Source organism: Microbispora sp. CA-135349, from assembly GCF_050947365.1.
Lineage (GTDB): Bacteria > Actinomycetota > Actinomycetes > Streptosporangiales > Streptosporangiaceae > Microbispora.
The window spans coordinates 5,111,364-5,168,272 of the sequence record NZ_CP192001.1 but is presented as its reverse complement, the minus strand read 5'-3'; the positions used below and the strand labels follow the sequence as shown (position 1 = coordinate 5,168,272).

The following is a 56,909-nucleotide window of genomic DNA, read 5'->3' as shown; positions in this document are numbered from 1 at the left end:
ACACGGCCCGACGGCACACCGCCTGATCGAGACGCTCGCGGGCCGGGGCTTCGACGGGACGGTCACCGTGTTCGGGGAGGAGCCCCGCCCGGCCTACGACCGGGTGGCGCTGACCTCCTATCTCAGCGGCAAGAGCGTCGAGGACCTCACCTACCCGGTGCCGGACGGCGTCACGCTCAGGACCGGCGTCCGCGTCACCGCGATCGACCGCGCGAACCGCACCGTCACCACCGACGCCGGCGACAGCGAGCCGTACGACGTGCTGGTGCTGGCCACCGGGTCGGCGCCGTTCGTGCCGCCGGTGCCGGGCCGGGACCTGCCGGGCTGCTTCGTGTACCGGACCATCGACGACCTGGACGCCATCAGGGAGGCCTCGCGGGACGCCCGCGCGGGTGTGGTCATCGGCGGCGGACTGCTCGGCCTGGAGGCGGCCGACGCCCTGCGCGGGCTCGGCCTCGACACGCACGTCATCGAGATGAGCGGCTGGCTGATGCCCCGCCAGGTGGACGAGGGCGGCGGCTCGGTGCTGCGCGGGCACATCGAGGGGCTCGGGCTGACGATCCACACGGGCGCGGGCGTGCGGTCGATCGAGGCCGGCCAGGACGGCCGGGTCACGTCGCTCGTGAAGCCCGACGGCGAGGCGATCGACGCGCAGGTCGTGGTCTTCTCCGCCGGCATCCGGCCGCGCGACGAGCTCGCCCGCGCCTGCGGCCTGGAGGTCGGCGAACGCGGCGGCATCGTCGTCGACGCGGGCATGCGCACCTCCGACGAGCACATCTACGCGATCGGCGAGTGCGCCCTGGCCGCGGGCATGGTCTACGGCCTCGTCGGGCCCTGCAACACCCAGGCGGAGGTGGCCGCCGAACGGATCCTGGACGGGACGGCCGCCTTCACCGGCGCCGACATGTCCACCAAGCTCAAGCTGCTGGGCGTGGAGGTGGCCCAGTTCGGGGCCATGTCGGGCGCGCTCGACGTCACCTACATGGACCCCGTCGGCGGCGTCTACAAGCGGCTGTTCATCAGCGACGACGCCACGACCCTGCTCGGCGGCATATGCGTCGGCGACGCCGCGCCGTACAACGCGCTGCGGCCGTTCGTCGGCAAGCCGCTGCCAGGCGCGCCGAGCGACCTGCTGTTCGCCGGCGCGGGCAAGGCGTCGGTCGACCTGCCCGACGACGCGCAGGTCTGCTCCTGCAACAACGTCACCAAGGGCAGGATCTGCGAGGCGATCGCCGACAAGGGCCTGACCGACGTGCAGGGGATCAAGGACTGCACCCGGGCCGGCACCACCTGCGGAAGCTGCGTGCCGATGCTGAAGCAGATCCTGGTGAAGTCGGGCGTCGACGTCGGCAAGGCGCTGTGCGAGCACTTCCCGCACAGCAGGGCCGAGCTGTTCGACATCGTCAACGTCCGGGGGATCACGACGTTCTCCCAGCTCATCGCCGAGCACGGGACCGGCCGCGGCTGCGACATCTGCAAGCCCGCGGTCGCCTCGATCCTCGCCTCCCTCGGCCGCGGCCACATCCTCGACGGCGAGCAGGCCGCGCTGCAGGACACCAACGACCAGTTCCTGGCCAACATCCAGAAGAACGGAACCTACTCGGTCGTCCCGCGCATTCCGGGTGGCGAGATCACCCCGGACAAGCTGATCGTGATCGGCGAGGTGGCCCGCGACTTCGGGCTCTACACGAAGATCACCGGGGCGCAGCGCATCGACCTGCTCGGGGCCCGGGTCGAGCAGCTGCCCGCCATCTGGCGCCGCCTCGTCGACGCCGGCTTCGAGTCCGGCCACGCGTACGGCAAGGCGCTGCGGACGGTGAAGTCCTGCGTCGGGTCCACCTGGTGCCGCTACGGCGTGCAGGACTCGGTGGGCATGGCCATCGCCCTGGAGCTCCGCTACCGGGGGCTGCGCTCGCCGCACAAGCTGAAGTCCGCCGTCTCCGGCTGCGCCAGGGAGTGCGCCGAGGCCCGGTCGAAGGACTTCGGCATCATCGCGACCGAGCAGGGCTGGAACCTCTACGTGGGCGGCAACGGCGGCTTCACGCCCCGCCACGCCGACCTGCTCGCGTCCGACCTGTCCAGCGACGACCTGGTCAGGACCATCGACAGGTTCCTGATGTTCTACATCCGCACCGCCGACCGGCTCCAGCGCACCGCCGCCTGGCTGGAGAACCTGGACGGCGGGCTCGACTACCTCCGTGAAGTCATCATGGAGGACTCGCTCGGCATCTGCGCCGAACTCGACGCGCAGATGGAGCGGCACGTGTCCACGTACGCAGACGAGTGGCGCGCCGCCATCGAGGACCCCGACAAGCTGCGCCGCTTCGTCAGCTTCGTGAACGCGCCGGGCGTTCCCGACCCCTCGATCTCCTTCGAGACCGAGCGCGACCAGATCAAGCCGGTGTTGATTCCCATGGAGGTGACCCGCAGATGACCGTCCTCGACATGACGGCGACCCGTGCCGGCCAGTGGATTCCGATCTGCTCCTACACCGACCTGCTGCCCGAGCGGGGCGCGGCGGTGCTCGTCGGCGACCGGCAGGTGGCGGTCTTCCGCGCCTTCGACGGCGCCCTCTACGCCCTGGGCAACCTCGACCCGTTCAGCGGGGCGCAGGTGATGTCGCGGGGCATCGTCGGCACGCGGGGCGGCGAGCCGACCGTCGCCTCGCCCATGCACAAGCAGGTGTTCTCTCTGGTCACCGGCGTGTGCGTGGACGATCCCCGCGTCGCCGTGCCGACCTATCCCATCCGTATGACGGACGGAACCGTGGAGGTGAGCGTGGCATGACCACGCTGCTGGAGGAGGTCCCGATGACCCTTGAGACCGCGCCCGACGCGCTGGCCGGGTTCACGATAGGGGTGACGGCGACCCGCCGCAGCGAAGAGCTCTCCGCGCTCCTGGAGCGGCGCGGCGCCCGGGTCGTCCGGGCGCCCGCGATCCGCATCGTGCCGCTCGCGGAGGACACCGGGCTGCTCGCGGCGACCCGGGCCTGCCTGGAGGCGCCCGTCGACGACGTGGTCATCACCACCGGTGTGGGGTTTCGCGGGTGGATGGCGGCGGCGGAGGGCTGGGGCCTGTCCGCCGACCTGAACGCCCACCTGGTTGGCGCGCGACTGCTCGCCCGCGGCCCCAAGGCGCGCGGGGCCGTGCGCGCGGCGGGCCTGGTGGACGCCTGGACGCCGGCCACCGAGTCGTGCGAGGAGGTCAAGGAGTACCTGCTCGCGCAGGACCTGCACGGCCGTCGCATCGCCGTGCAACTGCACGGCGAGCCGCTGGACGGTTTCGTCGCGTCGCTGCGGGAGGCGGGGGCCGAGGTGATCGAGGTGCCGGTCTACCGGTGGCTGCCCTACCGCGACACCTCGCCGCTGCGCCGCCTGATCAGCCAGACGATCACCGGCTCGGTGGACGCGGTGGCCTTCACCAGCGCCCCCGCCGTGCTGGCCATGCTGGGCGCCGCCCGCGCCGACGGGCTGGAGGACGCGTTGCTCGCCGCGTTCGACACCCGCGTCGTGGCGGCCTGCGTGGGCCCGGTCACCGCCGGGCCCCTGACCCAGCGCGACGTGCGCGTCGTCCAGCCCGACCGGGCCCGCCTCGGCGCGCTCGCCCGGACCCTCGCCCGCCACCTGCCGGAAAACGGCGTCACCCGGCTCGTCGCGGGCGGGCACGAGCTGGAGATCCGCGGTCACGCCGTGGTGGTCGACGGCGAGCTCAAGCCGCTGCCGCCCGCCCCGATGGCCGTGCTCAAGCGGCTCGCCGAGCGCCCCGGGCACGTCGTGAACCGGGCCGACCTGCGGGTCGTGCTGCCCGGCGGCCCGTCCCGCGACTCGGCCGAGCACGCGGTCGAGATGGCCATCACCCGCCTGCGCCGGGCGCTCGGTCCCTCCGGCATCGTCGAGACCGTGGTCAAGCGCGGCTACCGCCTGGCCTGCGGCCGGGACGAGAGATGACCCCCACTTTGGTGATGGCGGCGCACGGGGCACGCAGCGGCCACTGGGAGTCCGTGATGGAGGCTCTCACGGACCGCGTGCGCCGCGCGCGGCCGGGCGCACCGGTCGAGCTCGGGTTCCTGGAGATCAGCGCGCCGCTGCTCGCCGGCGTGCTGGCGCAGACGCCCGGACCGGTCGTGGTGGTCCCCATGCTGCTGGCCGGGGGATATCACGTGCACATCGACCTGCCGGCGGTCGTCGCCCGCACCCGGCCGGACGCGGTGGTCGCCGGGCAGCTCGGGCCGCACCGGCTGCTGACCTCGGTGCTGACGCGCCGTCTGGCCGCGGCGGGCCTGCGGCCGTGCGACGCCGTGATCCTCGGAGCGGCCGGCTCGTCCGATCCCGCCGCGCTGGACGACGTCCGCGCCGCCGCCCGGCTGCTGTCCGTACGGCTCTCGCGTCCCGTCACCGCCGCCTTCGCCTCGGCCGGGACGCCCACGGTCGCCGAGGCGCTGGAACGCACCAGGGCCGGCCTCGCCCCCCGGGCGGCCGTCGCCTCCTACCTGCTCGCGCCCGGCTTCTTCCACGACCGGCTGGTGAGCAGCGGCGCGGACCTGGTCAGCGCGCCCCTCGGCGTGGACGACGACCTGGCCGCCCTCGTCTGGGCCCGCTTCGACGAGGCACTCGCCCGGCACTCCGTGTCCCGCGATCCCGTGCCCGCCGCCACGTCCGTCTCGCCGGGGATCGCCCGCGCCCGGTGGTGATCCCGCCGCGGCCGGCAGCGCCGGTCCTGCGACGTCTGCTGCCGGAGGTCACGCGCTCGTCGCGCTCCGCTGCCACCGGAGGCCGGCGGTCTCGCGGAGGCGTGAGTGAGCCGGCCGCGGGCCGTGACTGTGCCGATCCTCCGCGTCGAGGCGCTCGCGGGCGTAGAGCCTCAGGAGATCGTGGAAGCGGTAGCGCGTGCCGGTCGTGCTGAGCAGCCCCGCGTCCGCCAGCTCCTCCAGGGCCGCGAGCGCATCGGGGACGGCCACTCCGGCGGCGGCCGCGGCGGACTCGGCGCCGAAGTCGGGTCCCGGGATCAGCGCGGCGTGGCGGAAGACGGCGGCGGCTCCGGGACCGAGCCGCCGGTAGGAGACGTCGAAGGCGGAGCGCACCTCCAGATCGCCGGCGGTCAGCGCGGTCAGCCGGTGCCGGTGGTCGCCGAGCCAGCCGGTCAGGTGCCCGACCCGCCAGCCCGGACGGCCGGCGAGGCGGTCGCCGGCGATGCGCAGCGCGAGCGGCAGGTGCCCGCACAGCTCGGCCAGCCTGCGAGCCTGCGCCGGCTCCCGCTCGACGCGCTCGTGCCCCACGATGCCGCCGAGCAGCCGCACGCTGTCGCCGGGCGCGAGGACGTCCAGCGCAATCCGAGCGGCGCCGTCCAGCCCGGTCAGCGGCCGCCGGCCGGTCACCAGCGCCAGGCAGTGCGGCCCGGCGGGCAGCAGGGGGCGCACCTGCCCCTCGTGGGCGGCGTCGTCGAGCACCACGAGGAGCCGCAGGCCCCGCGTGAGGGTGCGGAACAATCCCGCCCGCTCGGCCGTCCCCGGCGGGATCCGCTCCTCCGGAGTGCCCAGTGAACGGAGGAAGGCGCCGAGCGCCTCGGCGGGATCGAGGGGCTCGGCGGCCGTGCCCCCGAGTTCGGCGAACAGCTGCCCGTCGGGGAAGGCGGCGCGCACGCGGTCCCCGGCGTACACCGCCAGGCTCGTTTTGCCGACACCGGGCGGGCCGTGGAACGTCAGGATCGGCGCGCCGCGACGGTCCCCGGCGGCGACGCGGGAGGCGTGCTCACGGACATACGCGGCCTGCGCCTCCCGGCCCACGAGGTCGCCCAGCGGAACCGGCAGCTCGGCCGGGGCACCCGGAGCCGCACCGGACGCTTCCGGACGGGCCGGCCCTACGGGCGCCGAGGGCGGGGCGGGTACTGGGCACATCGGGGGCTCTGGGGACCGTGAGGGTGGGCAGGGTGCGGGGGCCGGGCGACCCGCCCGCGCGGCGGCGAGCAGGCGGTCCCTGTCCTCGGAGACGAGGCCGAGCGCGTCGGCCAGCGCGGAGGCCGTCCGCCGTTGTGGCACGCGCACACGCCCCCGCTCCAGCTCCCGGATGGCCCGCACGCTCAGCCCGGACGCCTCCGCCAGTTCCTCCTGGGTGAGCCTGCCGGCCCGTCTGAGCGCCAGCAGCACCCCGCCGAACCCGTCCCGCCGTTCACCGTCCACCGGCACCCCTCCGCCGTTGTGTGGTCCCCCGGCGTCGTGTGGGTGCCGGGCGTCGCTTTCTCCGTTCGCGCTGCCGGCGGGCTTTTTCCCGCCGCTTTCCGTGGGCCATTGTATTCACCCGGCAGAACGGCGGTCCGGGGGGGTGTGGAAATGCCGGTCTTTCCGCCGGAAATCCGGCCGGTGGTTCTTCCTGGGACGGCGGGACGATTGCCGATTCACTGGTCTCGGCGCCGCTGCGGAAGCGCACGCCGATTCGTAACACCCCGTTAACGCGGAATCCAGAAAGGACTGGAAATGAAGCGCACCATGAAGGGGCTCGCCGGGATCGTCGCCGGCGGCGCGCTGCTGACCTCCGCCCTCGTCGCGGCCTCCGCCGCTCCGGCCTCGGCGGCCACGCCGTGGCGGACCTACCAGTGCGAGGGCCTCCACGCCTCCGTCTCCTACCGGGTGACGAACTCGTGGAACACCGGTTTCCTCGGCGAGGTCAGGATCGAGAACTCCGGCGACGTGATCAGGAACTGGGAGCTCACCTGGGACTGGACCGGCGCCCAGCACGTGGCCGGCGTGGGCGGCGTCGGCTACACGCAGATCGGGCGGACGGTGTACGTCAACGGCCTGCCGCACAACAGCGACGTGCCCGCCGCGGGGCAGCTGGGGTTCGACTTCAACTCCGGCGGTGAGGCCGCGGTGCCGGACGCGTTCACGCTGCAGGGCGCCGTCTGCGCCTGATCGCCGCACAAGAGGCCGACGGCTCCCGCTCACATTCCGGAGCGGGGGCCGTTGTTTCATGAAAAGCGGCCGGCGTTTCATGAAAGGCGCGTCCGGGCCGCCGCGCGTTTATTCTGAAAAGGAGTCGGATCCCGTCGGGGGCGCATGTTTCATGAAAAGGTGTTTCATGGGAATGACGCCTACTCGCCGGTGGGACGCTGTGTCATCGGGCGCGCGGCCGCCGGGGGCCCGGCGCGGGGAATTCCGCCCGAGAGCCGCCCGGAAACGCCGTTCCGGCGGTGCCGGCGTCGTCAGCGGTCGGTGCCGCGGTCGCGGCGGCGCAGGTAGCGCTCGAACTCGGCCGCGATGGCGTCGCCGCTGGCCTCGGGCAGCTCGGCGGCGTCCTTGCGCTCCTCCAGCTCCCGCACGTATTCGGCCACCTCGCTGTCCTGGGCCGCCAGCTCGTCCACGCCGTGCTCCCAGGCCCGCGCCTCCTCGGCGAGGTCGCCGTACGGCATCGGGATGTCGAGCATGTCCTCGATGCGGCGCAGCAGCGCCAGGGTGGCCTTGGGGTTGGGCGGCTGGGCGACGTAGTGCGGGACCGACGCCCACAGGGACACCGTCCGCAGCCCGGCGGTGCCCAGGGTGTGCTGCAGCACGCCCACGATGCCCGTCGGGCCCTCGTACTTGGTCAGCTCCAGATTGAGCGCGCGGGCCATGCCGGGGTCGCTGACCGAGCCGGTGATCGGCACCGGGCGGGTGTGCGGCGAGTCGTTGAGCAGCGCGCCGAGCAGGATGGCCAGCTCGATGCCGAGGTCGTGGCAGAGCCCGACGATCTCCGCGCAGAAGGAGCGCCACCGCATGTTGGGCTCGATGCCGCGCAGCAGCACCACGTCGCGCTTGGCACCCGGCGGGCGGGCGAGCAGCAGCCGGGTGGTCGGCCAGACGATGGAGCGGGTCAGGCCGTCGCCGAGCTCGACGACCGGCCGGGTCACCTGGAAGTCGTAGTAGTCCTCAGGGTCCAGCTCGACGAGCGGGGTGGCTTTCCACTCGGACTCGAGGTGCGCGAGCACGCCGCTGGACGCCTCGCCGGCGTCGTTCCACCCCTCGAACGCGGCGATCAGCACCGGGTCGACGAGCTCGGGGAGCCCTTCGAACTCGATCACGCGCCGCCTCCTCACTGGCCTTGTGCACTATGGCTCACTCCAAGACTATTCGGTGAGGGGCCCCGTACGTCACCTCCGCCGGGGCACCGGCCCGTCGCGCTGCCCTGACCTGCGGCTCTCGCCCCGGCGGTGGGGAACCGGGCGCCCCTTACCCGGCCCGTATTCCGGTTTCGCGCGCGCGAACGATATTCGGTTCGGCGGGGCCGATAGGCTTGCTCCATGACCAGCAGACCGTCCTTCCGTACCGTGCTGTCCGAGCGAATTCTGATCGCCGACGGGGCCATGGGGACGATGCTGCAGTCCTACGACCCCACTCTTGACGACTTCCAGGGCCATGAGGGCTGCAACGACGTGCTCAACGTGAGCCGTCCCGACATCGTGCGTGCCGTTCACGACGCGTATCTGGAGGTGGGGGTCGACTGCGTCGAGACCAACACCTTCAACGCCAACCGCGCGGCCCTTGGCGAGTACGGCATCGAGGACCGCATCTTCGAACTGTCCGAGGCCGGCGCGCGGCTGGCCAGGGAGCGGGCCGACCACTGGTCGACGCCGGACAAGCCCCGGTTCGTCCTCGGCTCGATGGGCCCCGGCACGAAGCTCCCCACGCTCGGCCACCTGCCGTACGAGACGCTGCGCGACGCCTACCGGGACAACGCCGCCGGTCTGATCGCGGGCGGGGCGGACGCCCTGATCATCGAGACCTGCCAGGACCTGCTGCAGGTGAAGGCGGCGGTCGTCGGCGCGAAGCGGGCCGTCGAGGCCGCGGGGCGGGACGTACTGATCATCACGCAGGTCACCATCGAGACCAACGGCGCGATGCTGCTCGGCTCCGAGATCGGCGCCGCGCTGACCGCGATCGAGCCGCTCGGCGTCGACCTGATCGGGCTCAACTGCGCCACCGGTCCCACCGAGATGAGCGAGCACCTGCGCTACCTGGCCAGGCACTCGCGGATCCCGATCTCCTGCATGCCGAACGCCGGGCTGCCGCAGCTCACGGCCGACGGCGCGTACTACCCGCTGAGTCCCGGGGAGCTGGCGGACGCGCACGAGGCGTTCACCCGCGACTACGGGCTCGCGCTGGTGGGCGGCTGCTGCGGCACCACACCCGAGCACCTGCGCCAGGTGGTCGAGCGGGTGGGCGGCCGCGCCCGCGGCGAGCGGCGGCCGCGTCCCGAGGCGGGCGCGGCGTCGCTGTACCAGCACGTGCCGTTCCGGCAGGACACCTCCTACCTCGCCATCGGCGAGCGGACCAACGCCAACGGCTCCAAGGCGTTCCGCGAGGCGATGCTGGCCGGCAACTACGAGGAGTGCGTGGAGATCGCCAGGGCGCAGGCCCGCGACGGCGCGCACCTGCTCGACCTGTGCGTCGACTACGTGGGCCGCGACGGCGTCACCGACATGAAGGAGCTGGCGTTCCGCTTCGCCACCGCCTCGACGCTGCCGATCGTGATCGACTCGACCGAGCCCGCCGTCATCGAGGCCGGGCTGGAGATGATCGGCGGCCGGGCCGTGGTCAACTCGGTCAACTACGAGGACGGTGACGGCCCGGACTCCCGCTTTCAGAAGATCATGCGCCTGGTCAAGGAGCACGGCTCGGCCGTGGTCGCACTGACCATCGACGAGGAGGGCCAGGCCCGCACCGCGGAGGCGAAGGTGCGGATCGCCACCCGCCTCATCGAGGACCTGGTGAACGCCTGGGGCATGCGGGTCGAGGACATCGTCGTCGACTGCCTGACGTTCCCGATCGCCACCGGGCAGGAGGAGACCCGGCGCGACGGCCTGGAGACGATCGAGGCGATCCGCGAGCTCAAGCGCCGCTACCCGGCCGTGCAGACCACCCTGGGCGTCTCCAACGTGTCGTTCGGCCTCAACCCGGCCGCCCGCATGGTGCTCAACTCGGTGTTCCTCAACGAGTGCGTGAACGCGGGCCTCGACTCGGCCATCGTGCACGCCTCCAAGATCCTGCCGATGAACCGCATCCCCGACGAGCAGCGCCAGGTCGCCCTCGACCTCGTGTACGACCGCAGGCGCGAGGGCTACGACCCGCTGCAGCGGTTCATGGAGCTGTTCGAGGGCGTGGACGCGGCGTCGATGAAGGCCGGCAAGGCGGCAGAGCTGGCCGGGCTGCCGCTGTGGGAGCGGCTCAAGCGGCGCATCATCGACGGCGAGCGCAAGGGCCTGGAGGCCGACCTCGACGAGGCCCTGGCCCAGCGGCCGGCCCTGGAGATCATCAACGACGTGCTGCTCGACGGCATGAAGGTCGTCGGCGACCTGTTCGGCTCCGGCGAGATGCAGCTTCCCTTCGTGCTGCAGTCGGCCGAGGTCATGAAGACGGCCGTGGCCTACCTCGAACCGCACATGGACAAGGTCGAGGGCAGCAGCAAGGGCCGCATCGTGCTGGCCACGGTCAAGGGCGACGTCCACGACATCGGCAAGAACCTCGTCGACATCATCCTGTCCAACAACGGATACGACGTGGTGAACCTCGGCATCAAGCAGCCGGTGTCGGCGATCCTGGAGGCCGCCGAGGAGCACCGGGCCGACGTGGTCGGCATGTCCGGGCTCCTGGTGAAGTCCACGGTGGTCATGAAGGAGAACCTGGAGGAGATGAACTCCCGGGGCATCGCCGGCAAATACCCCGTGCTGCTCGGCGGTGCCGCCCTGACCAGGGCGTACGTCGAGCAGGACCTGGCCGACCTGTACCGGGGCGAGGTGCGTTACGCGCGCGACGCGTTCGAGGGCCTGCGCCTGATGGACGCCTTCATGGCGGTCAAGCGCGGCGAGGACGGCGCGACGCTGCCGCCGCTGCGCGCGCGGCGGGTGAAGACCGGGGCGGTGCTGCAGCGGACCGCCGAGGAGGACCTGCCGGCCCGTTCCGACGTCGCGGTGGACAACCCGGTGCCCACCCCGCCGTTCCTCGGCGACCGGGTGGTCAAGGGCGTCCCGCTGGCCGACTACGCCGCCTTCCTCGACGAGCGGGCGACGTTCATGGGCCAGTGGGGCCTCAAGGCCGCCCGGGGCGGCGAGGGCCCGTCGTACGAGGAGCTGGTCGAGACCGAGGGCAGGCCCCGGCTGCGGATGTGGCTGGAGCGGCTGCAGACGGAGAACCTGCTGGAGGCGGCGGTCGTCTACGGCTACTTCCCCTGCGTCAGCGAGGGCGACAGCCTGATCATCCTGGACGACGACGGCAAGGAGCGGACCCGCTTCACCTTCCCCCGGCAGCGGCGCGACCGGCACCTGTGCCTGGCCGACTTCTTCCGCTCCCGCGAGTCCGGTGAGACCGACGTCGTCGCCTTCCAGGTGGTCACGATGGGCAACCGGATCAGCGAGGCCGCCGCGGAGCTGTTCGCGAAGGACGCCTACCGCGAATACCTGGAGCTGCACGGCCTGTCGGTGCAGCTCACCGAGGCGCTGGCCGAGTACTGGCACGCGCGGGTGCGGTCGGAGCTGGGCATCGGCGGCGACGAGTCGCTGGCCGACATGCTCAAGGTGAACATCGCCGGCTGCCGCTACTCCTTCGGCTATCCAGCCTGCCCCAACCTTGAGGACCAGGTGCAGGTCATGGAGCTGCTCGACCCGTCGCGCATCGGCGTGACGCTGTCGGAGGAGTTCCAGCTGCACCCCGAGCAGGCCACCTCCGCCCTCGTCGTCCACCACCCCGAGGCGAAGTACTTCAACGTCTGACCGGCCGCATGGGCGTCCACGCGCGCCCCTTACCATGTTGGTCCCCCCTGATCGGGGGTCTCACCGGGGGAAGGGGCCACGTGGACGCCGTGCTGTTCGACATGGACGGATTGCTCGTCGACACCGAAGGGGTGTGGTTCGAGGTCGAGACCGAGGTGGTCACCCGCCTCGGCGGAGCCTGGGGCCCGGAGCACCAGGAGCAGCTCGTGGGCGGCTCCTGGGACCGCACCGTCGCGTACATGCTGGAGCTGACGCAGGCCGACGTCGATCCCGCAGTGGTGGGGGAGTGGCTGATCGACGGAATGGAGAGCCGGCTGTCGAGGGGCGTCGAGCCCATGCCGGGGGCCCTCGATCTGCTGCGCGTGCTGGGTGACCAGGGTGTGCGCACCGCGCTGGTCACCTCGTCGCTGCGCAGCATCGCCGACGCCGTGCTCAAGGCCGTGGGCCGGGAGCACTTCGAGATCGTCGTGACCGCCGACGACGTCACCCGTACCAAACCGCACCCGGAGCCGTACCTGACCGCGGCCGGCCTGCTGTCGGTGGACCCTGAGCGGTGCGTCGCGCTGGAGGACTCGCCGAACGGCGTCGCCTCGGCGACCGCGGCGGGCTGCCGCGTCGTCGCCGTGCCCGGCGTCCTGCCGATCGCCCAGGCGCCAGGGCGGGTCGTCATGCCGTCGCTGCTCGACGTCGACGTGGACTTCCTGCGGTCGCTCGTCCTCTGACGCGGGCCCCCGCGCCGTCGCCTCCGGGGTGCCAGGATGGGGGGTACGCCGTGGACGAAGGGGACCCGCCATGACATATACCGACATCGCCTGGCTGCCGCTGTGCGCCGGCCTTACCGCGGTGGGGATCGGGCTCAGCTATCTGGCCTTCCGGCGCAGGGGGGTGACCGCCGGCCTGCGGGCCACCGCCTGGTCCCTGCTGCCGCTCGCCGCCTACCTCACCGGCGCGCTGCGGACACTGTGGAACATCGGCGCGGCCGCGGTGGGCTTCGTGACCGGCCTGGTCCTGTCGCCGGCCGTGTGGGCCGGGGTGGTCCTGGCCGGGCTGTCGGCGCTGCTGTTCGTCGTCTCCGGCACGCTGCGCGGCCGTACCCTCTCCCGGGCCCGTACGGCACGGCCCGAGCCGGGCGGCGCGGCCGCCGCGCCGGAGACGGCGGCGCCCAAAGCGGCGCAAACCGCAAAGAAGGCGCCACGGCAGGTCGAACAGCCCGCTGGGGATGATTTCTCGGACATCGAGGACATTCTCAAGCGCCGGGGGATCAGCTGATCATCCCACATCGTGGGACCAAGTTACCGGTCAGTGCAATGTTACGGTTCCACGACACAACCGGAACGGGACGCGGACATTAGCTTCAAGATCAACACGAATGAGTTTCGCGTGAATCACAGTTGAGCCACAGGCCGCCTCCAGGGACTGGTCAGCCCAGCTCAGACCATAGATTCTGCCTCCGGGGGTCGCACACCACGCGACCCCTTCGGACAATGTCGTCTGGGATCCAGGGGGCCTGCACCACATGGCCGTGCGAGGCAAGGTCGTAAGCGGCCGCCGCTTCTCCGCCGGATCGATCCCGGGCTACCCCGAGCGTGTCACCGCTGTCGCGGTCCGCTCGGGCAGGGCGAAGGAGGATCGATGACCGCGCCGATGGACGTCACCGGTGGCGACACGGAGGCCACTCCGGAGGCCGTCGTCGACGGGGTGGGCGGGAAGGCGATCCAGGGCCGGTCCCTCGGCCAGATCGCCTGGATGCGCCTCAAGCGCGACAAGGTCGCGATGGCCGGTGGCGTGATCATCATCCTGCTGATCCTCGTGGCGATCTTCGCGCCGTTGCTGGTGTCCTGGCTGGGGCACCCTCCCGACGAGTGGCACCGGGAGAAGATCGACCCCGCCATCCAGGCCCCGCTCGGCTCGTTCGGCGGCATGAGCTGGGACTACCTGTTCGGCGTCGAGCCGACGACGGGGCGTGACCTGTTCAGCCGGATCGTCTACGGCGCCCGCGTCTCGCTGCTGATCGCGTTCTTCGCCACCTTGCTCTGCGTGGTGCTCGGCACCGTGCTGGGCATCGTGGCGGGATTCTTCGGCGGCTGGGTCGACACGATCATCAGCCGGCTGATGGACATCTTCCTCGCCTTCCCGCTGCTGGTGTTCGCACTGGCGCTGGCGGGCGTCATCCCCGACAGCGCGTTCGGCCTGTCCGGCGACGCGCTGAGGATCAGCCTGCTCGTGTTCATCATCGGCTTCTTCAACTGGCCCTACGTCGGGCGGATCGTCCGCGGGCAGACGCTCTCCCTGCGAGAACGGGAGTTCGTCGACGCGGCCAGGAGCCTGGGCGCGCGCAACCACACGATCCTGTTCAAGGAGATCCTGCCCAACCTGCTTGCGCCGATCATGGTCTACGCGACGCTGCTGATCCCGTCGAACATCCTGTTCGAGGCCGCTCTGTCGTTCCTCGGCGTGGGTGTCAAGCCGCCGACCCCGACCTGGGGGGCCATGCTCGCCGACGCGGTGCACAAGTACAGCGTGGCGCCGAACTACATGATCTTCCCCGGCCTGGCGATCTTCGTCACCGTGCTCGCGTTCAACCTGCTCGGCGACGGTTTCAGGGACGCCTTCGATCCCAAGGCCCGATAACGGCGTGCTTGTCCCTCAGTCAACGTACTTCCGAAGGCAAACAACGACTCCTACAGATGGGGTGTCAGGTCGATGAAGTTAAGATCAATGGCGTCGGCGGTCGCGGTGACCACCGGCCTCGCTCTCGCCCTCGCCGCCTGCGGCGGTGGCGGCAGCGGCAAGAGCGGCGCCAATTCCGGCTCGGGTGGCGGGGAAGCGCCGTCCAGCGAGTTCAACGCCGCGGTCACGCAGGTCGTCAACCCGTCGGACAAGACGGGCGGCACGCTCCGCATGGGCATGCCGGGCGATTTCGACTCGGTCGACCCGGGTGACATGTACTACGGCTACTCGTGGAACTTCGCCCGCCTCTACACCCGCGCGCTCACGATGTTCAAGCCGGTGCCGGGCAAGGAGGGCCTGCAGCTCGTCGGCGACCTGGCCGAGGACCTGGGCAAGCCGAGCGACGACGGCAAGACCTGGACCTACAAGCTCCGCGCGGGCGTGAAGTTCGAGGACGGCACGCCGGTGACGTCCAGGGACGTGAAGTACGGCGTCGCGCGTGCGCTGGACAAGGACGTGCTGCCCAGCGGCCCGACCTACTTCAACGACTGGCTGGACCTCAAGGGCTACACCGGTCCGTACAAGATGAAGGGCAAGCTCGACGACCTCAAGGCGATCGAGACGCCCGACGACCAGACCATCGTGTTCCACCTGAAGAAGCCGTACGGCGGCTTCGACTACTTCGCGATGCTCCCCATCACCGCTCCGGTGCCCGAGGCCAAGGACACGGGCTCGAAGTACAAGGAGCACCCGGTCGCCACCGGCCCGTACATGTTCAAGAGCCACGAGCTCGGCAAGCGGATCGAGCTGGTCAAGAACCCGAACTGGGACCCGAGCTCCGACCCCAACCGCAAGCAGCTCAACGACTCCATCGAGGTGCTGCTGGGCCAGAACGAGGACGACCTCGACCAGCGGCTGATCTCCGGCAAGCTCGACGTGGTGGTCAACAGCAGCGGCGTCGGGGCCAACGCCCGGGCGAGCGTGCTGACCGATCCCAAGCGCAAGCAGTACGCCGACTCGGCGGCGCTGTCCCGCACCTGGTTCGCCAACCTCAACGGGGACGTTCCGCCGCTCGACAACATCCACTGCCGCAAGGCCGTGCTGTACGCGGCGGACCGGTCGGCCATCCAGGGCGCCTTCGGCGGTCCCGAGGCCGGCGGCGACATCGCCCTCAGCCTCATGCCGCCGGTGATGACCGGCTACCAGAAGATCGACCCCTACGGCGTCGAGGCCCACCCGACCGGTGACCTGGACAAGGCCAAGGAAGAGCTCAAGGCGTGCGGCAAGCCGGACGGCTTCAGCACCTCTGTTTCCTTCCGCAACGAGCGCGACGCCGAGAAGCAGACCGCCGAGGCGCTGCAGCAGTCGCTCGGCAAGGTCGGCATCAAGCTCGACCTCAAGGGCTACCCGCAGGGCGACTACTTCAAGCTCTACGCCGGCAAGCCCGACTTCGCGAAGAAGAACGGCCTGGGCATCATGCTCTACGGCTGGGCCGCCGACTACCCCGAGGGCTACGGCTTCTTCCAGCAGATCGTCGACAGCCGGACCATCCGTCCCGCGGGTAACACCAACCTCAGCGTGAAGGACCCGGAGATCGACAAGCTCGTCGACGTCGCCGCCGCCGCGACGGACGACGCCACCCGTGAGAAGGCCTGGGCCGACGTCGACGCGAAGGTGATGGACGACGCGTACGTCCTTCCCTACGTCTGGGCCCACAGCCTCTTCTACCGGCCGCCCACGCTGAAGAACGTCTTCGTCAGCCAGAACTGGGGCATGTACGAGTACCTCACTCTGGGCACCCAGTAATCCGCGTTCCCGGGAGACACCACGATCTCCCGGGAACCCCCCTGGAACCTCTGTCGAAGGCAGGTGAAGGTCTGACGGCCGGGCGACCCGGCCGTCAGACCGAGATCAGTGGTCACATACATAATCAAGCGGCTGATAGCGGCTGTCATGCTGCTCTTCGTGGTGAGCATCGCCACGTTCGCTATCTTCTTCCTCGTTCCCCGGCTCGCCGGTATGTCTGCTGACGACCTCGCCTCTCGTTACGTGGGCAAGGCGGCCAATGCCGAGATCATCCACGACACGGCCGTCAGGCTGGGCTTCTACGACCCGCTGGTCGTCCAGTACGGGCGGTTCGTGAAGGGCATCTTCCTGGGGATCGACCGGAACTACGGCCCCGGCGTTGAGCACTGCCCGGCCCCCTGCCTCGGCTACTCGTACGTCACGCAGAACCCCGTCCTGCCGGACCTGCTCGACCGCCTGCCGGTCACGCTCTCGCTGGCGGCCGGCGCGGTGGTGGTCTGGGTGGTGTTCGGTGTGGCGACGGGCGTCGTCTCGGCGCTGCGGCGGGGCAGCTTCTTCGACCGGATGTCGATGGGCGTCGCGCTCGCGGGAGTCTCGCTGCCCATCTTCTTCACCGGCATCGTCTCTCTCGCGATCTTCAGGGACAAGCTCGGGCTCGTGGGCGACGTCGCCGACTGGGTTCCCATCGAAGAAGATCCGTTGACCTGGGCCAACAACCTCATCCTGCCGTGGGTGACGCTCGCGTTCCTCTACGCGGCCAGCTACGCCCGCATCACGAGGGCGGGCATGCTGGAGACGATGGGGGAGGACTACATCCGCACGGCGCGGGCGAAGGGCCTTCGCGAGCGGTCCGTCGTGGTGAAACACGGCCTGCGCGCCACGCTCACCCCCCTTCTCACCATGGTCGGTCTCGACCTGGGCCTGCTGCTCGGCGGCGCCGTCCTCACCGAGAGCACGTTCTCGCTGCCGGGCCTGGGCAAGTACGCCGTCGACGCCATCGGCCACAACGACCTCCCGCAGGTGATGGGCGTCACACTGATCGCGGCCGTCTTCATCGTCGTGGCCAACCTGGTCGTCGACGTCCTGTACGCCGTCGTCGACCCGAGGGTGAGGCTGGGATGAGCTTCCTGGAACTGAAGGACCTGCGGATCCACTTCCCGACCGACGACGGCCTGGTCAAGTCCGTCGACGGGCTGTCGTTCACGCTGGAGCGGGGCAGGACGCTCGGCATCGTCGGGGAGTCGGGCTCCGGCAAGAGCGTGACCAGCCTCGGCATCCTCGGCCTGCACAAGGGCGGGCGCGCCCGCATCTCCGGCGAGATCTGGCTCGACGGCGAGGAGCTCGTCGGCGCGAGCGCCGAGCACGTGCGCACGTTGCGCGGCAAGAAGATGGCGATGATCTTCCAGGATCCGCTGTCGGCGATGCACCCGTTCTACACGGTCGGCGACCAGATCGTCGAGGCGTACCGCATCCACAACGACGTCAGCAAGAAGGTCGCGCGCAAGCACGCGATCGACATGCTCGGCCGGGTGGGCATTCCGCAGCCGGAGCGCCGCGTGGACAGCTACCCCCACGAGTTCTCCGGCGGCATGCGACAGCGCGCGATGATCGCGATGGCGCTGAGCTGCGACCCCGAGCTGCTGATCGCCGACGAGCCGACCACGGCCCTCGACGTGACCGTGCAGGCGCAGATCCTCGACCTGATGCGCGATCTGCAGCGCGACTTCGACGCCGCGCTGATCGTCATCACCCACGATCTCGGCGTCGTCGCCGAGCTGTCCGACGACATCCTCGTGATGTACGGCGGCAAGTGCGTCGAGTACGGCACGTCCGAGGACATCTTCGAACGGCCCGAGCACCCCTACACGTGGGGCCTGCTCGGCTCGATGCCGCGCCTGGACCGCGAGCCGACCGAGCGGCTGCTGCCGATCAAGGGCTCCCCGCCCTCACTGATCAACGTGCCGTCCGGCTGCGCCTTCCACCCGCGCTGCGCCTTCGAGGAGCGTACGGGCGGACGGGCCAAGACGGAGGTCCCCGAGCTGCTGGAGACCGAGGGCGGTCATCTGGTGCGCTGCCACCTGCCGCGCGAGCGGCGGCGTGCCATCTGGGAGAACGAGATCAAGCCGAACCTGGAGGCTTCGTGAACGAGGAGCCCTTGCTGTCCGTACAGGGGCTGGAAAAGCACTTCCCGATCACGAAGGGTCTGCTCAAGCGGCAGGTCGGTGCGGTCAGGGCCGTCGACGGCATCAGCTTCGACGTGAAGAAGGGCGAGACCCTCGGCCTGGTCGGCGAGTCGGGATGCGGCAAGACCACCACCGGACGCCTGATCACCCGGCTCATCGAGCCCACCGGCGGGAAGATCCTGTTCGACGGCAACGACATCACGCACATGTCCCAGGGCCGGCTGCGCCCGCTCCGCCGGGACGTGCAGATCATCTTCCAGGACCCCTACAGCTCGCTCAACCCCCGGCACACGGTCGGCGCCATCGTGGGGGCGCCGTTCCGGATCCAGGGCATCAAGACCGAGCAGGGCACCAAGAAGGCGGTCCAGGAGATCCTCGAACTGGTCGGCCTCAACCCCGAGCACTACAACCGCTACCCGCACGAGTTCTCCGGCGGACAGCGGCAGCGCATCGGCATCGCCAGGACGCTCGCGCTCAAGCCCAAGCTGATCATCGCCGACGAGCCGGTGTCCGCGCTCGACGTGTCGATCCAGGCCCAGGTCGTCAACCTGCTGGAGGACCTGCAGAGCGAGCTCGATCTCACCTACGTGGTGATCGCGCACGACCTGTCGGTGGTCCGGCACATCAGCGACCGCGTCGCGGTGATGTACCTCGGCAAGGTCGTCGAGATCGCGGACCGCAAGGGCCTGTACGAATCGCCGATGCATCCCTACACCAACGCGTTGTTGTCGGCGGTGCCGATCCCGGACCCGAAGCGGCGCAAGGAGCGGGAGCGGATCCGGCTGCAGGGCGACGTGCCCTCGCCGCTCAACCCGCCGCCCGCCTGCCGGTTCCACACCCGGTGCTGGAAGGCGCAGGAGATCTGCAAGCAGGTCGAGCCCCCGCTGGCGACACTCGCCCCCGGCCACCAGGTGGCCTGTCATTTCCCCGAGAACGCCCCTTCGGGCGGCACGGCCGCGGCCCCTCAGGAGACGGCCGTCTGAGCTTTCCGCCGGTACGGCTCCCGCCGTCTTCCCCCCAGATGGTCAGCGCAGACGGTCCGCGGGAGCCGTACCGGCGCGGCGTGTTCCGCAACCTCGGCCACGCCCCTGTTCCGACGGTATCGGCCCGCCCGCCCGTCCGGCATCGGCCTCTCGTACGACTCGCGTCCACCACCTCGGGAGGACCGGGCCCGCCTCGCTCCTCCCGAGGTTGTAGATCGAAGGTCAGGAGAAGGCGCCGGGGACGATCAGACCGGTCTCGTACGCGAGCACGACCGCCTGGACCCGATCGCGCAGCCCCAGCTTGGTCAGCACGTTGCCCACGTGGGTCTTCACGGTCGTCTCGCTGACCACGAGCCGGGCGGCGATCTCGGCGTTCGACATGCCCTTCGCGATCAGGCCCAGCACCTCGAGCTCGCGCTCGGTGAGCCGGTCGAGCCGCGTGGGGGTGGCCTGCCGGTGCGCGGAGGGAAGCCGGGTGGCGAACTTGTCCAGCAGCCGACGGGTGACGCTCGGCGCCACGATGGCGTCGCCCGCCGCCACCACCCGGATCGCCTGGACCAGCTCGTCCGGCGGCACGTCCTTGAGGAGAAACCCGCTCGCGCCCGCGCGCAGCGCCTCCACGATGTACTCGTCCAGGTCGAAGGTCGTCAGCACGAGCACCTTCGGCACATGGGCGCTCGGTGCGGCCTCCCGCACGATGCGGCGGGTCGCCTCGATGCCGTCGGTGCCGGGCATGCGGACGTCCATGAGCACCACGTCGGGCATCAGGGCCCTGGACTGGTCCATGGCCATCGCGCCGTCGCCCGCCTCGCCCACGACGGTGACGTCCGGCTCCGCCTCCAGGATGAACCGGAACCCGGTGCGCAGCAGCGGCTGGTCGTCGACCAGCAACACCCGGATCGTCATCGCGTGTCCATGCTGGGATGGGCGGCGGGCCGCCGGGTGGAGGGAGACACCCTGATCGTCATGCTGTGTCCTCGGGGGAGCTGTGCTTGAGGGAGCTGTGCTTGAGCGGGCTGTGACTGAGCGGGCTGTGACTGAGGGGGCTGTGACTGAGGGGGAAACGAGCCCGGACCTCGAATCCGCCCCCGGTGCGGGGACCGATCCGCAGGACTCCACCATAGAGCGCCACGCGCTCGCGGATGCCCACGAGCCCGTGGCCCTTGCCCTCGACCCGCACCGACTCCTCCGCCGTGCCGCGCCCGTCGTCCTCGACGCGGATGCTGAGCTCGTTCGGCTCGTGCCGTACGGTGACCCAGGCGCGGGCGGTGGCCCCGGCGTGGCGCAGGCTGTTGGTCAGCGCCTCCTGCACGAGCCGATAGGCGGCCAGGTCCACCCCGGGCGGCAGCCCCCGCCGCTCGCCCTCGATCCACAGCTGGGTCCGCAGCCCCGCCTCGCGCATCTGCTCCACCAGCGCCGGCAGGTCGTGCATGCCCGGCTGCGGCCCGCGCTCGGCCGGGCCGTCGGTGCGCAGCACACCGACGATGCTGCGCATCTCCGCCATCGCCGTGCGGCCCATCTCCTCGATGGCGGTCAGGGCGTCCCGCGCGACGTCGGGCTTGGTGTCGAGCATCCTGCGGGCGGCGGCGGCCTGGACCGTCATCACGCTCACATGGTGGGCGACGACGTCGTGCAGCTCCCGGGCGATGCGGGAGCGCTCCTCTGCCCGGGCGGCCCTGGTGTCGGCCTCGCGCGCACGCTCCAGCCGGTCGGCCCGATGGACCAGCTCGGCGAGGTAGGCGCGGCGCAGCCGCACCGCCCGGCCGCACACCCAGCACAGCAGCATGACGGTGGCCACGACGACGTGGTTGGTCCAGGAGACCGGGAAGGGCGCGACGCCGGCCACGGCGGCGTAGGTGGCGAAGGAGACGACCAGTGCGGCCAGGCTCAACGCCAGCCCCCGGTGGGCGGCGACCGAGTAGAGGAGGACGAATGTGCCGATCCCGCTCAGGCCGGGGCTGTAGCCGAGCACGATCATCCCCACATCGGGGAGGGCGGTGGCCACCAGCAGCGCGAACGGCCGCTGCCGCCGCAGCGCCAGGGGCAGCGTGCAGGACGCCGCCAGCGCCAGGTTGAGCGCGTCCGGGGGGCGGGCCGGCGCGGGTGCGCCGACCCCATGCTGGGCGAAGGCGACGATCGTCCACAGGGACACGATCGTCAGCACCACCGCGAGGACGGAGTCGGAGAGCAGGGGACGAGCCCGAAGCCAGGACCGCGTACTGCCGGGGGTGGTGCGCACGTACCAAATCTAGGCGGTCGCCGCCCGCGTCCACCCTGCCCGGGAGGGATATCCCCCTCCTCCCCACGGAGGAGCCGCGCGGAGGAGTCCGAGCGATCCGGATGTGAGCGCCCCGACGGCGGACGCGGGGAACACGGTCACAGCTCGTCGCTGGCAGACCTTCTGCTGACGCGGGCGGACAGCCCGGGCTCACGGTCGGGCACGGGCGGCGGGGTGCCGCCGAACTCCGGGCACAGCGCCTGGTGGTCGCACCAGTCGCACAGCCGCGAGCGGCGGGCGCGCCACTCGCGGGTGCGCACGGCACGCTCGATGGCCGCCCAGAGCGCCTCCACCTTGCGCTCGGTCGCCCGCAGATCCGCCTCGTCGGGGACGTACCGGATGATCTCGCCGTTGCCCAGGTACATGAGCTGGAGCATGCGGGGGACCTGGCCGCTGCGCCGCCACAGCGCCAGCGCGTAGAACTTCATCTGGAACAGCGCCTTGGCCTCCCACTCGCGCCCCGGCGCCGTGCCCGTCTTGTAGTCCACGACCCGCATCTCGCCGGTCGGGGCCACGTCGAGCCTGTCGATGTAGCCGCGCAGCAGCAGCCCGCTGTCGAGCACGACCTCGACGTACATCTCGCGCTCGGCCGGCTCCAGCCGCTGCGGGTCCTCCAGCGTGAAGTATCGCTCGACCATGCCGCGGGCCTGCTTCAGCCAGGCGTCCCGCTCCGCGTCGTCCTCGAACAGACCCGCGTAGTCGGGCTCCTCGTCGAGCAGCCGCCGCCACTGGGGCTCCAGCAGGTCCTGCGCGGCGGCGACGGTCCGCGCCTCCGCGGGCAGGTCGTAGAGCCGTTCGAGGACGGCGTGAACGAGCGTGCCCCTGACCGCGGCGGCCGAGGGCCGCTCGGGGAGCTGGTCGATCACCCTGAACCGGTAGAGCAGGGGGCAGGTCATGAAGTCACCGGCCCGGGAGGGGGAAAGCGCCCCGATGACGGCGCGCTCTTCGGCGAGGGTCATGCCCCGAACTGTAGGACACCGGGCCGACAGAACGCTCCCGCCCCGCCTTCCCCGGAGCCTCGCGCGGTACGCAACGGGCGGGCGAGCTCTTAGGCTGATCTCACCTCGTGGCACGTAGCATCGAGGGGCGTGGAAGGGGAAGGCGGCCACATGAGCACACCTGTCAAGGAGTCCACCGGGCTGCGGATGGGACGGCCGTTCGGCATTCCCGTCTACGTCTCGCCCACCTGGCTCATCGTGGCGGCGTTCATCACGATCAGCTTCCAGCCCCTTTTCGCCGCCAGTCTCCCCGGATACGGGCTCATCGGCAGTTCCGTGGTGGCGTTGGTCTTCGCCGTCCTGCTCTACGCCTCGGTCCTGCTCCACGAGCTGGCACACTGCGTCGTCGCCAAGCATTACGGCCTTCCGGTGCGCAGGATCACCCTCTACATGCTCGGCGGCGTCTCGGAGATCGAACGCGAGCCCGAGACGGCGGGCCGGGAGTTCAATGTCGCGCTCGCCGGGCCCCTGCTCTCGCTGGGCCTTGCGACGGTCGGTTACCTGGTGTCCGCGATCGCGTTCGTGACCGGCCCCGTCGACCCGCTGTCCATGTTCACGCGCCCCCCCGACGGGCTGGTGCCGGTGCTGATCTGGCAGCTCTGGTCGTCCAATCTGATCGTCGGACTGTTCAACCTGCTGCCCGGCCTGCCGCTCGACGGCGGCCGGATGCTGCGGGCGGCCGTGTGGAAGGTCAAGCGGGACGCGGGCACGGGCACGATGGCCGCCGCGTGGGTCGGCCGCGGTGTCGCGGTCGCGGTGGTCGTGGTGCCGCTGCTGATGAATCTGATGGCGGGGCAGGAGCCCGGCATCGGGAGCATGCTCTGGACGGTGGTGCTGGCGTCCTTCATCTGGCTCGGGGCCTCCCAGTCGCTGCGGGTCGCCCGCGTACGGGCCCGGCTGCCGCAGTTGCGGGCCCGTACGCTGGCCCGCCGGGCGGTCGCGGTCACCGCCGAGGTGCCGCTGTCGGAGGGCCTGCGCCGGGCGCGGGAGGCGGGCGCGGGGGCCATGGTGGTGGTCGACCACGATGGGCGGCCGGTGGGCATCGTCAACGAGACGGCGATCAACGCCACTCCCGAGCAGCGCAGGCCGTGGGTGAACGTCGGTGTCCTGTCACGCGCCCTGGAGCCCTCGCTCGTGCTCGGCGCCGATCTCGAGGGGGAGTCCCTGCTCGACGCCATGCGGGACAGTCCCGCACCGGAATACCTGCTGGTCGAGCGGGGCGGGGACATCTACGGCGTGCTCGCCACCACCGACGTCAACCGCATGTTCACCGGTGTGTGAGCGCGGCGCGGCGACCGCGGCCCCCGGCGGTGTGCCCGCCGCGGCCCGGCGCTCCGCGCACTGTGGTGTGGTGCGTTCCGCGCACTCGTCCGACGGGTCACCGGGGACTAGGGTGCTGATCGGGAGCGGGGCCGGGTGCCGTTCGGCCGCCCGTCGCGCGCTCCCGCAGGCCGGTTCATCACTCTTTTTTGCTAATTTCTGGGGTGATCGATCCGGCACGTGGCGTGCCGGCGATGGTGCCGGTCATCCGGTGGCGTTTCCGGAGGGAGAACTTCTGTGACGGAACAGGGCGTGGGGGTGGTCCGCCCGCTGCCGGGGGAGGGCGTGGTCGCCCATCTGAACGGTTTGCTGCTCGTGTGCGCCACCGGTGGCGACCAGCCGGTCGAGGACCTGCTGGGCGCGCTGAGCGAGACCGCCACGACGGGTGGCGACGGCCGGGCGCTGGCCCGGCGGGTGGCCCAGGTCCTGGCGCGCGCCATGGAAAGGTCGATCGGCGTCGAGCCGGCGGCCTGCGCGGTGGCAGGACCGGCCGGGGGCGGCGTGGCCGTGCTGGTCAGCGGGGCCGCGTACGCGACCGTGTCGGGCGGCCCCGACGGCGAGGTCCGCCTCGCCGGGCACGACGCGCTGACCTGGACCGACCGTCTCGTCAGCGGCCCGGTGTCCCGGGTCGAGCTGCGCCTGCCCGGAGCGGGCCCGTCGAGCCCGTACGCCCGGCTGGACGGCGGCGTGGTCACCGGTGCCGGGCTGGAGTGCGACCTCACCCAGCACGGCGACCTCGCGTTCCCGCCGCTGCCCCCGCGCCCGCCGCAGCCGCAGCCGCAGCACCAAGGTCAGCAGAGCGTGCAGCCCCCGCAGATCGGGGCCCCGGAACCGATCGCCCCGCGCGGGCCCGTGGTGCCGTCGCCCGTGCCGCCGCCCGTGCCGCCGCCGCCCGCGTCGCCGTTCCCGGCCGGGTCGCCGCCCGGCCCCGAGCACGGGGCGCCGTCCCTGGGATCGTCCCAGCCGCTCCCGATGCCGCCCGGTCCGCCGCCGTCCCACGTCTCCCAGCCGCTGCCGCCGGTCGTCCCCGACCCGGGACCGTCGCACCACTCGGGACCGCAGCCGCTGCCTTCGCCGCCGGAGCCCGCCGAGGACCGGGACGCCCCGCAGCACGATTCGGGTCCCCACGACCTGGGCGGGCTGCTGCACGACCTCGGCGGGCCTGACGGCCCGCCGAGCGGGCCGTTCGAGCCGGTGCCGCACGTGCCCGCCGAGGAGGAGCCGGGCGAGGCGACCCAGATGGACGTGCCGCCCGAGCCCGGTCAGCGGCCGATGGTCTACGGCGTCGACTGCAAGAACGACCACTTCAACGACCCGCGCGCGCCCTACTGCGCGGTCTGCGGAATCCCCATCGACCAGCGGGCGGTGGTGCCGTACAAGGGCCCCAGGCCGCAGCTCGGGGTGCTGCTGCTCGATGACGGCGTGGCGCTGCCGCTGGAGGCCGACTACCTGCTGGGCCGCGACCCCGAGCGCGCGCCCGAGGTGCAGTCGGGCGAGGCCAGGCCGGCCAAGGTCACCAGCCCCGACGGCTCGGTGTCGCGCCGCCACCTGCGCGTCTTCCTGGACAACTGGGACGTCAACCTGCTCGACCTGGGCTCGGTGAACGGCACGCAGATCCAGCCGCCCGGCGACCCCAACTTCTACGACATCCCGCCGAACGAGCCGGTGCCGATCCTGCCCGGCACGACTGTGCGCGTCGGCGTCTCGCGCACGATGCGGTACGAGCCCCACCGCAACGCCTGACGATTCCCGCGGCCGCCGGGGCTACCGGCTCCCGGCGGCCGGATCAGGCGGATCAGGGGCGCAGCCGCTCGATCTCGCTCAGGATCAGCCGTTCCAGCCGCTCGCCGGTGACCTGCGACGGGTACAGCAGACGGTGCACGCTCAGCCCGTCCACGAGCGCCAGCAGCCGTTCCGCGACGTCCTCCAGGTCCTCGTCCGTACGGATCTCACCGGCCTCGGCGGCGGACCCGAGCAGGCTCGTCACCAGATAGCGGAGCTCGGCGGCCTCCCGCCGCTGGACCTCCAGCAGCGCGGGGCTGGTCAGGCTGCGTCCCCAGAAGCCCACCTCCAGCCCGGTCTCGCCGGCCCGCTCCTCGTCCAGCGGCACGTTGTCGAGCAGCAGTTCGCGCAGTGCCGCCAGGCCGGTGCGGCCGGACAGCTTGTCCCGCAGCCGGTCGGCGATCCGGCGATGGGACGCCTCCAGCGCCGACAGCAGGATCTCGTCCTTGTCGGCGAAGTAATGCGTGAGCACGCCGTTGGAGTATCCGGCCTCCTTGGCGATGGCCCGCGTGGTCGCGGCCTCGATGCCCTCGCGCAGGATGATCCGGCGGGCCGCCGCGACGACCTCGCCCCTGCGCTCCTCGTGATTGACGATCTTCGGCATGGTCCACCACCTCGGTTGACATTTTAGTCGGGCGCCCGTCTATTATCCGCTCATGACGGTAGTGACGGTCGGCGTACATATCGTCGACGTCCTGGCCCGCCCGGTCGAGTCCATCCCGGCCGGTCAGGACACCCACCTGCTTGAGCAGATCCGCATCACCGCGGCCGGCGCCGCCGCGGGCACGGCCGTGGCCCTGGCGAAGATCGGCGTGCCGGTCGCCTCGATGGGCGCCGTCGGCGACGACGAGCTGGGCGACTTCCTCCTGATGATCATGGCGCGGCACGGCGTCGACGTGAGCGGCGTGGTGCGCAGGGCGGGGGAGCAGACGGCGGCCTCGATCCTGCCCATCCGCCCCGACGGCGGACGGCCGTCGTTCCACGTGCCCGGGGCCAACCTGGGCCTGGCGACCGCCGACCTCGACGCCGCCCGCCTGACCGCCGCGAAGGTGGTGCACCTCGGCGGCATGGACGTCACCTGGGGCCTGCACGACCCGGCCTTCTTCGCGCTGCTCGGCAAGGCCCGCGAGGGCGGCACGACCGTCACGCTGGACCTGCTGTCGAACATGGCCGACCTCATGCCCGGCGTGCGCGCGTTCCTGCCCCACGTCGACTACCTCCTGCCCAACGAGGAGCAGGCGCTCATGCTGAGCGGGGCGCCGACGCCCGAGGAGGCCGCGGCCGCGCTGCTCGCCGAGGGCCCGAAGGGCGTGATCGTCACGTTGGGGGCCGCCGGCAGCCTCGTGGCCACCGCCGACGGAGTCACCCGGGTGCCCGCCCTGGACGTGCCGGTGGTCGACACCACGGGCTGCGGCGACGCGTACTGCGCCGGATTCGCCGCCGGACTGCTGCACGGCCGGGACGTCCTCGGCGCCGCACGCCTCGGCACGGCCGTCGCCGCGAGGGTCGCGGGCGGTCTCGGCTCCGACGCCGGGCTGGACGGCTTCGTCCCCGGCGACCCCGGCCCGGACGCCTGATCCCGGCTCACACCGCCCCCGATTCCCCCGATCTCAGGAGTGCCGCCCATGTCCCTCGACGCCTCCCTGCGGGCCCGTGCCGCCGCGGTCATCCCCGGCGGCATGTACGGCCACCTCAACGCGGCCCTGCACGGGGACCGCTACCCCCAGTTCTTCGTCCGGGCCGAGGGCGCGCGCCAGTGGGACGCCGACGGCCGCGAGTACGTCGACCTGATGTGCAGCTGGGGCCCGATGATCGTCGGCCACCGGAACCCGAAGGTGGAGGCCGCCGCGGCGGCCCAGCAGGCGGCGGGCGACTGCCTGAACGGTCCCGGCCCGGTCATGGTGGAGCTCGCCGAACTCCTGGTGGACCTCGTCCCCTCCGCCGACTGGGCCATGTTCTCCAAGAACGGCACCGACGCCACCACGCAGGCCCTCATGGTGGCCAGGGCCGCCACGGGCAGGACCAAGGCGCTGGTCGCCCACGGCGCCTACCACGGCGCCGACCCCTGGTGCACGCCCAGCCTGAACGGGGTCACCCCCAACCAGCGGGCGGACACGATCGAGTTCACCTACAACGACCTCGCGAGCGCGGAGGCCGCCGCGGCCCAGGCGGACGGCGACGTCGCCGCCATCCTGGTCACCCCGTTCAAGCACGACTCGTTCGAAGACCAGGAGGACGCCGACGCGGACTTCGCCCGGGGCGTGCGCGCGCTGGCCGACCGGCTCGGCGCGGCGCTGGTCATCGACGACGTACGCGCCGGATGGCGGCTGGACCTGCGCGGCTCGTGGGAGCCGCTCGGGGTGCGGCCCGACCTGACGGCCTGGAGCAAGGCGATGGCCAACGGGTTCCCCATCGCGGCGCTCACCGGGACCGACGCGCTGCGCGGGGCCGCCCAGACGCTGTACTCCACCGGCTCCTTCTGGTTCTCCGCCACCGCGATGGCCGCCGCCAAGGCGACGATCGAGATCCTGCGCGAGACCGACGGCCCCGCGCTCATGCACCGGGCCGGGACCCGGCTGCGCGAGGGGCTCGCCGCCCAGGCGACGGCGCACGGCTTCGTGGTACGCCAGACCGGCCCCGTGCAGGTGCCCTGGCTGTCCTTCGAGGGCGACGACACCCTGGAGAAGGGCATCGCCTGGGCCGGCGCCTGCCTGGAGGAGGGGGTCTACCTGCACGCCTGGCACAACTGGTTCCTGTCGGCCGCGCACACCGACGAGGAGATCGACCGGGCCCTCCAGGGGACCGACGCCGCCTTCGCCAAGCTGCGGGCCGCGTACGGATCCGACTGAGGGACCGGCGGACACCGGCGTGGCCGGGACGCCCGGGCGTCCCGCGCCGCGGACGCCCCGCGCTCGGGCACCGGGTTCCGGGCGGTGCCCGAGCGCGGCAGGTCCGTTCCCCTCAGGGGCGTGTCCTGGCCCACTGGATGTCGTCCAGGCGGGAGCCTCCCGGGCCGGGCAGCAGCCCCTCGACGAGGTGCTCCCGGACGAACCCCGCCCGTTCGAGCACCCGTTGCGAGGAGGTGTTGCCCGGCGTGGTCCCGGCGACGATCCGGCGCAGCGGGGTGTGCGTGAACGCCCACCCGGCCAGCAGGTTCACGGCCCGCGTCACCATGCCGCGTCCGCGGTGGGCGGGGTGCAGGCTGTAGCCGAGCATCGCCTGCCCGAGCGGCGGGACGACGCCGGTGAGCTGGATGTCCCCGGCGAACGCGCCGGTGCGGGCGTCCCTGATCGCGATGTCCGCCCGCTGACCGGTCAGCCACCGGTGCCCGGCGTACCTGCAGACGACCTCGATCTCGGCGTACGACGGCTCCGCCGGCGGCACGTGCGAGTCCATCACGTCGGGCACTGACGCCAGCGCGAAGTAGTCGGCGGCGTCGGCGGTGGTCAGCGGTGTGAGCCGGACGACGCCGTCGGTGAGCGAGCCGCCGGGGAACCCTCCGGGGAAGAACGGCAGGAAGGGCGTGATCGGGTCGCCGGGGTCGGTGCTCAGCCGCCCGAAGGCGGCGATGTCGGCGGGGGTGCCGCCCCGGGGGGTTCCGGCCCCGCGCAGCACGCCCTCGTGGGCGAAACCGCACCGGAGGGCGACGTGCTGGCTCGCGACGTTCTCCACGTCGGTGAGCAGCCCGATCCGGGGGACGCCCCGGGCGAAGGCCCGTTCGGCGAGCGTTCGCACGGCGGCCGTGACGACGCCGCGCCCCCGGGCCCACGGCGCGAGCCAGTAGCCCACCTCCGTCGCGCCGAACCGGTCCGGCGGCTTGAGCATCGCCGTCCCGAGAACCTCGTCCGTGACCGGGTCGGCCACGACGAAGCCGGCGCCGCCGTTCTCCCACACCCCGGGCATGGCCTTGGTGATCCACGCCAGCGCGTCGTCCCGTGAGTACGGCGAGGGAAGGAAGGGGATGAACCTCGCGATATCGGGGTCGGCACAGGCTCGGGCGATCTGGTCGGCGTCCCCCTGGACCGGCGGGCGCAGAACGGCCGGCCCGGCAGGGATCGCCTCTTGGGGCAACATGTCCCATTGTTACCAGCGGTGACACCGCACCGGCCAGGTGTTTTCCCGGCCGCCCCCCCGCCCCCGCCCCTCCGCTGTGGCCTCCTCCGCCTTGCGATGCACCACTCCGGACACCGCTCCGTCGGGCGAATCTCGTCGGTCGCGGCACTAGCCTTTTCCGCATGGGTTTTCGCAGGCACGGCCCATTCCAGGCCGGAGATCAGGTTCAGCTCACCGACCCCAAGAACAAGCGGCACACGGTGACGCTGAAAGAGGGCGGCGTCTTCCACACGCACAAGGGGTCGATCCCGCACGACGACCTGATCGGACAGCCCGAAGGGTCCGTGGTGCGGTCGTCCGGCGGCACGGCGTACCTGGCGTTCCGGCATCTGCTCGCCGACTACACGGTGTCGATGCCGCGCGGGGCCGCGGTGGTCTATCCGAAGGACGCGGCCCAGATCGTCGCCATGGCCGACGTCTTCCCCGGCGCCCGGGTGGTGGAGGCCGGTGTGGGATCCGGCGCGCTCACCTGCTTCCTGCTGCGCGCGGTCGGCCCGGAGGGGAGGGTCACCTCCTACGAGCGGCGCGCGGACTTCGCCGAGGTGGCCACCAAGAACGTGGAGAAGTTCTTCGGCGGTCCGATGGGGCAGTGGCGTCTGGCGGTGGGCGACTTCGTCGACGCGCTCGACGAGACGGACGTGGACCGCGTCATCCTCGACATGCTCGCCCCTTGGGAGTGCGTTGACGCGGCGGCGAAGTCCCTGACCCCAGGGGGAGTTATTTGCTGCTATGTTGCGACAACTACCCAGATGTCCCGAACCGTGGAAACACTGCGGGAGCACGGGAGTTTCACCGAGCCCCACGCGTGGGAGACCCTGGTTCGCGACTGGCATGTCGAGGGCCTCGCCGTACGGCCCGACCATCGCATGGTCGGCCACACGGGGTTTCTCGTCACGGCTCGTCGCATGGCGGACGGCGTCACGCCCCCGCCGCGGCGCAGGCGCCCCGCAAAGGGGGCGTACGGAGAGGGGATCGAACAAGGGTGACAATTCGGCCACAACCCGGCAAAGCCGCGTGACACGGGAACATTTGGGTGTGTTCCTAATGGTGACCCGAACAATCGGTCCATAAGGTATCAAACGCCGAACACCCAACGTAACTACACGAACACTGCCCGGCCAGGTTACGTACAGCGCCAAGATAGGTAGGGTCTTGAGTAGTCGTTCTCGACGGGGAAGGAGGTGACGGGGCGTGGCAGCTCGCGACGACGCTGAGGCTCGAGCCGCGCAGCGCGAACGGGAGGTCGCCGATCTCACAACACAGGTCTCCTTCCTGCAAGAGGAGATCACCGCGTTGCGCCGGAAGCTGGCCGAGTCTCCCCGGCAGGCCAGGGTCATCGAGGAGCGTCTCCACGAGGCGCAGGCCCAGGTGGCCGCCCTCACAAGCCAGAACGAGCGTTTGGTCTCCACCCTCAAGGAGGCCAGGGACCAGATCGTCGCCCTCAAGGAGGAGGTCGACCGGCTGGCACAGCCGCCGTCCGGATTCGGCGTGTTCCTCGAAGCCAGGGATGACGGCACGATCGAGGTGTTCACGGGCGGGCGCAAGCTCCGGGTGAACGTCAGTCCGGCGGTCGACGCCGACTCACTCAAGCGTGGCCAGGAGGTCATGCTGAACGAGGCGCTCAACGTCGTCGAGGCCCTCGGCTACGAGGACGTCGGCGAGATCGTGATGCTCAAGGAGTTGCTGGAGAGCGGCGACCGCGCGCTCGTCATCTCGCACGCCGACGAGGAGCGGGTCGTCAAACTCGCCCACTCGCTGCTGGACCAGCCGCTGCGGGCCGGTGACTCCCTCCTGCTCGAACCCCGTTCCAACTACGTCTACGAACGCATCCCCAAGTCCGAGGTGGAGGAGCTCGTCCTCGAGGAGGTCCCCGACATCTCCTACGAGGAGATCGGCGGCCTCGGCCGGCAGATCGAGCAGATCAGGGACGCCATCGAGCTGCCCTACCTGCATGCCGACCTGTTCCGCGAGCACAAGCTCCGGCCGCCGAAGGGCGTGCTGCTGTACGGCCCGCCCGGCTGCGGCAAGACGCTCATCGCCAAGGCGGTGGCCAACTCCCTGGCCAAGCAGGTCGCGGAGAAGACCGGCCAGTCCGGCAAGAGCTTCTTCCTGAACATCAAGGGCCCCGAGCTTCTCAACAAGTACGTCGGCGAGACCGAGCGGCACATCCGCCTGGTCTTCCAGCGAGCGCGCGAGAAGGCCTCCGAGGGCACCCCGGTGATCGTGTTCTTCGACGAGATGGACTCGATCTTCCGCACCCGCGGCTCCGGTGTGTCCTCCGACGTCGAGAACACCATCGTCCCCCAGCTCCTGTCGGAGATCGACGGTGTCGAGGGCCTGGAGAACGTCATCGTCATCGGCGCCTCCAATCGCGAGGACATGATCGACCCGGCGATCCTGCGTCCCGGCCGGCTGGACGTCAAGATCAAGATCGAGCGGCCCGACGCCGAGGCGGCCAAGGACATCTTCTCGAAGTACCTCGTCAGCGACCTGCCGCTGCACCCGGACGACCTGACCGAGCACGGCAGCAGCCGCGAGGGCACGATCGCCGCGATGATCCAGCGGGTGGTCGAGCGGATGTACGCCGAGAGCGAGGAGAACCGCTTCCTCGAGGTGACCTACGCCAACGGCGACAAGGAAGTCCTGTACTTCAAGGACTTCAACTCCGGCGCCATGATCCAGAACATCGTGGACCGGGGCAAGAAGATGGCCATCAAGGAGTTCCTCGACACGGGGCAGAAGGGCCTGCGGATCTCGCACCTGCTGGCCGCCTGCGTGGACGAGTTCTCCGAGAACGAGGACCTGCCCAACACCACCAACCCCGACGACTGGGCCCGCATCTCCGGCAAGAAGGGCGAGCGGATCGTCTACATCCGCACGCTCGTGCAGGGCAAGCAGGGCACCGAGGCCGGACGGTCGATCGACACGGTCGCCAACACCGGTCAGTACCTGTAGAACGCCCCGCACCGGCCGGACCGGTGCCATCGAGGAGCGGCGCGATCCCGGATCGCGCCGCTCCTCCGGCTTTCCGGGCCCTATCGAGGCCGACATGCGGACAGGATGGCAGCAAAAGGGCCAAAAGGGATCTTTTGCGACGATCGTGATCCGGGGGAACCGAAGCCCGGAGTGATCACGTCAAAAAGGGCATGATCTTCTTTGGCTCGCGCGGGGGACTGCCGTGAGACAGCCCGCCCCGGCTCCGGGCGCTCTTGCCTCGGCCGTTCCGGTGTCGGGCGGGGTCCCGGCCGGGAACGCCGCCGGGGCCGCCGGGGGCCGTCGCCTGGTCGAGCTCGACGTCCTGCGCTTCGTGGCCGCGTTCGCCGTCATGGCCTTCCACTTCATGGCGGCCAGCAGGTCGCTGTGGGACGAGTACCCCACCACGCTGTTCGAGCCGGTCGCCCGCCTGACCACGCTGGGCATCCTCGGCGTGGAGCTGTTCTTCCTCATCAGCGGGTTCGTCATCCTGATGAGCGTGTGGGGGCACACGGTCGGCGAGTTCGCCGTCTCCCGGGTGTCGCGGTTGTACCCGGCGTACTGGTTCGCCGTGCTTGTGATCTTCATCATGTACCGCTTCAGCGGGGTCGCCGGCTTCGATCCCAAGCTCAGCGACGGCGAGTACCTGCTCAACCTGACGATGTTCCAGGGGGCTTTCGGCGTGGGCCACGCCGGCGGCGTCTTCTGGTCCCTGTGGGTGGAGCTGCGGTTCTACGTGCTGTTGGCGCTGTTCTCCCTTGTGGGGATCACGCTGCGGCGCTGCCTGGTGTTCCTGGCGGCCTGGTCCGGCCTCGCTCTGCTGGCCGAGTTCACCCAGAATGAGACGCTCGTCTTCGTCTTCATGCCGCGGCAGGCGCCGTACTTCATCGCGGGCATGGCCTTCTTCCTGATCCACCGATTCGGCGCGCGTTCCGGGGCCTTCGTCCCGTGGCTGCTGATCGCCGCCGGTTACGGGATGTCCCTGTACGCCGCCCTGGACCGCGTGGGGGAGCGGGTGCGCCTGATCGGCATCAAGCACTACCCGGCGCCTCCGGAGGCCGTCGTCGTCGCGATCACGGTCATCTATCTCCTGATGGCCGCGGTCGCCCTCGGCTGGCTGCGGTGGGTGCGCTGGCGCCGGCTGGTCACCCTCGGGGCTCTGACGTATCCGCTCTACCTTCTGCACCAGACGGTCTCGGCCGTTCTGATCCCCGCGTACCGGGACGTGGTGGACCCGTGGCTGCTGACCGCGATCACGATGACGGTCGCGATCGGGCTCGCGTACCTGATCTACCGTATGGTCGACAAGCCCGGTCAGCGATGGCTTCGCGCCAGGCTGGGGGCCCTGCTCGGCCGCTCCCGGAGGTTTCGCTCCCGCGGCCGTGGCGATACCTCCCGGACCGCGACGGCCATTCCGGCGCAAAGTCCCGAGGCATCTGTGCCGTAACTGTTCGGTAGCAGGGCATAGAGAAAGGGCTAGGCTCGGATATGACTACGACGACGGCCTGAAGCAGGCGGGGTGCGAATGACGGTTCGGCGGGTGATGGGCATCGAGACCGAGTACGGCATCGCCGTGCCCGGTCAACCGGGAGCGAACGCGATGGTGACCTCCTCACAGGTCGTCAACGCGTACCTGGCGGCGTCGGCCGCCCGGGCTCGCCGGGCCCGATGGGACTTCGAGGAGGAGAACCCGCTCCGCGACGCCCGAGGGTTCGACCTCGCACGCGAGGTGGCGGACCAGAGCCAGCTCACCGACGAGGACCTCGGGCTCGCCAACGTGATCCTCACCAACGGCGCGCGCCTGTACGTCGACCACGCCCACCCGGAGTACTCCACGCCCGAGTGCACCAACCCCCGGGCGGCCGTGATCTGGGACAAGGCGGGCGAGCGGGTGATGTACGACGCCGCCGTGCGGGCGTCGTCCACGCCCGGCAACGCGCCCATCCAGCTCTACAAGAACAACACCGACGCCAAGGGCGCGTCGTACGGGTGTCATGAGAACTACCTCATGCGCCGCGCGACGCCGTTCGCCGACATCGTCAGGCACCTGACGCCGTTCTTCGTCTCGCGGCAGGTCGTCTGCGGCGCGGGCAAGGTCGGCATCGGACAGGACTCGCGCACCGAGGGCTTCCAGATCAGCCAGCGGGCCGACTTCTTCGAGGTCGAGGTCGGGCTGGAGACCACGCTCAAGCGGCCGATCATCAACACCCGGGACGAGCCGCACGCCGACCCCGAGAAGTACCGGCGGCTGCACGTGATCATCGGCGACGCCAACATGTCGGAAATTTCGACATATTTGAAGCTCGGTACGACGGCCCTGGTCCTGGCGATGATCGAAGAGGGCTTCCTCACCATCGATCTGACGCCCGAGTCGCCGGTCGCGGCGCTGCGCGCGGTCTCCCACGACCCGACCTGCAAGTACGAGATCGCGCTGCGCAACGGGCGGAAGATGACCGCCGTGCAGCTGCAGATGGAATACCTGGAACAGGCTCGCAAGTACGTCGAGGACCGTTTCGGCGCGGGCGTCGACGACCTCACCAAGGACGTGCTCAACCGATGGGAGTCGGTGCTCACCCGGCTCGCAGAGGACCCGATGCAACTGTCCCGGGAGCTCGACTGGGTCGCCAAGCTGGAGATCCTGGAGGGCTACCGCACCCGGGACAACCTGCCCTGGAACCACCCCCGGCTGCAGCTGGTCGACCTGCAGTACTCCGACATCCGCCCCGACCGCGGCCTGTACAACCGCCTGGTCGCCCGCGGCCGGATGCAGCGCCTGGTGACCGAGGAGGACATCGACCGCGCGGTCGAGACGCCGCCCACCGACACCCGGGCCTACTTCCGCGGCCGGTGCCTTCGGCAGTACAGCGAGTCGGTCGCCGCCGCCTCCTGGGACTCGGTCATCTTCGACATCCCGGGCCGTGAGTCGCTCCAGCGCGTGCCGACCCTGGAGCCGCTGCGCGGCACCAAGGCGCACGTGGGCGACCTGCTCGACCGCTGCCGCACGGCCGCCGACCTCGTCGCCGCCCTCACCGGCGAGGGCTGAACACCCGCGGCAGCCGTGGCAGATCGTCAGTCCTGACGGGGTGGTCAGTCGTGGCGGGTGATCAGTCGTGGCGGGTGATCAGCCGTGACGGGTGATCTGGGGGACGGGGACGCCGCCGGCGCAGCGCACCTCGATCTCCACCCTGCCCTCGTCCGACTCGAACCGCACCCGGGTGCGGTCGTCCGGCCCCGGATCGACGTCGTGGACCTCGAACCCCTGAGCGGGCGTCCACGACTGGAGTCGCGCCAGGCCGCCGTCGCACCGGGCGATCACACTGCCCGCGCCGGTCGAGATCAGCTTCCGTCCGGTGACGGGCGTGGCGCCCGCCCCCGTGTGCCCGGGAGACCGTGCCGGTACGGCGTCGGGGGATCCGGCCGGTACGGCACCGGGTGAGGAGCCGGGGGACGGCTCGGCCGGGGTGTCCCGGGCGAGCGCGAGGCGGATCTCCTCGGCCGTCATCGGCCGCTCGGCGGGTCCGGCGAGCGGCCGGCCGAGCAGGCCGAGCACCGCGACGCCCGCCCCGGTGGCGAGGGCGGCGGCCAGCAGCCATCCGGCGACGGCGAGGACGAGGCGGGGGTTCACGGGTTCACTCTCCCACCGCGGACGCTAAGGGAACGCTAAGGCCCGGATAACGGACTTATGCCGCGGGACCGCAGGGGGCTAACGTAGCGGCCAAATGCCAAGCGTGCTCCTCATCGAAGACGACGCCACGATCCGCGGCTCCCTCACCCGGAGCCTGCGTGACCGCGGCCACGCCGTCTCCTCAGCCCCCACCGCCCTCGACGGCCTGCGGTCGGTCGTGGAGGACCGCCCGGACCTCATCGTGCTCGACCTCGGCCTGCCGGACATGGACGGCGGCGACCTGCTGCGCATGCTCCGCGCCGTGAGCCGCGTCCCCGTCATCGTGGCCACCGCCAGGGACGAGGAGGCCGAGATGGTCCGCCTGCTCGACGCGGGCGCCGACGACTACGTGATCAAGCCGTACAGCGCCGCGCAGCTCGACGCCCGCATCCGGGCGGTGCTGCGCCGTGTGGACACGACCCGTGAGGACACCTCGCTGACCGTCGGGGCGCTGCGCGTGGACCCGCGGACCCGGGAGGCGACGCTCGACGGCGCCCCGCTGGACCTCACGCCGCGCGAGTTCGACCTGCTGCACTATCTCGCGGCGAGGGCCGGGCAGGTGGTCACCAAGCGCGAGCTGCTCACCGAGGTCTGGCAGATCCCCTATGGGGGCACCGACAAGACGGTCGACGTCCACCTGTCCTGGCTGCGCCGCAAGCTCGGCGAGACCGCCCAGCAGCCGCGCTACGTCCAGACCGTCCGGGGCGTCGGCGTCCGCCTCACCGCCCCCGCATGACCGGTACGGCCACCGGTGACGTGCCCGGCCGCGAGACCGCCTCGCGGGCCGTCTGGGAGGCCGCCTGGGAGCCCGCCAGGGGCGCGGGCCCGGGAGGGCGTCCGTGAGGCGCTGGCTCGCGGCCCTCGTCGCGGCGACGACGTCGCTCGTGCTCGTGTCGCTGCTCGTGCCGCTGGCGTTGCTGGTCCGTTCTGTGGCGCAGAGCGAGGCCGTCGACTCGGCGACCCGGGCCGCCGAGTCGGTCGCGGTCGCGGTCGGCACGGTCGACGAGGAGACGCTGCGGCTGACGGCGGAGCAGGCGAGCGCGTCGAGCGGCCACCCGGTGACGGTCTTCCTCGCGGACGGCCGGGTGCTCGGAGCCGGTGCGGCCCGCACGGCCGCCGTCGACCTCGCGGCGCGGGGCCGCAGCCTGTCGGCGGCGGCGCCGGGCGGCCGGGAGATCCTGGTGGCGGTCGAGGGGGCGCCGGGCGGCACCGCCGTCGTGCGCGCTTTCCTCAGTGACGACGACCTGACGCGCGGCGTGCACGAGACATGGCTCGCGCTGCTGATCCTCGGGGTCGCCCTGGTCGGTGTCGGCATCCTCGTCGCCGACCGGCTCGCCCGCGCGGTCGTCCGGCCCACCACGGCGCTCGCCGAGGTCTCCCACCGCCTCGCCACCGGCGACCTGACCGCCAGGGCGACGCCGCTCGGCCCGCCCGAGGTGCGTACGGCCGGCCTGGCCCTCAACCACCTCGCGGGACGGATCTCAGACCTTCTCGCCGAGGAGCGGGAGATCGTGGCCGACGTCTCCCACCGGCTGCGAACCCCCCTCACCGGTCTGCGGCTGGAGGCGGAGTCGCTGTCGGACCCCGGAGAGGCGGCGAGGATCGAGGCGCGGGTGAACGCGCTGGAGCGCGCGGTCACCGCGGTGATCAACGACGTCCGGCGGCGGTCGCGGGAGCGGGCCTCGTGTGACGCCGTCCCGGTCGTGCGCGACAGAGTCGCGTTCTGGTCGGTGCTCGCCGAGGACCAGTCGAGGACCGTCGCGCTCGACCTCGCCCCCGGTCCGCTGCCGGTGGCGGTCTCCGCCGAGGACCTCGCCGCCTGCGTCGACGCCCTCCTGGGCAACGTCTTCGCCCACACCCCCGACGGGGTGTCGTTCCGCGTCCGCCTCGCCGCCGGTGCCGCCGCCTCGGACGGCGCCGGGGGGAAGGGCGGCGGGGTGGTCCTCACGGTGTCGGACGCCGGTCCGGGCTTCGGGCCGGGCGACCCGCTGAGGCGGGGGGAAAGCGGGGCCGGATCGACCGGCCTCGGCCTCGACATCGCCCGTCGCGTGGCACAGGAGTCGGGCGGATTCCTGACTGTCGGCGGGTCCGATCTGGGCGGTGCGGAGGTTCGCCTGGTTTTAGGGATCGCTTAGCGCGGCCCTAGCATGATCGCTGCGACGGTTGGGTCATGAGAAAGACAACGAAGATCGCTCTCGCAGCCGCCACGACCCTCGCCGCTCTGACCGCCGGTGGAACGGCCGTCTCCTCCGCCTCCGTCGCGGCCCCGGCCTCCTCCGCTCACGCCGCGGCCTCGACCTCCGCCGTCTCGGCCTCCACCGCCATCACCCGGAGCCAGGCGATCGCGATCGCCAAGAGGCGGGTGCCCGGCGCCCGGGTCGCCACGGTGGAGCGCGAGTGGGAGCACGGCCACCGTGTATGGAAGGTCGAGCTCCACAAGGGCCACCGGGAGTATGACGTGTACGTCTCCGTCGCGAACGGGAGGATCGTGAAGTTCCGCGTCAAGAACGACGACCGCCGGCACGGTGGCCGGGATCACGACCGCCGGCACGACGACAGGGGACATGACGACAGGGGCCACGACGGCCGCGGACACGGCCGCGGGCACGACGACTGACCGTTCGGCGAAGACGGCACGGCGGGTACGGCAGACGACGGCTCTTCCGCGGGGACGCGGGAGAGCCGTCACCGGCATCCGTCCGGCCGGGGGTCACGGTGGCGGGGTGAGGCGGTGCTGCCTGGCAGGGGGGGTCAGGGCCCCGGGGGGCCGTTGCGGTGGCGGCGGGGCCGGGTCGTGGGGGCGGGCAGATAGGGATTGTCCCGGCGCCGCGAATCGTCGTGAGGACCCCCGGCCGTGAAGTCCTCCGGCGCCAGGGGCCACCCTGCGGCGGGGGAGCGGCCGTGGGGCTGCGCCCCGCTCAGCGTGGGCGCAGTGCGGCTGGGCAGTTCGCCGGCCGTCCGGCCCGGGGTCGCCGCCGGGATGCCCTGCCGCCGCAACACCTCGACGAGCACCTGCATCGCCTGGTCGACGGTGAGCCGTTCGTCCGGGTCGTGCCGCAGCAGGCCCTCGATCAGCGGACGCAGGAGGCCTGCCCGGCGCGGCGGATCGGGCCGCCGGCCGAGCATCATCCCGGCCGACAGCGGGCCCAGGTTCGGGTATGGAGGCCGTCCCTCGACCCCGCAGTACAGCGTGGCGCCGAACGACCACAGGTCGGCGGAGGGGGCCAGGCCCTTCCCCCGCAGCCGCTCGGGGGCGAGATAGGCGCCGGACCGCGCCACGGGGACGGTCGACGACCCGGCCGGATCCCGGTCGAAGGCGGCGATGCCGAAGTCGGTCAGCACCACCCGGTCCTCGGTCAGCATCACGTTGGCCGGCCGGATGTCCCCGTGGACGACGCCCATCGAATGCGCGTGCCGTACGCCCGACAGGAGCTGGAAGCCCACCCAGGCGGCCCAGTGGACCGGCAGCCGCCCGAGGTGGCGCACGGTGTCGCCCAGCGTGAGGCCCTGCAGGAGCTCTGTCACGATCCAGAGGCGGCCCTTGTCCTCCAGCAGGTCGTGCACGGTGACGACGGCCGGGTGGCTGAGCCGGGCCGCGGAGCGGGCCTCCCTCAGCGCCTGCCGGCGGGCGGCGGGCAGGTCGGCCACGTCGACGCGGTACGGCGGCTGCACTTCCTTGATCGCGACGTCGCGTTTGAGGCGGAGATCATGAGCGTGCCACATGATCCCTCCGCCGTCTCGCCGGAAGGGCGTCAGCAACTTGTACCGATCCGCCAGCAGCTGCCGTGCGTGCGATGCCATCGACCACCCGTGTCCTAGACCCGCCCCAGACCCCGTGATCCACCAATTCTCGTCCCGGATGCGGTCGCTCTGCGCCGAAAGGCGGCCACGGGGAGTGTGACGTCGATAACGATCCGGTCTAAGCGCGGCCCGTCATCCGCCCGCCATACGGGCCGCCATGCCCGGTGCCGGGCCGGATACGGCGTCTTCGCCCCCGTGGCGCTCACCAGGGTGTCCGGCCTCGGGGCCGGACTTGAAGATCGCACGCCCTTTCGCGCGCATTGTCGGTCGGTTCGGGGAAGATATGAGGAAAGGCGTCCCCCCGAGCAGCGGAGGTGTCAGGGATGGCGACGAAGGAGACCGGCGGCCAGAAGCAGACCGGGCGTCAGGAGCAGGAAGTCGAGGAGGTCGAGGCGCAGGCGTCCCCGGACGTTCAGGAGCGCCACGAGAAGCTCACCGATGACGTCGACGCGATCCTGGACGAGATCGACGAGGTCCTCGAGGAGAACGCGGAGGAGTTCGTCCGTTCCTACGTGCAGAAGGGCGGGCAGTAGCCCGGCGGGAGACGTCCGGACCGGTGGCGGCGCCGGAGGGGGCCAAACGCCCCTCCGGCGGGCCGCCACCGGCCCCGCCCCCGCGCGCGAAGTGGGCCCGAACCGGGCGGGCCCGAATCTGCGCGCCGGCACTGACGAGCAGAGCCCGGTGAGCGGCCGGGAGGCCGTCAGGCCCCGGCCAGATGAATGGTCGCGATCTCGAAGGGCCTGAGCAGGACGCGCACCGTCCGCCACGACGCCGGGGATGTCTGTCCGTCCGCCCCGTCGTCGTGGGACACCTCCAGAGGGCTCAGAGGAGAGCCCAGCACCCCGGCCGTCCAGGCCGCGGTGAAATCTCCTCGGATGACCGCCTCGGTGGCCGTGGGATGCTCGGCCACCAGGCGGGCCTCCAGATGTCCGTGCCGCTCGCGCAGGGCGGCCATCATGACGCCGTCCCCGCCGACCGCGAGGCGACCGCCCGCGCCGTCCCCGCCCACGCCGCCCCCTGTGCCGCACGCATCGGCGGCGCCGGTGCCCGGTACGGCGAGCAGGTCGTGGCGGAACTCCTCCGCGAGCCGCGGCAGCCCGGCGTCGTGCCACTCGCCGGCGTACGGCAGGACGGCGAAGCGCGCGGTCAGCGGGCCCTGGCACTGGGCGGCCGGGGTGGGCACCTCGGGACCGGCGGGCTCGTCGCGGCAGGGGTTGCGGTTCCTGGACAGGTAGCCGACGGATCGCACGAGCGTCAGCGCCATCTCGGTCCCGCCCCCGCCGATCTCGTCTCCGCCGATCCCGTCCTTGAGGATCTCGTACTCCGTGACGTGGTCGAGCAGCACGGCCAGGCCGCCGGCGGCGGCGAAGGACTCGGCGGGGAAGGCCGGGACCGGCCGCTCGCCGCCCCCGCCCTCGGCCGTCAGACCACGCCGCACCACGGCGAACTGCCCTTCGGCGTACGACTCGGCGGCCACGCGGGGCAGCGGCGTGTGCCAGCGGACACGGTGGTCACGGCAGCGCACCTCCATGGTGATCTCACATCGCGCGAACGGCTCGCCCGCCCTGAGCTCCACCCGGGTCGTGACGGCCGTCGGGACGGTCTCGTCTCCGCCGTCGTCGCCGCCGAGGCCGGCCGGCCAGTCGTACACCCGGACGATCTCGAAGGCGCCGGTCAGCGGGCCCGAGCAGATCTCCTCGACGACGACGCGGGAGGGCCGGTCGAGGAGCCGGTCGTCCGGCGGGGGCGCGTGGTTGTAGGTGTCCCCGGCGTCCCCGCCGTGCACGATCCGCCCGACGCCGTGGACCTCGGCGCCGTCCGCGCCGCGCAGCGATAGCGTCCCGTCGTCCGCCACCCGCACCCGCAGCAGCCCGTTGTCCAGCACCGGCTCGAACCCGTACGCGTCCGTCCGCAGAGCGGTGGCGACGGGGGCGGGGCGGCGGGGCGAGGACGGACGGGGTGCGGGCGGACGGGCGGTGAGGACGGCGCGGCCGAGCGGCGGCACGGTGACCAGCGCGGCCACGGTGACCACGGGCTCGGCCACCGTGCGGACGACCCACGGTCCCGGACCGGCCTCCAGGACGGCTCTGCGCAGGTCCTCGTACGCGTACGCGCCGGACGCGTGGCGGCTCACGGTGACGGTGAACACGCCGTCCGCCGCAGCCCAGGAGACGATCTCGTGGCCGTACAGTTCCCGCTCGTGGACGCGCCCCAGAAGCCGGGAGAGATCGTCCATGACGGTCTCGTCGAGCAGTGTGGGAGCGTGTTCGAGCCGCTGCAGCGGGACCGGACGCCCCCGGCCGTCCGACAGCGACGCGCGGTCCTCCGGCAGGTCGGCGAGCACCAGGCCGGTCCGCTCGAACGGGGACGGGTTGACGACCACGAGCGCGCCCTTGGGCGCGGCCTCGGCGAGGGACGCCGCGACCAGGTCCACGACCGCCTGGGCCGTCTGCCCGGCCTCGGCGATCCTCGCGGCCACCTGCTGGGCGGTCTCGTCGGAGCCGCATCCGGTGATCGAGTCGTGCCCGCTGCAGGCGATCACCGACCGCCACGCCAGGTCGATCAGACGCCCGGATGCGGACCGGTCGGCGAGCCACAGCGCGGACAGCGGTTCCGCGTAGCGGGTGAGGATCCGCTCGGCCCGCGCCATGGCCTGCTTCAGCGGCACCCGGGCCGAGATCACGCCGGGCAGGATGTTGGCCCGCGCGTGCGAGCGCAGCTCGCCCGCCACCCGCGGCACCTCACCGTCCGCCGGACCGGCGACCAGGGCCTCGGCGAGGGTGGCGACGCGGAGCCCCGAGGCGGTGATCTCGCGGCCCGGCGCCGAGTGGTCCGCGCCGTACATCGCCAGCAGCGTCCCGCCCGCCGCCCAGCCCTCCGCTGAGGAGACGAAGGCCGCCACGCGGTCGGGCATGCCCTCGGGCGGGCCGGTGAACAGCCCGAAGGCGTTGCCGTACCCGCCGGGCAGATAGACGGTCCTGATCGTGGTGCCGTCGGCGCCGGTCCAGTCGAAGGCGTCGCGGTCCACGTGGGCGGGCACGCCGCGCCACAGGCACGCCACGCGCAGCCCCGCCAGCGCCAGCATCTGCGGCATCTGGGCGCAATGGCCGAACTGGTCGGGCAGATAGCCGACGGGCATGGCGCCGCCGAGCGCGGCCGCCCCCCGCATGCCGTATTCCAGGTTGCGCAGCAGGGTCTCGCCCGAGCAGAGGAACTCGTCGGCGAGGACCAGCCAGGGCCCGACGGCCAGCCGTCCTTCGGCGACGAAACGGGCGACGTCGCCGCGCCGCCCGGGCCGGATCTCCAGGTAGTCCTCGATCGCCGCGAGCTGGCCGTCCATGGTGAAGCGGTAGGCCGGGTCGGCGGCCATGGCGTCCAGGACCTCGTCGAGCACCCGCACCAGCGCGACGCGGAACCGCTGGAAGGGCAGATACCACTCGCGGTCCCAGTGCGTGTGCGGGACCACCACGATCCTGTCGCTATCTGCTGAGGCTCTTTTCGGCGTGACCGCCGGCTCCACTCGCGCCCTCCTCGACGTAGCTGCTGCCGGCCCCGGCGGTCGCCTCCCGCGGAGCGCCGGTGACCTCCTGGGCGCACTCCCCGCCGATGGGGATGCCCGCCCACCGTGCGTACCTGTGCACGATCCGCTGCGCCGTGACGATATCCTCCAGCGCCCCGTCCAGTCCGGTGAGCGGCGGTTTCTCCTGGGTGACGAACCGGTGGAAGGCGCGCAACTGCCGCTCGAACGCCTCGGCGACGTCCTCGTTGACGACCGTCCGCTCGGTGGTGCCGACCCTGCAGGTGACCGTCAGCCGGGTGGGCGTGTTCAGCATGTACGGGGAGGGGAAGCGCAGCTCCAGCGAGCCGTGCTCGTGGTGCAGCGTCATGACCTCGTGGTAGGCCGGATAGCTCGGCAGGTAGTGCCACCGGATGGCGTACCTCCCTGAGTGCCCGCCCCCCAGCGTCCCGCTCACCTCCAGAGACGGCGGGAACGCCTCCACCGGCCACACGGCCACGTGGTCGACGGTGTCGGGAGATCCGGTGAACAGCCGCATCAGCGACAGCTCGTGGCAGAGGCTGCCCAGCAGCACCTCCGCGTACAGCCGCCGCAGCCGCTCCGACGACGTGCCGAGCGCGGCGGTGAGCGCCCTGTCGTCGGCCTCCGCGTAGGGGGCCACCCGATCGGGCGCGGGCCGTCCCGGCCGCGCCCGGGCGAACAGCAGCTGCGACTCCTGTGACGGATGCAGCACGGTGGCGTCCAGATGGCGGACGACGCCCGGCCCGCCGGCCTCGTGCAGCGCCTCCATCAGCCGCTGGGAGGCGGGGTCGTACTGCTTCATGTAGCCGGCCATCAGCCGTTCGCCGGAAAAGCCGCTCAGCTCGGCCCGGCTGTAGGCGAGGGGCTTCTCGCACAGCACCCACATCCCGCGTTCGAGCGCGGCCCGCACCAGCGGGCCGTGGGACCCCGGCGTGAGCACGATCAGCGCGTCGAACCCGCCCTTGTCCAGCATCGCCAGCGGGTCGTCGTAGGCCGGGACGCCCGCCTCCCGGCCGATCGTCTCGGCGTGCTCGCGGTCGAGGTCGCACACGGCGGCGACCCGGAACAGATCGCGCCGGCGCGCCAGCAGGGGCAGGTAGACGACCTGCGCGACCACGCCGAGCCCGGCGATGCCCACCTTCACCGTCTCCACGTCCTCACCCTCCTCCGCTCGGCGGCCTGCCCTGCACCTCCCCATCGGGGGTGGCGCGCAACCCCGTCAACTGCAGACGGCCATCAGCTCGTTGGCGGCCGTCTCCAGCCGGTGGACCCCGGGCCCGGCCGGCAGGAACGCGAGGTCCCCGCGGACCACCCGGCGGGTGCCCGGCCCCCACAGCACCAGTCCGTCGGCGTCCACGGCCACGAACTCGTCCTCCAGCCGCAGCAGCAGCGGAGCGCCGGGAGAGGCCGACACCGCCGTCCGCCCCTCCGCCACGGCCCGTACGACCGCCCCGGCCGCCCCGGGACCCCGGCCGTCGCCCTCGGCGAGCACCCACGTCGTCGGCGCGCCGGGCGGGTGGCCCTCCTCCGGCCGGTGGTAGTCGCCGCCGCCCACCACCACCAGATCGCCCGCCAGGCCCGCGGCCCAGGCCTGCGCCCAGGCGAGCGGAGCGCCCCGGGTGCGGTCCTGCCAGCTCCGGTGCCACAGCTCCACGGTCCGCGGCCGGTCGGTCATCGGGTGCCGCCAGGCGCAGTCGGCCGCCACCGGGTGGTTGACCGACAGCACCCCGCCCCGGTCGCGTACGGCCCTCGCCCACTCGTCCGGGGGCCGCCGGAAGTCGATCCAGCCGACGTCCCCCAGCGCGCCGGCGTGCCCGAGGTCGGTGGTCACCTCCTGCCCGGGCACGAGCGCGACGCCGGCCGGCGCCGAGGCCGCCGCCAGCTCCGCGTGGTGGCTGACGGTGTTGTGATCGGTCACCGCGAGGAAGTCCAGCCCGGACGCGGCCGCCAGGCGGGCCAGTTCGCGAACGGTCAGCGTGCCGTCCGAGTGGTCGGTGTGCGCGTGCAGGTCACCGGCGAGCCAGCGATGCCCGGGCGGAGACGGCAGGCGGCGGCGCACGGCGGCGGGCTCGGGCCGCAGGCTCCCGGGCACCCGGGAGGGACGGCGCCGGCGCGGACGGGCGGGCGGCCGCACGTGCCTGATCACCCGGATCTCGTACGCCAGGCCGCCGAGGGGCACCCGGTGCAGCCCGACCAGCACCCGCCACACCCCGGGCTCGATCTCCCCCGGCAGGTAGCCGGGGGTGGCCCAGCAGGGGGTGACGGTGTACGCGGAGCGGGCGCCGCCCGACCAGCCGCGAAACCCCTCGGGCCCGGCGCAGCCGAGGTCGAGCACGCCGGCCGACCGGTCGTAGGACAGGCTCACGGTGAGGGCGGCCGTGCCGGGCCGCACCTCCACCGGCACCTCCGCGACCGGCCCGGCCAGCCGGTCGTCCAGCGTCCACGTCCCGCTGATCGCGGCCCCGGTCGTCACGCGGCCGTCCCCGTCGAAACGAGCTGGGCAAGGCCGAGGTTCTCCACCACTGCGACATTCCCCCGGAGCGCCCTTTCTCCCCGCGTGCCTGAACGGCCCGGGACCCGTGCGGCAGAGGGAGCGAACGGGTAGGGGACGTGTGCCCGGCCTCTTGTGGGATGTCTGGTTCGCGCTGAGCTGATCGGGAAGAGTGCAACCAGCGCTGAGACCTGAGTAGGGTCGGGCGTAACAACGCACGCTTGGAGGGAGTCGCGTGGCATCTCAGCCAGCCTGGATGAACAGCCTCTTCACATATACGGGATCGTCGTCGTTCTCGGAGTTCCTAGGCGTGCACGCGCCGAACCTACTGCCCGCCCGCAACGAGTCGCTGGCGGCGCCGGTGGGTGACGAGATCCCGCACGCGACCACCATCGTCGCGGCGACCTGCGCCGGCGGCGTGGTGATGGCGGGCGACAGGCGTGCGACCTCCGGGAACATCATCTCGCAGCGGGACATCGAGAAGGTGTTCCGCACCGACGACTACTCCTGCATGGGCATCGCGGGTACGGCGAGCACGGGCCTGGAGCTGGCCCGGCTGTACCGGGTCGAGCTGGAGCACTACGAGAAGACCGAAGGCCGCTCGCTGTCCACCGAGGGCAAGGCGCACCGCCTGGCCACCATGATCCGCGGAAACCTTCCCATGGCCATGCAGGGCCTCGTGGTCGTGCCGCTCTTCGCGGCCTACGATCCGGCCCGCGACGGCGGGCGGATCTTCAGCTACGACGTGGGCGGCGGGCCGTACGAGCAGAAGGAGTTCCACTCGATCGGCTCGGGCTCGATCTTCGCCCGGGGCTCGCTCAAGAAGCTGTACCGGGAGAACGCCAGCCCGCAGGACACCGTCCTGACCTGCCTGCACGCCCTGTACGACGCCGCCGACGACGACTCGGCGACCGGCGGCCCCGACGTGATGCGGAAGATCTGGCCGGTCGTGGCCGTCATCACCGCGGACGGCTTCCGGCGTCTCCCCGACGACGAGGTCGCCGAGTTCGTGGAGTCCATGCTGGAGAGGCGGATGACCGCCCCCGAAGGCCCGACCGCGCCGCTGCGCTAACCCAAGAGAGGATCACCCCCGGTGTCCATCCCCTTCGGAGGATATGCCTCGCCCGAGCAGATCATGCGGGACAGGGCGGAGTATGCCCGCAAGGGCATCGCTCGCGGTCGCAGCGTGGTCGTTATGCAGTACGCCGACGGCATCCTGTTCGTGGCGCCCAACCCTTCCAAGGCGCTGCACAAGATCAGCGAGATCTACGACCGCATCGGCTTCGCCGCGGTGGGGCGGTACAACGAGTTCGAGTCGCTCCGCCTGGCCGGCATCCGGTATGCCGACATCAACGGCTACACGTTCAACCGCAGCGACGTCACCGGCCGCGGCCTGGCGAACCTGTACGCCCAGCACCTCGGCATGATCTTCACCGAGTCGATCAAGTCGTTCGAGGTGGAGATCGTCGTGGCGGAGGTCGGCGAAGGTCCCGAGGACGACCAGATCTACCGCATCACCTTCGACGGCTCCGTCTTCGACGAGCAGGGCATGGCCGTGATCGGTGGCCAGGCCGAGGCCGTCGGCGGACGCCTGAAGGAGCGCTACAGCGAGGGGCTGCCGCTGCCGCAGGCCCTCGACGCGGCTCTGGCCGCCCTGACCGAGCCGGGAGGAGAGCGTCCCCCGGTGACCCAGATCGAGGTCGCCGTCCTCGACCGGGGCAGGGAGCACCGCAAGTTCCTGCGCCTGACCGGGCCCCGCCTGGACAAGCTCCTGGAGGCCGTCAAGGAGAGCGAGGAGGGCGCCGGGCAGCCCGCCGAGCAGGCCACCTCCGATGAGCAGGCCCCCTCCGAGCAGACCGGTGCGGAGCAGACTCCCGGCGCCGCCCCGCCGATCGCTCCCGAGGGCGACATCGACACGGGTTCCGGCGAGTAGCCCGTCCTCGCGTCCGTACGGCCACGGCGCCGCGCCCTCAGCGGGGGCGCGGCGCCGCTGTGCGACGCGGGCGTGCGATCCGGGTGTTCGGCTCGGTTGTGCGGCCGTGATCTAGGGGCCGGATCGGGGATTCGGCTCAACCAAACTCCGATTTCGCTACTCTCATCCGGTTGTGACGACTTTTGATCTCTTTCGGCGGGCCGGCGTTCCGGCCGCCGCCGTCGCCCTCCTGTCGCTGACCGCCTGCTCGGGGTCGTCCGGCACCTCGGCCGGCCCCACCGTGACGGCCACCGTGACGGTGACGGCCCCGGCGCCGGCGGAGCAGTCCGCCGGCCCGGAGGCCGCGCAGACCCCCGCGGAGGACGCTCCCACCGTCCCGGCCACGCCCGAGGCCACGCGGAAGCCCGGCAAGGCCGGGCCGCCGATCACGGACAAGACGCCGGCCCCCTTCGGCGGGACCCTCCAGTCGGACCCCGGGCACGACTTCACCAAGGGGCTCAGCCCGAGCAGGGACGGTGTCGTGCGCGGTCAGCTGGTCGCCATGCACGACGAGAACGTGGCGGAGTATCGGCCCGTCAAGTTCGTCAAGGAGTACGGCGGCAGTGCCAGCGGTCGTTTCGAGGGGCCGCCGGAGGGCGACCTGACGGCCTTCGCCGCGCCCATCGCGAACAACGTCGTGTTCCTCAGCGCGGTCGGCTGCGACGGCAAGGACCAGACCATCGACGGCCGGTACCTCGGCACCGAGCGCTGCTCGCGGGACAAACTGATCCTGCGGGCCGACGCCGGTGACCTGCGCGCGCTCATCACCGTCCAGGGCGGCCAGATCGTCAAGGTGACGGAGATCTACGCCGCTTAGCCGAATCGCCTCAGCATTCCCCCGCCTGATCACTGTTCGGCCGCCGCATTCGGGGAATAGTGTGAGGTGATGGATCGACGCATATTCGGGCTGGAGAACGAGTACGGCGTCACCTGCACGTTCCGCGGGCAGCGGAGGCTGTCGCCGGACGAGGTGGCGCGGTACCTGTTCCGGCGAGTGGTGTCCTGGGGCCGATCGAGCAACGTCTTCCTGCGCAACGGCGCACGTCTGTACCTGGACGTGGGCAGCCATCCCGAGTACGCCACCCCTGAGTGCGACAACGTCGTGGAGCTGGTCACCCACGACAAGGCGGGGGAGCGCATCCTGGAGGGTCTCCTCGTGGACGCCGAGAAGCGGCTCCGCGAGGAGGGCATCGCAGGGGACATCTACCTGTTCAAGAACAACACCGACTCGGCCGGCAACTCCTACGGCTGCCACGAGAACTACCTCGTCGGCCGGCACGGGGAGTTCGGGCGGCTGGCCGACGTCCTGATCCCATACCTGGTGACCCGCCAGATCATCTGCGGCGCGGGCAAGGTGCTGCAGACCCCGCGCGGAGCCGTCTACTGCGTCTCCCAGCGGGCCGAGCACATCTGGGAGGGCGTCTCCTCGGCGACCACCCGGTCCCGCCCGATCATCAACACCCGCGACGAGCCGCACGCGGACGCCGAGCGGTTCCGCCGGCTGCACGTCATCGTGGGCGACTCGAACATGAGCGAGACCACGATGCTGCTCAAGGTCGGCGCCACCGACCTCGTGCTGCGCATGATCGAGGCCGGTGTGGTGATGCGCGACCTGTCCCTGGAGAACCCCATCAGGGCGATCCGGGAGGTGTCCCACGACATGACCGGGCGGCGCAGGGTGCGCCTGGCCAACGGCCGCGAGGCCTCGTCGCTGGAGATCCAGCAGGAGTACCTGACCAAGGCGCAGGACTTCGTCGAGCGCCGCGGCGGTGACGCGATCGCCAAGCGGGTGCTGGAGCTGTGGGAGCGCACGCTCCGGGCGGTCGAGACGGGCGACCTCGACCTCGTCTCCCGGGAGATCGACTGGGTCACCAAGTACCAGATGATTGAACGTTACAGACAGAAGTACGACCTGCCGCTGTCGTCGCCGCGCGTCGCGCAGCTCGACCTGGCCTACCACGACGTCCACCGCAGGCGCGGGCTCTACTACCTCCTGCAGAAGCGGGGGGCCGTCGAGAGGGTGGCCGACGACGTCCGCATCTTCGAGGCCAAATCGGTTCCGCCGCAGACCACACGGGCCAAGCTGCGCGGGGAGTTCATCCGCAGGGCCCAGGAGAAGCGGCGCGACTTCACCGTCGACTGGGTCCACCTGAAGCTCAACGACCAGGCCCAGCGGACGGTGCTGTGCAAGGATCCGTTCCGCAGCGTGGACGAGAGGGTCGACAAGCTGATCGCCGGCATGTGATCTCTTACACCGCTCTGACGGCGGGTTCGGGTAGCCTGGCCCGGACCCGCTGTCTGTTTGAGGATTCCCATATGCGCCGTAGTACGGCACTCGTCGCCGCCCTACCCCTGTTGCTCGCCGCCGCCTGCGGAACCGCGCAGAAGAGCGCGCCGAGCGCGAGCCCCGCCTCCAGCGGCCAGGCCGCCGCCTCGGCCATCAAGGTGACGGGAGAGGTCGGCAAGAAGCCCACCGTGACCTTCCCGGCGGGCAAGCCCTCGCTCACGTCCGCCTCCGTCAAGGTCGTCGAGGGCCAGGGCACCCCCGCCAAGGACGGCGACGTCCTCACCGCCAACGTCACCGTCTACAACTGGGACGGCAAGGAGAACAAGGCGGCCGGATCCGACTACGACCAGGGCAAGTCGGAGTTCGTCTCGGTCAGCCCCCAGCTGCCCAAGGCACTGCACGAGGCGCTGGTCGGCGCCAAGCCCGGCGGCCGGGTGATGGCAGTGGTCGCCAAGGACAACCTGAGCACCGAGCAGCTCGACTCGGCCAAGCAGCAGGGCCAGGACTTCAACGCGGCGTCCCAGGTGCTGGTCATCGACGTGGTGTCGGCCACGCTGAAGTCCGTTCAGGGCACCCCCGCCGACCCCGGCGTCGCCGGCGTGAAGCTCGACAATCCCGGTGGCGACAAGCCCCCGGCGCTGACCACCAAGACCAGCGAGAAGGCGCCCAAGAAGCTGGTCGTCAAGACCGTGATCAAGGGCGATGGCCCGGAGGTGAAGGCCGGTCAGCAGGTCCTCGCCCACTACGTCGGCAAGATCTGGGGCACCGACAAGCAGTTCGACTCCAGCTGGGAGCGCGGCCAGCCCGCGACGTTCGGCCTCGACCAGGTGGTCAAGGGCTGGTCGCAGGGCCTGACCGGCGTCCCGGTCGGCAGCCGCGTCCTGCTGACGATCCCGCCGGACCTCGGGTACGGCAAGGAGGGCAACGCGCAGGGCGGCATCAAGGGCACCGACACGCTCGTCTTCGTCGTGGACGTCCTCGGCGCGGCCTGACAGCCACGAACTCCAGGGGCCCCTCCCACCCGGCGGTGGGAGGGGCCCCTGCCGTACGGGCGTCAGCTCCGGATCTCGTAGTCGTCGCCGTAGACCTTCCAGCGCAACGGCGGATCGAGGTCGAGGTTGCCGTCCCTGAGGAACACCCGCTGGGCGGTGTCGACCCGGCTGGTGTCGCCGTGCGCCTCCTCGGTCTTCATCGCCGCCTTGCGGGCGTCGAGGAACGCGTCGAGGTAGGCGACCTCGTCGCCGCCCTGCACCGGAGTCCTCGCCCTCCTCATGGCCGCCTTGCGTATACCGCCGAAGCTGACGGGATCGGTGCCGGGACCGTGCATGACCATGGCGTCGTAGTAGGCGAACTGCCCGAGGGCGCGCAGCCCGTCGGCCGTGGCCCGGGCCACGGCGGGCTCGAAGTAGACCCGGTCGCGCTCGTCGTCCTGCGCCCGCCGGAAAACGGGGTCGGCGGCGGCCGCGTGCCAGTCCCCGCGGAAGTCCGGGTCCAGCCCGCGGTGGGAGTCGGTGCCGTTCACCCTCCGCAGCGCGGGCAGGTACTTCGCCAGTACGTTGCCGGGCCTGCGCCTGGTGTAGAGCTCGACCAGGTCGAGCATGTCGCCGGTCCCCGAGCAGAAGCCGATGATCCCGGCGGTGTAGCCGCGCCCGTCGTCGATGTCCTCGATGTACGTGTACTGGGCCTTCCAGTCCAGCGAGGAGTTCTCCGCGCTGGAGACGAGCTCCATCGCGATCTCCTTCTTCTTCGGGTCCGTCAGGCCGGTCGGCGCGGCCCTGACCGTGATCTTCAGCGTCTCCCGCGTCTCCCGTGTCCTCCGGGCGGGGGCCGGGCCGCCGGTGGCGGCTCCCGCCGCGCCCGCGGGGAGCACGGCCGCGGCGGCGGCCAGGAGCAGCAGAGCGGCGCGCCGGTCGGTGCGCCTGATCAGGGGGTCGTGCACGTACGTCGCTCCGTTCTCCGCCCGCGCCCCTCCTGCCGCCCCGCGCCGATCTTTCGGGGGGAGGCGGAAGGCGGCGCGGTGGGGGATGAGCCCTCCATGAGGGGATCAGGCAGGAAGGTTTCCTGATGCAAGCAGCACCGCCCGAGAGGTGTCAACGGGCGTGCTCGACAGGGGCGTCCTCACCCCGGCGGCGCGCCCGGTGAGTGCGGGGACGCGTCCTAGACTCCGGGCTGTGACGAGCGACGACCTGGAATCGATGAGTGTGCTCGGCGATCCGGTGCGGCGGGAGCTGTACCGGTTCGTGGCCGAGCGGGGGCGGGACGTGGGCCGCAACGAGGCGGCCGAAGCCGTCGGGATCCAGCGCACGCTCGCGGCCCACCACCTGGACAGGCTCGTCGAGGCGGGGTTGCTCGAAGCGGGCTTCCGGCGGCTGTCGGGCAAAGCCGGTCCCGGCGGCGGCCGCCCGGCGAAGGTCTACCGGCGGGTGCGCGAGGAGCGGACGGTCAGCCTGCCGCCGCGCGACTACCGCACGCTCGCGCTGGTGCTGGCGGAGGCCGTCGACCTGCTGGGCGGCGAGGAGAAGGCCGAGGAGGCCGCCCGCAGGACCGGAAAGCGTCTTGCCGGTGGGGCCGGCGACCTCATGGAGGTGCTGCGCGAGCGCGGTTACGAGCCGTACGAGGAGGAGGGGCGGGTTCGCCTGCGCAACTGCCCCTTTCACGTGCTGGCCGACAGCCATCCGCTGCTCGTGTGCTCGATGAACCTCGCGCTCTGCGAGGGGCTGCTGGCCGGTCTGGGCGAGACCGGGGTCGCCGCGGCACTCGATCCGAGGCCGGGGGAGTGCTGTGTGGCCTTCATGCCTTCTAAAACTAATGAAGATTGACATAGAATCGCGGCATGCATCTCGCCCAGCTCAACGTCGCCCATCTCAGGGAACCCCTCGACTCGCCCGCGCTGACCGATTTCCTCGCCGCCCTGGCGCCGGTCTACCAGGTGTCGGACGCCGCGCCCGGCTTCGTCTGGCGCATGAAGGAGGGTGATGAGCCCACGGACCTGATCCAGCACGACTACGGACCGATGCTGGTCGTGAACCTCTCGGTCTGGGAGTCCCGCGAGACGTTGTGGAACTTCGTCTACCGCAGCGCTCACCTGGAGGTGATGCGGCGCCGCCGGGAGTGGTTCCACCGGATCGCCGAGCCGTACACGGTGATGTGGTGGGTGCCCGAGGGCCACCTGCCGCCGCTCGACGAGGCCATGGACCGCCTGGCCCGCCTCCGGGCCCAGGGGCCGGGCCCGGAGGCGTTCACGTTCAGGGATTTCTACGACAGCAGCAACGCCGCGTGCCTCCCGGCGGCGGCGGAGGTCACGAAGTAGGCCAGGTCCTCCTCCAGACCGCGGCCCATGGTGGACAGCCGCACCGGGGACGCCGTGAGCGCCTCGTGCAGGCCGTCCACCGGCACGGTCACGATCTCGTGACGCGTGGCCAGGGCCGCGGCCTGCTCGCGAACGGTCGCCCCGAACGCGCCGGGCAGATCCGGCACGGCGACCTGGGCCGGGGCCAGCGCGACCCGGCCGTACGCCGTGAGCGAGTGGTGCGACACCCCGACGTGCCGCTCGCGGCGGTCGCCCTCGCTGACCCGCAGCGCGGCCACGGGCCGCCCGGCCAGCACGGCCGCGGCGTTCACGGCCTCGCCCGCCGCGACGCCGGAAAATCCCCAGCGCGTGCCGGTGCCGAGGTTGCCCGGTCCCTGAGTCACCACGGCGACGTCGGCCCCGAGCACGTGGCGGGCGGCCAGCAGGCCGGTGTGGAGCGTGACCGCCTCGACGTCCCCGCCGAAGGACTGGCCCGTCGTCACCACTCCGCACAGCCAGCCGCGCTCGCGCAGCGCCGCGCACGACATCGAGAACCAGGCCGGAAGCGCCCCGCCGTCCTGCATTACGTACGCCACCCTGATCCCCGGGGAGTCCGCGTACAGGCCGCACAGGATCGCGGGCAGCGCGGAGTGCAGGTCGGCGACCACCACCGGCATCCCGCCGACCGAGTCGGCGTCACGCAGCGCCTCGTGGTGCGGGGATTCCTGCTCGTCCGCGCCGAGCACGGTGGCCTGCAACGGGGTGTAGCGTGCCTTCACCAGGTGACCGGGACCGGAAGGATCTTGCGGTAAACGGTCCGGGACGGCCACCACCATGGCGTACCCTCCCGTACCGAGACCCATGGCGAGGGCGGTCGTGTTGAGCAGCACGGTGTCGCCCACCTCAGGGCGTCCCACCAGCGGGGGATAGGCGAGCGCCCGGCACTCGCCCTCGGCGACGGCGACGTCGAGCTCCACCGCCCCCGGCCACTCGCGCCGGACCCGCACCACCTCGCCCTTGCGCCATCTGATCACGCCGAAAAGGGTAGCGTTCTCGACTGGAAGGGAGGCCCGGATGTCGCGGCGGAAGACCGAGCGGCTGCTCAATCTGGTTATCTGCCTGCTCGCGACGCGGCGGCCGTTGAGCGCGGAACAGATCCGGCAGGCCGTCCCCGGGTACGACCCGGACAACGACGAGGCCTTCCAGCGCATGTTCGAGCGTGACAAGAACGAGCTGCGGGAGATCGGCATCCCCATCGAGGTCCACAAGGACCCCTGGGAGGACGACCCCGGCTACCGCATCGTGCGCGAGGCCTACGAACTGCCCGAGATCACCCTGGAGCCCGACGAGGCCGCCGTCATCGGCCTGGCCGCGCAGGTGTGGCAGCGGGCGAGCCTGGCCGAGGCGGCCAGCGGGGCGCTGCTGAAGCTGACCGCCGGCGGCGTGCACGCCGGCCTCGCGGAAAGCCCCCTGGAACTGCGGGTGGACACCCGCGATCCCGCGTTCCCCGCGCTGTGGGAGGCCGTACGGGACCGGCGCGTGGTCGCCTTCGACTACCGGTCGGCCGGCAGCGAGTCGGTGCTGCGGCGGACGGTCGAGCCGTGGGGGGTCGTCAGCAGGCGCGGGCGGTGGTATCTGGTCGGGCACGACCGCGACCGCGGCGCCGCCCGGGTCTTCCGGCTGAGCCGGATCACCGGGACGGTGTCCGGCCTGGGACGGCCGGGCGCCTTCACCGTGCCCGAGGAGCTGGACCTGCGGGCGATGGTGGGCTACCAGGAGCTGCCCGGCGAACGGGTCGCCCTGGTGCGGGTGCGCAAGGGCACCTGCCTGGGCCTGCGGCACGCCGCCCAGGCCGTACGACCCGGCGAGGGCGAGTGGGACGAGGCCGAGGTGACCTTCGCCGACCCCGAACGGCTGGCGGGATGGCTGGCCAGCCTCGGCCCCGACGCCGTCGTGCTGGACCCGCCGGACGCGCGCGAGGCCGTGATCCGCCGTCTGAAGGGGGCGTTGCAGTGAGCTCGGACCGGCTGCCGCGGCTGCTCGCGCTCGTGCCGTACCTCATGTCGCACCCGGGCGCGCAGGTGCCCGAGGTGGCGCGATTGTTCGGCCTGTCGGAAAAGCAGCTCATCGACGATCTCCAGCTCGTCTGGATGTGCGGCCTGCCCGGGCACACGCCCGGCGACCTGATCGACGTCTCGTGGGACGGCGGCGAGATCCTCATCGACAACGCCGAGGCGATCGCCCGGCCGCTCAAGCTCGGTGTGGACGAGGCGAGCGCGCTGCTCGTCGCGCTGCGCATGCTCGACGAGCTGCCCGAGTTCCAGGGCCGCGACGTGCTCGGGCGGGTCATCGCGAAGCTGGAGCAGGCGGCGGGCGAGGGCGCGGCCACGGTGAGCAGCCAGGTCCAGGTGGAGATCGGCGCGGCCCCGGACGCCCACGCCGTCATCACCGACGCCGCCCGCAGGGGCCGCAGGCTGTCGCTGCGCTACTACGTTCCGGGGCGCGACGAGATCACCCCCAGGGAGGTCGATCCGCTGCGGGTCGTGCTGGTGGACGGGCGGCACTACCTGGAGGGCTGGTGCTACCGCGCCGAGGCGATGCGGATGTTCCGCGTCGACCGGGTCCTGGACGTCGAGGTCCTCGACGTGCCCGTGGACCCGCCGGCCGGGGCCGAGCCGATGGACGTCGCCCGGGGCGTGTTCCGGCCGTCGGACAGCGACGAGCTGGTGGAGCTGGAGCTGACCCCGGCGGGCCGCTGGGTCGCGGAGTACTACCCGTGCGAGGAGGTCGCCGAGCTGGGCGAGGGCCGCCTGCGCGTCGCGCTGCGGATCCGCGACCAGTCCTGGCTGGTACGGCTCGCGCTCCGGCTCGGCGACAGCGGCAGGGTGCTGGCGCCGGCGTCTCTCGCCGAGCGGGTGACGGCCGTCGCCAAGCAGGCGCTGGCCAACTACGAGACGGTGTGACGCCCCGATGGACATGACGTGGATCTTCGCTCTCGTCGGCGTGGCCGTGGCCGGGCTCGCGGTCC

49 protein-coding genes (2 of these 49 cut by a window edge) are annotated in these 56,909 nt (G+C 71.7%); 35 read left to right on the top strand and 14 right to left on the bottom strand.

Annotated elements, in window-relative coordinates; translation table 11 throughout:
* The 4 genes in view from nirB to ACQPZZ_RS23840 are tightly spaced (each overlapping or abutting the next) and all read left to right on the top strand, a layout consistent with a single transcriptional unit that may run on beyond the window.
* On the top strand, positions 1–2,434 hold the 3' portion of the coding sequence (gene nirB / locus ACQPZZ_RS23855) for a nitrite reductase large subunit NirB (RefSeq protein WP_432922169.1). The gene continues 20 nt to the left of window position 1, outside the view; the window shows 2,434 of its 2,454 coding nt (coding positions 21–2,454); the start codon falls outside the window, past its left edge; the stop codon is at positions 2,432–2,434.
* A complete protein-coding gene (gene nirD, locus ACQPZZ_RS23850) occupies positions 2,431–2,787 on the top strand; it encodes a nitrite reductase small subunit NirD (RefSeq protein WP_363641293.1) in 357 nt (118 codons plus the stop codon). Before nirB ends, nirD begins: the two co-directional genes overlap by 4 nt.
* Positions 2,784–3,947, top strand: coding sequence for a uroporphyrinogen-III synthase (locus ACQPZZ_RS23845; protein WP_432922166.1), 1,164 nt, complete (start codon positions 2,784–2,786; stop codon positions 3,945–3,947). The genes nirD and ACQPZZ_RS23845 overlap by 4 nt, the downstream gene beginning before the upstream one ends.
* Positions 3,944–4,690: a sirohydrochlorin chelatase gene (locus ACQPZZ_RS23840; protein WP_432922163.1), complete on the top strand. Its 747-nt coding sequence runs from the start codon at positions 3,944–3,946 to the stop codon at positions 4,688–4,690. The genes ACQPZZ_RS23845 and ACQPZZ_RS23840 overlap by 4 nt, the downstream gene beginning before the upstream one ends.
* Positions 4,691–4,738: 48 nt before the next feature.
* On the opposite strand, the gene ACQPZZ_RS23835 is transcribed toward ACQPZZ_RS23840, so the two are convergent.
* Complete coding sequence (locus ACQPZZ_RS23835; protein WP_432922160.1) at positions 4,739–6,175, bottom strand: helix-turn-helix domain-containing protein; 1,437 nt, start codon at positions 6,173–6,175, stop codon at positions 4,739–4,741.
* A gap of 294 nt (positions 6,176–6,469) precedes the next feature.
* On the opposite strand from ACQPZZ_RS23835, the gene ACQPZZ_RS23830 reads away from it, so the two are divergent.
* Complete coding sequence (locus ACQPZZ_RS23830) at positions 6,470–6,904, top strand: cellulose binding domain-containing protein (RefSeq protein ID WP_432922157.1); 435 nt, start codon at positions 6,470–6,472, stop codon at positions 6,902–6,904.
* 290 nt (positions 6,905–7,194) lie between these two features.
* Here the strand turns inward: ACQPZZ_RS23830 and ACQPZZ_RS23825 are convergent, their stop codons facing one another.
* The gene (locus ACQPZZ_RS23825; protein ID WP_357054844.1) at positions 7,195–8,049 is read right to left on the bottom strand and encodes a PAC2 family protein; all 855 of its coding nucleotides are present in this window, start codon (positions 8,047–8,049) and stop codon (positions 7,195–7,197) included.
* A gap of 219 nt (positions 8,050–8,268) precedes the next feature.
* Here ACQPZZ_RS23825 and metH point away from each other — a divergent pair, with 219 nt between their 5' ends.
* From metH to ACQPZZ_RS23785, 8 genes are all read left to right on the top strand, one after another.
* A complete protein-coding gene (gene metH / locus ACQPZZ_RS23820) occupies positions 8,269–11,733 on the top strand; it encodes a methionine synthase (RefSeq protein ID WP_432922153.1) in 3,465 nt (1,154 codons plus the stop codon).
* Positions 11,734–11,813: 80 nt separating this feature from the next.
* Complete coding sequence (locus tag ACQPZZ_RS23815) at positions 11,814–12,455, top strand: HAD family hydrolase (protein WP_432922150.1); 642 nt, start codon at positions 11,814–11,816, stop codon at positions 12,453–12,455.
* Positions 12,456–12,525: 70 nt separating this feature from the next.
* Entirely contained in the window at positions 12,526–13,002 is a 477-nt protein-coding gene (locus ACQPZZ_RS23810; RefSeq protein ID WP_432922147.1) for a cellulose synthase, read from the top strand.
* A 363-nt stretch (positions 13,003–13,365) separates the two neighbouring features.
* Positions 13,366–14,364, top strand: a complete 999-nt coding sequence (locus tag ACQPZZ_RS23805; protein ID WP_363641309.1) for an ABC transporter permease — start codon at positions 13,366–13,368, stop codon at positions 14,362–14,364.
* A gap of 72 nt (positions 14,365–14,436) precedes the next feature.
* Positions 14,437–16,209, top strand: a complete 1,773-nt coding sequence (locus ACQPZZ_RS23800; protein WP_432922144.1) for an ABC transporter substrate-binding protein — start codon at positions 14,437–14,439, stop codon at positions 16,207–16,209.
* A gap of 108 nt (positions 16,210–16,317) precedes the next feature.
* Positions 16,318–17,331: an ABC transporter permease gene (locus tag ACQPZZ_RS23795; protein ID WP_432922141.1), complete on the top strand. Its 1,014-nt coding sequence runs from the start codon at positions 16,318–16,320 to the stop codon at positions 17,329–17,331.
* Positions 17,328–18,353 (top strand): ABC transporter ATP-binding protein, encoded by a 1,026-nt coding sequence (locus tag ACQPZZ_RS23790; protein WP_432922138.1) that lies wholly within the window; start codon positions 17,328–17,330, stop codon positions 18,351–18,353. The genes ACQPZZ_RS23795 and ACQPZZ_RS23790 overlap by 4 nt, the downstream gene beginning before the upstream one ends.
* Positions 18,350–19,375 (top strand): ABC transporter ATP-binding protein, encoded by a 1,026-nt coding sequence (locus ACQPZZ_RS23785; protein ID WP_363641317.1) that lies wholly within the window; start codon positions 18,350–18,352, stop codon positions 19,373–19,375. Before ACQPZZ_RS23790 ends, ACQPZZ_RS23785 begins: the two co-directional genes overlap by 4 nt.
* 222 nt (positions 19,376–19,597) lie before the next feature.
* Here the strand turns inward: ACQPZZ_RS23785 and ACQPZZ_RS23780 are convergent, their stop codons facing one another.
* The 3 genes from ACQPZZ_RS23780 to ACQPZZ_RS23770 form a co-directional block, all read right to left on the bottom strand.
* On the bottom strand, positions 19,598–20,281 hold the full coding sequence (locus ACQPZZ_RS23780; protein WP_432922135.1) for a response regulator: 684 nt from the start codon (positions 20,279–20,281) through the stop codon (positions 19,598–19,600).
* Positions 20,282–20,339: 58 nt separating this feature from the next.
* Positions 20,340–21,614 carry a sensor histidine kinase gene (locus ACQPZZ_RS23775; RefSeq protein WP_432922132.1) on the bottom strand — a complete coding sequence of 425 codons (1,275 nt, stop codon included), beginning with the start codon at positions 21,612–21,614 and terminating at the stop codon, positions 20,340–20,342.
* A 137-nt stretch (positions 21,615–21,751) separates the two neighbouring features.
* Positions 21,752–22,612: a RecB family exonuclease gene (locus tag ACQPZZ_RS23770; RefSeq protein ID WP_363641323.1), complete on the bottom strand. Its 861-nt coding sequence runs from the start codon at positions 22,610–22,612 to the stop codon at positions 21,752–21,754.
* A gap of 150 nt (positions 22,613–22,762) precedes the next feature.
* Here ACQPZZ_RS23770 and ACQPZZ_RS23765 point away from each other — a divergent pair, with 150 nt between their 5' ends.
* Both ACQPZZ_RS23765 and ACQPZZ_RS23760 read left to right on the top strand, forming a co-directional pair.
* The gene (locus ACQPZZ_RS23765; protein WP_432922128.1) at positions 22,763–23,932 is read left to right on the top strand and encodes a site-2 protease family protein; all 1,170 of its coding nucleotides are present in this window, start codon (positions 22,763–22,765) and stop codon (positions 23,930–23,932) included.
* A gap of 276 nt (positions 23,933–24,208) precedes the next feature.
* Positions 24,209–25,714: an FHA domain-containing protein gene (locus ACQPZZ_RS23760; RefSeq protein ID WP_432922125.1), complete on the top strand. Its 1,506-nt coding sequence runs from the start codon at positions 24,209–24,211 to the stop codon at positions 25,712–25,714.
* 52 nt (positions 25,715–25,766) lie between these two features.
* On the opposite strand, the gene ACQPZZ_RS23755 is transcribed toward ACQPZZ_RS23760, so the two are convergent.
* Positions 25,767–26,357 carry a TetR/AcrR family transcriptional regulator gene (locus ACQPZZ_RS23755; RefSeq protein WP_363641329.1) on the bottom strand — a complete coding sequence of 197 codons (591 nt, stop codon included), beginning with the start codon at positions 26,355–26,357 and terminating at the stop codon, positions 25,767–25,769.
* A gap of 52 nt (positions 26,358–26,409) precedes the next feature.
* Here ACQPZZ_RS23755 and ACQPZZ_RS23750 point away from each other — a divergent pair, with 52 nt between their 5' ends.
* Together ACQPZZ_RS23750 and ACQPZZ_RS23745 are read left to right on the top strand one after the other, a co-directional pair.
* Positions 26,410–27,330 (top strand): carbohydrate kinase family protein, encoded by a 921-nt coding sequence (locus ACQPZZ_RS23750; protein WP_363641331.1) that lies wholly within the window; start codon positions 26,410–26,412, stop codon positions 27,328–27,330.
* 48 nt (positions 27,331–27,378) lie between these two features.
* A complete protein-coding gene (locus ACQPZZ_RS23745; RefSeq protein WP_432922121.1) occupies positions 27,379–28,602 on the top strand; it encodes an aminotransferase class III-fold pyridoxal phosphate-dependent enzyme in 1,224 nt (407 codons plus the stop codon).
* Between the two features lie 112 nt (positions 28,603–28,714).
* Here ACQPZZ_RS23745 and ACQPZZ_RS23740 read toward each other — a convergent pair whose 3' ends face one another.
* Positions 28,715–29,827 (bottom strand): GNAT family N-acetyltransferase, encoded by a 1,113-nt coding sequence (locus ACQPZZ_RS23740; RefSeq protein ID WP_432922118.1) that lies wholly within the window; start codon positions 29,825–29,827, stop codon positions 28,715–28,717.
* A gap of 161 nt (positions 29,828–29,988) precedes the next feature.
* Between ACQPZZ_RS23740 and ACQPZZ_RS23735 the strand changes: the two genes are divergently transcribed.
* From ACQPZZ_RS23735 to dop, 4 genes are all read left to right on the top strand, one after another.
* Positions 29,989–30,852: a tRNA (adenine-N1)-methyltransferase gene (locus ACQPZZ_RS23735; protein WP_363641337.1), complete on the top strand. Its 864-nt coding sequence runs from the start codon at positions 29,989–29,991 to the stop codon at positions 30,850–30,852.
* Between the two features lie 205 nt (positions 30,853–31,057).
* Positions 31,058–32,821, top strand: a complete 1,764-nt coding sequence (gene arc / locus ACQPZZ_RS23730; RefSeq protein ID WP_432922114.1) for a proteasome ATPase — start codon at positions 31,058–31,060, stop codon at positions 32,819–32,821.
* A gap of 223 nt (positions 32,822–33,044) precedes the next feature.
* Positions 33,045–34,286, top strand: a complete 1,242-nt coding sequence (locus ACQPZZ_RS23725; protein ID WP_432922111.1) for an acyltransferase family protein — start codon at positions 33,045–33,047, stop codon at positions 34,284–34,286.
* A 78-nt stretch (positions 34,287–34,364) separates the two neighbouring features.
* Positions 34,365–35,882, top strand: a complete 1,518-nt coding sequence (gene dop, locus ACQPZZ_RS23720) for a depupylase/deamidase Dop (protein ID WP_363641440.1) — start codon at positions 34,365–34,367, stop codon at positions 35,880–35,882.
* 78 nt (positions 35,883–35,960) lie between these two features.
* Here the strand turns inward: dop and ACQPZZ_RS23715 are convergent, their stop codons facing one another.
* The gene (locus ACQPZZ_RS23715; RefSeq protein WP_432922108.1) at positions 35,961–36,464 is read right to left on the bottom strand and encodes a hypothetical protein; all 504 of its coding nucleotides are present in this window, start codon (positions 36,462–36,464) and stop codon (positions 35,961–35,963) included.
* 94 nt (positions 36,465–36,558) lie between these two features.
* Between ACQPZZ_RS23715 and ACQPZZ_RS23710 the strand changes: the two genes are divergently transcribed.
* The 3 genes from ACQPZZ_RS23710 (at position 36,559) to ACQPZZ_RS23700 (ending at position 39,120) form a co-directional block, all read left to right on the top strand.
* Entirely contained in the window at positions 36,559–37,239 is a 681-nt protein-coding gene (locus tag ACQPZZ_RS23710) for a response regulator transcription factor (RefSeq protein WP_432922105.1), read from the top strand.
* Between the two features lie 103 nt (positions 37,240–37,342).
* Positions 37,343–38,638, top strand: coding sequence for an ATP-binding protein (locus ACQPZZ_RS23705; RefSeq protein WP_432922102.1), 1,296 nt, complete (start codon positions 37,343–37,345; stop codon positions 38,636–38,638).
* Between the two features lie 35 nt (positions 38,639–38,673).
* On the top strand, positions 38,674–39,120 hold the full coding sequence (locus tag ACQPZZ_RS23700) for a PepSY domain-containing protein (protein WP_432922099.1): 447 nt from the start codon (positions 38,674–38,676) through the stop codon (positions 39,118–39,120).
* Positions 39,121–39,254: 134 nt separating this feature from the next.
* On the opposite strand, the gene ACQPZZ_RS23695 is transcribed toward ACQPZZ_RS23700, so the two are convergent.
* Positions 39,255–40,226, bottom strand: a complete 972-nt coding sequence (locus ACQPZZ_RS23695) for a serine/threonine-protein kinase (RefSeq protein WP_432922096.1) — start codon at positions 40,224–40,226, stop codon at positions 39,255–39,257.
* A 401-nt stretch (positions 40,227–40,627) separates the two neighbouring features.
* Between ACQPZZ_RS23695 and ACQPZZ_RS23690 the strand changes: the two genes are divergently transcribed.
* Positions 40,628–40,837, top strand: a complete 210-nt coding sequence (locus ACQPZZ_RS23690; protein ID WP_030507144.1) for a ubiquitin-like protein Pup — start codon at positions 40,628–40,630, stop codon at positions 40,835–40,837.
* Between the two features lie 167 nt (positions 40,838–41,004).
* Here the strand turns inward: ACQPZZ_RS23690 and ACQPZZ_RS23685 are convergent, their stop codons facing one another.
* The 3 genes from ACQPZZ_RS23685 to ACQPZZ_RS23675 form a co-directional block, all read right to left on the bottom strand.
* Complete coding sequence (locus ACQPZZ_RS23685) at positions 41,005–43,773, bottom strand: alpha-mannosidase (RefSeq protein ID WP_432922093.1); 2,769 nt, start codon at positions 43,771–43,773, stop codon at positions 41,005–41,007.
* A gap of 10 nt (positions 43,774–43,783) precedes the next feature.
* Positions 43,784–44,995 carry a Gfo/Idh/MocA family protein gene (locus ACQPZZ_RS23680; RefSeq protein WP_432922090.1) on the bottom strand — a complete coding sequence of 404 codons (1,212 nt, stop codon included), beginning with the start codon at positions 44,993–44,995 and terminating at the stop codon, positions 43,784–43,786.
* Positions 44,996–45,061: 66 nt separating this feature from the next.
* Positions 45,062–46,315, bottom strand: coding sequence for a CehA/McbA family metallohydrolase (locus ACQPZZ_RS23675; protein ID WP_432922087.1), 1,254 nt, complete (start codon positions 46,313–46,315; stop codon positions 45,062–45,064).
* A 274-nt stretch (positions 46,316–46,589) separates the two neighbouring features.
* Here ACQPZZ_RS23675 and prcB point away from each other — a divergent pair, with 274 nt between their 5' ends.
* The 5 genes from prcB to ACQPZZ_RS23650 all read left to right on the top strand — a co-directional run bounded on the left by prcB (position 46,590) and on the right by ACQPZZ_RS23650 (position 51,584).
* The gene (gene prcB, locus ACQPZZ_RS23670) at positions 46,590–47,405 is read left to right on the top strand and encodes a proteasome subunit beta (RefSeq protein ID WP_432934504.1); all 816 of its coding nucleotides are present in this window, start codon (positions 46,590–46,592) and stop codon (positions 47,403–47,405) included.
* A 21-nt stretch (positions 47,406–47,426) separates the two neighbouring features.
* Positions 47,427–48,266: a proteasome subunit alpha gene (gene prcA, locus ACQPZZ_RS23665; RefSeq protein WP_432922084.1), complete on the top strand. Its 840-nt coding sequence runs from the start codon at positions 47,427–47,429 to the stop codon at positions 48,264–48,266.
* A 172-nt stretch (positions 48,267–48,438) separates the two neighbouring features.
* Positions 48,439–49,122 carry a hypothetical protein gene (locus ACQPZZ_RS23660; RefSeq protein ID WP_432922081.1) on the top strand — a complete coding sequence of 228 codons (684 nt, stop codon included), beginning with the start codon at positions 48,439–48,441 and terminating at the stop codon, positions 49,120–49,122.
* Between the two features lie 69 nt (positions 49,123–49,191).
* Positions 49,192–50,550, top strand: a complete 1,359-nt coding sequence (pafA, locus tag ACQPZZ_RS23655; RefSeq protein WP_363641361.1) for a Pup--protein ligase — start codon at positions 49,192–49,194, stop codon at positions 50,548–50,550.
* A 71-nt stretch (positions 50,551–50,621) separates the two neighbouring features.
* Entirely contained in the window at positions 50,622–51,584 is a 963-nt protein-coding gene (locus ACQPZZ_RS23650; protein ID WP_432922077.1) for an FKBP-type peptidyl-prolyl cis-trans isomerase, read from the top strand.
* Between the two features lie 62 nt (positions 51,585–51,646).
* Here the strand turns inward: ACQPZZ_RS23650 and ACQPZZ_RS23645 are convergent, their stop codons facing one another.
* Positions 51,647–52,531, bottom strand: a complete 885-nt coding sequence (locus ACQPZZ_RS23645) for a chitosanase (protein WP_432922074.1) — start codon at positions 52,529–52,531, stop codon at positions 51,647–51,649.
* A 232-nt stretch (positions 52,532–52,763) separates the two neighbouring features.
* Between ACQPZZ_RS23645 and ACQPZZ_RS23640 the strand changes: the two genes are divergently transcribed.
* Both ACQPZZ_RS23640 and ACQPZZ_RS23635 read left to right on the top strand, forming a co-directional pair.
* On the top strand, positions 52,764–53,411 hold the full coding sequence (locus tag ACQPZZ_RS23640; protein ID WP_432922071.1) for a helix-turn-helix transcriptional regulator: 648 nt from the start codon (positions 52,764–52,766) through the stop codon (positions 53,409–53,411).
* A gap of 14 nt (positions 53,412–53,425) precedes the next feature.
* A complete protein-coding gene (locus ACQPZZ_RS23635) occupies positions 53,426–53,902 on the top strand; it encodes a DUF3291 domain-containing protein (RefSeq protein WP_432922068.1) in 477 nt (158 codons plus the stop codon).
* Here the strand turns inward: ACQPZZ_RS23635 and ACQPZZ_RS23630 are convergent.
* On the bottom strand, positions 53,848–54,915 hold the full coding sequence (locus ACQPZZ_RS23630) for a DUF3866 family protein (protein WP_432922065.1): 1,068 nt from the start codon (positions 54,913–54,915) through the stop codon (positions 53,848–53,850). The two genes, ACQPZZ_RS23635 and ACQPZZ_RS23630, sit on opposite strands and share 55 nt — an antisense overlap.
* 40 nt (positions 54,916–54,955) lie before the next feature.
* Here ACQPZZ_RS23630 and ACQPZZ_RS23625 point away from each other — a divergent pair, with 40 nt between their 5' ends.
* The 3 genes in view from ACQPZZ_RS23625 to ACQPZZ_RS23615 are tightly spaced (at most 7 nt apart) and all read left to right on the top strand, a layout consistent with a single transcriptional unit that may run on beyond the window.
* Positions 54,956–55,897 carry a helix-turn-helix transcriptional regulator gene (locus tag ACQPZZ_RS23625; protein WP_363641373.1) on the top strand — a complete coding sequence of 314 codons (942 nt, stop codon included), beginning with the start codon at positions 54,956–54,958 and terminating at the stop codon, positions 55,895–55,897.
* On the top strand, positions 55,894–56,844 hold the full coding sequence (locus tag ACQPZZ_RS23620; protein ID WP_432922062.1) for a helix-turn-helix transcriptional regulator: 951 nt from the start codon (positions 55,894–55,896) through the stop codon (positions 56,842–56,844). Before ACQPZZ_RS23625 ends, ACQPZZ_RS23620 begins: the two co-directional genes overlap by 4 nt.
* 7 nt (positions 56,845–56,851) lie before the next feature.
* A protein-coding gene (locus ACQPZZ_RS23615; RefSeq protein ID WP_432922059.1) for a hypothetical protein crosses the window boundary here: on the top strand, positions 56,852–56,909 show its 5' portion. The gene runs 92 nt beyond the window's last position; 58 of the gene's 150 nt are visible here — the first part of the coding sequence; it begins with the start codon at positions 56,852–56,854; its stop codon lies off the right edge, out of view.

Coding starts and splice junctions, on each gene's coding strand:
- ACQPZZ_RS23845 (WP_432922166.1), top strand. CDS start 2,784: ATGACCACGCTGCTGGAGGAGGTCCCGATGACCCTTGAGACCGCGCCC.
- ACQPZZ_RS23840 (WP_432922163.1), top strand. CDS start 3,944: ATGACCCCCACTTTGGTGATGGCGGCGCACGGGGCACGCAGCGGCCAC.
- prcB (WP_432934504.1), top strand. CDS start 46,590: ATGAACAGCCTCTTCACATATACGGGATCGTCGTCGTTCTCGGAGTTC.
- ACQPZZ_RS23765 (WP_432922128.1), top strand. CDS start 22,763: ATGAGCACACCTGTCAAGGAGTCCACCGGGCTGCGGATGGGACGGCCG.
- ACQPZZ_RS23650 (WP_432922077.1), top strand. CDS start 50,622: ATGCGCCGTAGTACGGCACTCGTCGCCGCCCTACCCCTGTTGCTCGCC.
- ACQPZZ_RS23830 (WP_432922157.1), top strand. CDS start 6,470: ATGAAGCGCACCATGAAGGGGCTCGCCGGGATCGTCGCCGGCGGCGCG.
- metH (WP_432922153.1), top strand. CDS start 8,269: ATGACCAGCAGACCGTCCTTCCGTACCGTGCTGTCCGAGCGAATTCTG.
- ACQPZZ_RS23695 (WP_432922096.1), bottom strand. CDS start 40,226: ATGTGGCACGCTCATGATCTCCGCCTCAAACGCGACGTCGCGATCAAG.
- ACQPZZ_RS23800 (WP_432922144.1), top strand. CDS start 14,437: ATGAAGTTAAGATCAATGGCGTCGGCGGTCGCGGTGACCACCGGCCTC.
- ACQPZZ_RS23700 (WP_432922099.1), top strand. CDS start 38,674: ATGAGAAAGACAACGAAGATCGCTCTCGCAGCCGCCACGACCCTCGCC.
- ACQPZZ_RS23745 (WP_432922121.1), top strand. CDS start 27,379: ATGTCCCTCGACGCCTCCCTGCGGGCCCGTGCCGCCGCGGTCATCCCC.
- ACQPZZ_RS23755 (WP_363641329.1), bottom strand. CDS start 26,357: ATGCCGAAGATCGTCAATCACGAGGAGCGCAGGGGCGAGGTCGTCGCG.
- ACQPZZ_RS23690 (WP_030507144.1), top strand. CDS start 40,628: ATGGCGACGAAGGAGACCGGCGGCCAGAAGCAGACCGGGCGTCAGGAG.
- ACQPZZ_RS23780 (WP_432922135.1), bottom strand. CDS start 20,281: ATGACGATCCGGGTGTTGCTGGTCGACGACCAGCCGCTGCTGCGCACC.
- dop (WP_363641440.1), top strand. CDS start 34,365: ATGACGGTTCGGCGGGTGATGGGCATCGAGACCGAGTACGGCATCGCC.
- ACQPZZ_RS23735 (WP_363641337.1), top strand. CDS start 29,989: ATGGGTTTTCGCAGGCACGGCCCATTCCAGGCCGGAGATCAGGTTCAG.
- ACQPZZ_RS23805 (WP_363641309.1), top strand. CDS start 13,366: ATGACCGCGCCGATGGACGTCACCGGTGGCGACACGGAGGCCACTCCG.
- ACQPZZ_RS23635 (WP_432922068.1), top strand. CDS start 53,426: ATGCATCTCGCCCAGCTCAACGTCGCCCATCTCAGGGAACCCCTCGAC.
- ACQPZZ_RS23750 (WP_363641331.1), top strand. CDS start 26,410: ATGACGGTAGTGACGGTCGGCGTACATATCGTCGACGTCCTGGCCCGC.
- nirD (WP_363641293.1), top strand. CDS start 2,431: ATGACCGTCCTCGACATGACGGCGACCCGTGCCGGCCAGTGGATTCCG.
- ACQPZZ_RS23625 (WP_363641373.1), top strand. CDS start 54,956: ATGTCGCGGCGGAAGACCGAGCGGCTGCTCAATCTGGTTATCTGCCTG.
- ACQPZZ_RS23740 (WP_432922118.1), bottom strand. CDS start 29,827: ATGTTGCCCCAAGAGGCGATCCCTGCCGGGCCGGCCGTTCTGCGCCCG.
- pafA (WP_363641361.1), top strand. CDS start 49,192: ATGGATCGACGCATATTCGGGCTGGAGAACGAGTACGGCGTCACCTGC.
- ACQPZZ_RS23790 (WP_432922138.1), top strand. CDS start 17,328: ATGAGCTTCCTGGAACTGAAGGACCTGCGGATCCACTTCCCGACCGAC.
- ACQPZZ_RS23710 (WP_432922105.1), top strand. CDS start 36,559: ATGCCAAGCGTGCTCCTCATCGAAGACGACGCCACGATCCGCGGCTCC.
- ACQPZZ_RS23810 (WP_432922147.1), top strand. CDS start 12,526: ATGACATATACCGACATCGCCTGGCTGCCGCTGTGCGCCGGCCTTACC.
- ACQPZZ_RS23770 (WP_363641323.1), bottom strand. CDS start 22,612: ATGACCCTCGCCGAAGAGCGCGCCGTCATCGGGGCGCTTTCCCCCTCC.